63 protein-coding genes, 4 tRNA genes and 1 pseudogene (1 of these 68 only partly in view) are annotated in these 55,043 nt (G+C 57.8%); 5 read left to right on the forward strand and 63 right to left on the reverse strand.

Going from position 1 to position 55,043, the window contains the following annotated elements:
* The first annotated feature begins 123 nt into the window (after positions 1-123).
* Positions 124-1,986: a Fe-S protein assembly chaperone HscA gene (hscA, locus tag B0919_RS15355; RefSeq protein ID WP_078013166.1), complete on the forward strand. Its 1,863-nt coding sequence runs from the start codon at positions 124-126 to the stop codon at positions 1,984-1,986.
* 61 nt (positions 1,987-2,047) lie between these two features.
* Here hscA and B0919_RS15360 read toward each other — a convergent pair whose 3' ends face one another.
* Positions 2,048-2,665 (reverse strand): YdeI/OmpD-associated family protein, encoded by a 618-nt coding sequence (locus tag B0919_RS15360; RefSeq protein ID WP_078013167.1) that lies wholly within the window; start codon positions 2,663-2,665, stop codon positions 2,048-2,050.
* Between the two features lie 65 nt (positions 2,666-2,730).
* On the opposite strand from B0919_RS15360, the gene B0919_RS15365 reads away from it, so the two are divergent.
* On the forward strand, positions 2,731-3,936 hold the full coding sequence (locus B0919_RS15365) for an anhydro-N-acetylmuramic acid kinase (RefSeq protein WP_078013168.1): 1,206 nt from the start codon (positions 2,731-2,733) through the stop codon (positions 3,934-3,936).
* Between the two features lie 5 nt (positions 3,937-3,941).
* On the opposite strand, the gene B0919_RS15370 is transcribed toward B0919_RS15365, so the two are convergent.
* The 55 genes and pseudogenes from B0919_RS15370 to B0919_RS15645 all read right to left on the reverse strand — a co-directional run bounded on the left by B0919_RS15370 (position 3,942) and on the right by B0919_RS15645 (position 47,737).
* The gene (locus B0919_RS15370; RefSeq protein ID WP_078013169.1) at positions 3,942-4,385 is read right to left on the reverse strand and encodes a hypothetical protein; all 444 of its coding nucleotides are present in this window, start codon (positions 4,383-4,385) and stop codon (positions 3,942-3,944) included.
* A gap of 89 nt (positions 4,386-4,474) precedes the next feature.
* Positions 4,475-4,789 (reverse strand): FtsB family cell division protein, encoded by a 315-nt coding sequence (locus tag B0919_RS15375; RefSeq protein WP_078013170.1) that lies wholly within the window; start codon positions 4,787-4,789, stop codon positions 4,475-4,477.
* Between the two features lie 42 nt (positions 4,790-4,831).
* A complete protein-coding gene (locus tag B0919_RS15380) occupies positions 4,832-5,953 on the reverse strand; it encodes a CARDB domain-containing protein (protein ID WP_217701037.1) in 1,122 nt (373 codons plus the stop codon).
* Between the two features lie 118 nt (positions 5,954-6,071).
* Positions 6,072-7,343, reverse strand: a complete 1,272-nt coding sequence (eno, locus tag B0919_RS15385) for a phosphopyruvate hydratase (protein WP_078013172.1) — start codon at positions 7,341-7,343, stop codon at positions 6,072-6,074.
* A 274-nt stretch (positions 7,344-7,617) separates the two neighbouring features.
* Positions 7,618-8,190, reverse strand: coding sequence for a 50S ribosomal protein L17 (gene rplQ, locus B0919_RS15390; protein ID WP_078013173.1), 573 nt, complete (start codon positions 8,188-8,190; stop codon positions 7,618-7,620).
* A 153-nt stretch (positions 8,191-8,343) separates the two neighbouring features.
* On the reverse strand, positions 8,344-9,333 hold the full coding sequence (locus tag B0919_RS15395) for a DNA-directed RNA polymerase subunit alpha (RefSeq protein WP_078013174.1): 990 nt from the start codon (positions 9,331-9,333) through the stop codon (positions 8,344-8,346).
* Between the two features lie 103 nt (positions 9,334-9,436).
* A complete protein-coding gene (gene rpsD, locus B0919_RS15400) occupies positions 9,437-10,042 on the reverse strand; it encodes a 30S ribosomal protein S4 (RefSeq protein WP_078013175.1) in 606 nt (201 codons plus the stop codon).
* A 92-nt stretch (positions 10,043-10,134) separates the two neighbouring features.
* Complete coding sequence (gene rpsK, locus B0919_RS15405) at positions 10,135-10,527, reverse strand: 30S ribosomal protein S11 (RefSeq protein WP_078013176.1); 393 nt, start codon at positions 10,525-10,527, stop codon at positions 10,135-10,137.
* 78 nt (positions 10,528-10,605) lie between these two features.
* Positions 10,606-10,983, reverse strand: a complete 378-nt coding sequence (rpsM, locus tag B0919_RS15410) for a 30S ribosomal protein S13 (RefSeq protein ID WP_059072190.1) — start codon at positions 10,981-10,983, stop codon at positions 10,606-10,608.
* Positions 10,984-11,004: 21 nt separating this feature from the next.
* Positions 11,005-11,121, reverse strand: a complete 117-nt coding sequence (ykgO, locus tag B0919_RS15415; protein WP_034256541.1) for a type B 50S ribosomal protein L36 — start codon at positions 11,119-11,121, stop codon at positions 11,005-11,007.
* Positions 11,122-11,131: 10 nt separating this feature from the next.
* On the reverse strand, positions 11,132-11,350 hold the full coding sequence (infA, locus tag B0919_RS15420) for a translation initiation factor IF-1 (protein ID WP_078013177.1): 219 nt from the start codon (positions 11,348-11,350) through the stop codon (positions 11,132-11,134).
* The gene (map, locus tag B0919_RS15425) at positions 11,328-12,134 is read right to left on the reverse strand and encodes a type I methionyl aminopeptidase (protein ID WP_078013178.1); all 807 of its coding nucleotides are present in this window, start codon (positions 12,132-12,134) and stop codon (positions 11,328-11,330) included. Before map ends, infA begins: the two co-directional genes overlap by 23 nt.
* A 3-nt stretch (positions 12,135-12,137) precedes the next feature.
* Positions 12,138-13,451 (reverse strand): preprotein translocase subunit SecY, encoded by a 1,314-nt coding sequence (secY, locus tag B0919_RS15430; RefSeq protein WP_078013179.1) that lies wholly within the window; start codon positions 13,449-13,451, stop codon positions 12,138-12,140.
* 16 nt (positions 13,452-13,467) lie between these two features.
* Entirely contained in the window at positions 13,468-13,914 is a 447-nt protein-coding gene (gene rplO, locus B0919_RS15435) for a 50S ribosomal protein L15 (RefSeq protein WP_078013180.1), read from the reverse strand.
* A gap of 13 nt (positions 13,915-13,927) precedes the next feature.
* Positions 13,928-14,107, reverse strand: a complete 180-nt coding sequence (gene rpmD / locus B0919_RS15440; protein ID WP_078013181.1) for a 50S ribosomal protein L30 — start codon at positions 14,105-14,107, stop codon at positions 13,928-13,930.
* Between the two features lie 6 nt (positions 14,108-14,113).
* Entirely contained in the window at positions 14,114-14,632 is a 519-nt protein-coding gene (gene rpsE, locus B0919_RS15445) for a 30S ribosomal protein S5 (RefSeq protein ID WP_078013182.1), read from the reverse strand.
* A 3-nt stretch (positions 14,633-14,635) separates the two neighbouring features.
* Positions 14,636-14,983, reverse strand: coding sequence for a 50S ribosomal protein L18 (gene rplR / locus B0919_RS15450; RefSeq protein WP_078013183.1), 348 nt, complete (start codon positions 14,981-14,983; stop codon positions 14,636-14,638).
* Positions 14,984-14,992: 9 nt separating this feature from the next.
* Positions 14,993-15,547: a 50S ribosomal protein L6 gene (gene rplF, locus B0919_RS15455; RefSeq protein ID WP_078013184.1), complete on the reverse strand. Its 555-nt coding sequence runs from the start codon at positions 15,545-15,547 to the stop codon at positions 14,993-14,995.
* Positions 15,548-15,576: 29 nt separating this feature from the next.
* Positions 15,577-15,975 (reverse strand): 30S ribosomal protein S8, encoded by a 399-nt coding sequence (gene rpsH, locus B0919_RS15460; RefSeq protein ID WP_059072181.1) that lies wholly within the window; start codon positions 15,973-15,975, stop codon positions 15,577-15,579.
* A gap of 844 nt (positions 15,976-16,819) precedes the next feature.
* Positions 16,820-17,089, reverse strand: coding sequence for a 30S ribosomal protein S14 (gene rpsN, locus B0919_RS15465; RefSeq protein ID WP_078013185.1), 270 nt, complete (start codon positions 17,087-17,089; stop codon positions 16,820-16,822).
* Positions 17,090-17,091: 2 nt separating this feature from the next.
* Complete coding sequence (gene rplE / locus B0919_RS15470; RefSeq protein WP_078013186.1) at positions 17,092-17,646, reverse strand: 50S ribosomal protein L5; 555 nt, start codon at positions 17,644-17,646, stop codon at positions 17,092-17,094.
* Between the two features lie 32 nt (positions 17,647-17,678).
* A pseudogene (gene rplX, locus B0919_RS15475) lies at positions 17,679-17,927 on the reverse strand (50S ribosomal protein L24); the annotation flags it as partial.
* A 5-nt stretch (positions 17,928-17,932) separates the two neighbouring features.
* Complete coding sequence (rplN, locus tag B0919_RS15480; RefSeq protein ID WP_059072177.1) at positions 17,933-18,301, reverse strand: 50S ribosomal protein L14; 369 nt, start codon at positions 18,299-18,301, stop codon at positions 17,933-17,935.
* A gap of 1 nt (position 18,302) precedes the next feature.
* The gene (rpsQ, locus tag B0919_RS15485; protein WP_078013188.1) at positions 18,303-18,593 is read right to left on the reverse strand and encodes a 30S ribosomal protein S17; all 291 of its coding nucleotides are present in this window, start codon (positions 18,591-18,593) and stop codon (positions 18,303-18,305) included.
* A gap of 13 nt (positions 18,594-18,606) precedes the next feature.
* Positions 18,607-18,807, reverse strand: coding sequence for a 50S ribosomal protein L29 (gene rpmC / locus B0919_RS15490; RefSeq protein WP_078013189.1), 201 nt, complete (start codon positions 18,805-18,807; stop codon positions 18,607-18,609).
* Between the two features lie 5 nt (positions 18,808-18,812).
* The gene (gene rplP, locus B0919_RS15495) at positions 18,813-19,235 is read right to left on the reverse strand and encodes a 50S ribosomal protein L16 (protein WP_078013190.1); all 423 of its coding nucleotides are present in this window, start codon (positions 19,233-19,235) and stop codon (positions 18,813-18,815) included.
* Between the two features lie 36 nt (positions 19,236-19,271).
* The gene (gene rpsC / locus B0919_RS15500; protein WP_078013191.1) at positions 19,272-20,183 is read right to left on the reverse strand and encodes a 30S ribosomal protein S3; all 912 of its coding nucleotides are present in this window, start codon (positions 20,181-20,183) and stop codon (positions 19,272-19,274) included.
* 5 nt (positions 20,184-20,188) lie between these two features.
* A complete protein-coding gene (rplV, locus tag B0919_RS25950) occupies positions 20,189-20,689 on the reverse strand; it encodes a 50S ribosomal protein L22 (protein ID WP_078013192.1) in 501 nt (166 codons plus the stop codon).
* A 3-nt stretch (positions 20,690-20,692) separates the two neighbouring features.
* Positions 20,693-20,971: a 30S ribosomal protein S19 gene (rpsS, locus tag B0919_RS15510; protein ID WP_078013193.1), complete on the reverse strand. Its 279-nt coding sequence runs from the start codon at positions 20,969-20,971 to the stop codon at positions 20,693-20,695.
* Positions 20,971-21,798, reverse strand: coding sequence for a 50S ribosomal protein L2 (gene rplB, locus B0919_RS15515; RefSeq protein ID WP_078013194.1), 828 nt, complete (start codon positions 21,796-21,798; stop codon positions 20,971-20,973). Before rplB ends, rpsS begins: the two co-directional genes overlap by 1 nt.
* Before the next feature lie 51 nt (positions 21,799-21,849).
* A complete protein-coding gene (gene rplW, locus B0919_RS15520) occupies positions 21,850-22,137 on the reverse strand; it encodes a 50S ribosomal protein L23 (protein ID WP_078013195.1) in 288 nt (95 codons plus the stop codon).
* Positions 22,137-22,775 carry a 50S ribosomal protein L4 gene (rplD, locus tag B0919_RS15525; protein ID WP_078013196.1) on the reverse strand — a complete coding sequence of 213 codons (639 nt, stop codon included), beginning with the start codon at positions 22,773-22,775 and terminating at the stop codon, positions 22,137-22,139. Before rplD ends, rplW begins: the two co-directional genes overlap by 1 nt.
* Positions 22,776-22,780: 5 nt before the next feature.
* Positions 22,781-23,401 carry a 50S ribosomal protein L3 gene (gene rplC / locus B0919_RS15530; RefSeq protein WP_078013197.1) on the reverse strand — a complete coding sequence of 207 codons (621 nt, stop codon included), beginning with the start codon at positions 23,399-23,401 and terminating at the stop codon, positions 22,781-22,783.
* 262 nt (positions 23,402-23,663) lie between these two features.
* Positions 23,664-24,968 (reverse strand): O-antigen ligase family protein, encoded by a 1,305-nt coding sequence (locus B0919_RS15535; protein WP_176133069.1) that lies wholly within the window; start codon positions 24,966-24,968, stop codon positions 23,664-23,666.
* A 186-nt stretch (positions 24,969-25,154) separates the two neighbouring features.
* Positions 25,155-25,460, reverse strand: a complete 306-nt coding sequence (gene rpsJ, locus B0919_RS15540; protein ID WP_078013199.1) for a 30S ribosomal protein S10 — start codon at positions 25,458-25,460, stop codon at positions 25,155-25,157.
* A 24-nt stretch (positions 25,461-25,484) separates the two neighbouring features.
* On the reverse strand, positions 25,485-27,620 hold the full coding sequence (gene fusA / locus B0919_RS15545) for an elongation factor G (protein ID WP_078013200.1): 2,136 nt from the start codon (positions 27,618-27,620) through the stop codon (positions 25,485-25,487).
* A gap of 100 nt (positions 27,621-27,720) precedes the next feature.
* Positions 27,721-28,188 carry a 30S ribosomal protein S7 gene (gene rpsG, locus B0919_RS15550; protein WP_078013201.1) on the reverse strand — a complete coding sequence of 156 codons (468 nt, stop codon included), beginning with the start codon at positions 28,186-28,188 and terminating at the stop codon, positions 27,721-27,723.
* A 110-nt stretch (positions 28,189-28,298) separates the two neighbouring features.
* Complete coding sequence (gene rpsL / locus B0919_RS15555; protein ID WP_078013202.1) at positions 28,299-28,727, reverse strand: 30S ribosomal protein S12; 429 nt, start codon at positions 28,725-28,727, stop codon at positions 28,299-28,301.
* 523 nt (positions 28,728-29,250) lie between these two features.
* Positions 29,251-29,544 carry a hypothetical protein gene (locus tag B0919_RS15565; RefSeq protein WP_139362162.1) on the reverse strand — a complete coding sequence of 98 codons (294 nt, stop codon included), beginning with the start codon at positions 29,542-29,544 and terminating at the stop codon, positions 29,251-29,253.
* A gap of 53 nt (positions 29,545-29,597) precedes the next feature.
* Entirely contained in the window at positions 29,598-30,338 is a 741-nt protein-coding gene (locus B0919_RS15570; RefSeq protein WP_078013205.1) for a class I SAM-dependent methyltransferase, read from the reverse strand.
* 69 nt (positions 30,339-30,407) lie between these two features.
* Positions 30,408-30,737, reverse strand: coding sequence for a DUF3467 domain-containing protein (locus B0919_RS15575; RefSeq protein WP_078013206.1), 330 nt, complete (start codon positions 30,735-30,737; stop codon positions 30,408-30,410).
* Between the two features lie 168 nt (positions 30,738-30,905).
* On the reverse strand, positions 30,906-35,252 hold the full coding sequence (rpoC, locus tag B0919_RS15580) for a DNA-directed RNA polymerase subunit beta' (RefSeq protein WP_078013207.1): 4,347 nt from the start codon (positions 35,250-35,252) through the stop codon (positions 30,906-30,908).
* Between the two features lie 379 nt (positions 35,253-35,631).
* Positions 35,632-39,516: a DNA-directed RNA polymerase subunit beta gene (gene rpoB / locus B0919_RS15585; protein ID WP_254846593.1), complete on the reverse strand. Its 3,885-nt coding sequence runs from the start codon at positions 39,514-39,516 to the stop codon at positions 35,632-35,634.
* A 347-nt stretch (positions 39,517-39,863) separates the two neighbouring features.
* Positions 39,864-40,244, reverse strand: coding sequence for a 50S ribosomal protein L7/L12 (rplL, locus tag B0919_RS15590; RefSeq protein WP_078013208.1), 381 nt, complete (start codon positions 40,242-40,244; stop codon positions 39,864-39,866).
* Between the two features lie 60 nt (positions 40,245-40,304).
* Positions 40,305-40,859 (reverse strand): 50S ribosomal protein L10, encoded by a 555-nt coding sequence (gene rplJ / locus B0919_RS15595; RefSeq protein WP_078013209.1) that lies wholly within the window; start codon positions 40,857-40,859, stop codon positions 40,305-40,307.
* Positions 40,860-40,873: 14 nt separating this feature from the next.
* A complete protein-coding gene (gene rplA / locus B0919_RS15600) occupies positions 40,874-41,572 on the reverse strand; it encodes a 50S ribosomal protein L1 (RefSeq protein ID WP_078013210.1) in 699 nt (232 codons plus the stop codon).
* Positions 41,573-41,584: 12 nt separating this feature from the next.
* Positions 41,585-42,028 (reverse strand): 50S ribosomal protein L11, encoded by a 444-nt coding sequence (gene rplK, locus B0919_RS15605; protein ID WP_078013211.1) that lies wholly within the window; start codon positions 42,026-42,028, stop codon positions 41,585-41,587.
* 110 nt (positions 42,029-42,138) lie between these two features.
* Positions 42,139-42,699, reverse strand: a complete 561-nt coding sequence (gene nusG, locus B0919_RS15610) for a transcription termination/antitermination protein NusG (protein ID WP_078013212.1) — start codon at positions 42,697-42,699, stop codon at positions 42,139-42,141.
* 25 nt (positions 42,700-42,724) lie between these two features.
* Positions 42,725-42,919 (reverse strand): preprotein translocase subunit SecE, encoded by a 195-nt coding sequence (gene secE / locus B0919_RS15615; protein WP_078013213.1) that lies wholly within the window; start codon positions 42,917-42,919, stop codon positions 42,725-42,727.
* 70 nt (positions 42,920-42,989) lie between these two features.
* A tRNA-Trp gene (locus B0919_RS15620) sits at positions 42,990-43,060 on the reverse strand.
* A 425-nt stretch (positions 43,061-43,485) separates the two neighbouring features.
* Entirely contained in the window at positions 43,486-44,673 is a 1,188-nt protein-coding gene (gene tuf / locus B0919_RS15625) for an elongation factor Tu (RefSeq protein ID WP_078013214.1), read from the reverse strand.
* Between the two features lie 161 nt (positions 44,674-44,834).
* Positions 44,835-44,909 (reverse strand) — tRNA-Thr (locus tag B0919_RS15630).
* Between the two features lie 39 nt (positions 44,910-44,948).
* Positions 44,949-45,021: transfer RNA gene (locus B0919_RS15635), tRNA-Gly, on the reverse strand.
* A gap of 30 nt (positions 45,022-45,051) precedes the next feature.
* Positions 45,052-45,134 (reverse strand) — tRNA-Tyr (locus B0919_RS15640).
* Between the two features lie 179 nt (positions 45,135-45,313).
* Complete coding sequence (locus B0919_RS15645) at positions 45,314-47,737, reverse strand: M1 family metallopeptidase (protein ID WP_139362163.1); 2,424 nt, start codon at positions 47,735-47,737, stop codon at positions 45,314-45,316.
* 269 nt (positions 47,738-48,006) lie between these two features.
* Between B0919_RS15645 and B0919_RS15650 the strand changes: the two genes are divergently transcribed.
* The 3 genes from B0919_RS15650 to frr all read left to right on the forward strand — a co-directional run bounded on the left by B0919_RS15650 (position 48,007) and on the right by frr (position 50,047).
* A complete protein-coding gene (locus B0919_RS15650; RefSeq protein WP_078013216.1) occupies positions 48,007-48,507 on the forward strand; it encodes a biotin/lipoyl-containing protein in 501 nt (166 codons plus the stop codon).
* 73 nt (positions 48,508-48,580) lie between these two features.
* Complete coding sequence (gene pyrH, locus B0919_RS15655; protein ID WP_078013217.1) at positions 48,581-49,381, forward strand: UMP kinase; 801 nt, start codon at positions 48,581-48,583, stop codon at positions 49,379-49,381.
* A 102-nt stretch (positions 49,382-49,483) separates the two neighbouring features.
* On the forward strand, positions 49,484-50,047 hold the full coding sequence (gene frr, locus B0919_RS15660) for a ribosome recycling factor (protein WP_078013218.1): 564 nt from the start codon (positions 49,484-49,486) through the stop codon (positions 50,045-50,047).
* 81 nt (positions 50,048-50,128) lie between these two features.
* Here the strand turns inward: frr and nadD are convergent, their stop codons facing one another.
* The 7 genes in view from nadD to B0919_RS15695 are tightly spaced (at most 59 nt apart) and all read right to left on the reverse strand, a layout consistent with a single transcriptional unit that may run on beyond the window.
* A complete protein-coding gene (nadD, locus tag B0919_RS15665; RefSeq protein ID WP_078013219.1) occupies positions 50,129-50,710 on the reverse strand; it encodes a nicotinate (nicotinamide) nucleotide adenylyltransferase in 582 nt (193 codons plus the stop codon).
* Positions 50,710-51,294, reverse strand: coding sequence for a guanylate kinase (gene gmk, locus B0919_RS15670; RefSeq protein WP_078013220.1), 585 nt, complete (start codon positions 51,292-51,294; stop codon positions 50,710-50,712). Before gmk ends, nadD begins: the two co-directional genes overlap by 1 nt.
* 9 nt (positions 51,295-51,303) lie before the next feature.
* Positions 51,304-51,594 (reverse strand): hypothetical protein, encoded by a 291-nt coding sequence (locus B0919_RS15675; protein WP_078013221.1) that lies wholly within the window; start codon positions 51,592-51,594, stop codon positions 51,304-51,306.
* Between the two features lie 42 nt (positions 51,595-51,636).
* On the reverse strand, positions 51,637-52,287 hold the full coding sequence (locus B0919_RS15680) for a sigma-70 family RNA polymerase sigma factor (protein ID WP_078013222.1): 651 nt from the start codon (positions 52,285-52,287) through the stop codon (positions 51,637-51,639).
* 59 nt (positions 52,288-52,346) lie between these two features.
* Entirely contained in the window at positions 52,347-53,621 is a 1,275-nt protein-coding gene (locus B0919_RS15685; RefSeq protein WP_139362164.1) for an O-antigen ligase family protein, read from the reverse strand.
* Between the two features lie 30 nt (positions 53,622-53,651).
* Positions 53,652-54,683 carry a glycosyltransferase family 9 protein gene (locus B0919_RS15690; protein WP_078013224.1) on the reverse strand — a complete coding sequence of 344 codons (1,032 nt, stop codon included), beginning with the start codon at positions 54,681-54,683 and terminating at the stop codon, positions 53,652-53,654.
* Positions 54,680-55,043 carry the 3' portion of a glycosyltransferase family 2 protein gene (locus B0919_RS15695; RefSeq protein WP_078013225.1) on the reverse strand. 401 nt of this gene lie beyond the right edge of the window, so 364 of the gene's 765 nt are visible here — the last part of the coding sequence; its start codon lies beyond the right edge, outside the window; its stop codon occupies positions 54,680-54,682. Before B0919_RS15695 ends, B0919_RS15690 begins: the two co-directional genes overlap by 4 nt.

Genomic DNA, 55,043 nt, shown 5'->3' on the forward strand with positions numbered 1-55,043 from the left:
TGCTGTTGTGCTGCGCATACACGGCAAAGATACAGCCGCCGACCGGGCGGCGGTTTCCGTTGTACTTTTGCGCCCCCGGCGCAGCCGTCCGCCACTCGGCGGACGCCGTTCTGAGCATTTAATATGGCCAAAGTTTCGATCAACCTGTCAACCGGCGCCCTCCAGCAGGAGGAAATCATCGTCGGCATCGACCTGGGTACCACCAATAGCCTCGTCGCCTACATCCACCCCGAGTCGCGGCAGCCCATTGCCATCAACGACCAGGGCCGCGGTACCATCGTGCCCTCGGTGGTGTACTTCCCCACCGACGACTCGGCCCCGCTCGTGGGCAACGAGGCCAAGGGCTACCTCGAAACCTCCCCGGAGCGCACCATCTACTCGGTGAAGCGTCTGCTCGGCAAGAGCTACCGCGACCTGGGCACCCACGCCGGCGAGCTGGGCTACAAGGTTATCGACGACGACTCGGAAGGCCTGGTAAAAATTCGGGTAGCCGACCGCTTCTACTCCCCCATCGAGCTGTCGAGCGAAATCCTGAAGGAGCTGCGCGCCCGCGCCGAGCACGCCCTGAAGACGCCCGTCAACAAAGCCGTTATCACCGTGCCGGCTTATTTCAACGACTCGCAGCGCCAGGCTACCCGTGACGCTGGCCGCCTGGCCGGGCTGGAAGTGCTGCGCATCGTCAACGAGCCTACGGCTGCCGCACTTGCCTACGGCATCGGCCTCAATCCTGAGGAAGAGAAGACGGTGGCCGTGTACGACCTCGGTGGCGGCACCTTCGATATCAGCATTCTGAGCCTGCACCAGGGCATTTTTGAAGTGCTGAGCACCAACGGCGACACCTACCTCGGCGGTGACGACTTCGACCGCGTGGTGGTGAACCACTGGGTGCACCGCCACGAGCTGCAACACCTCGTGGCCAACGATGCCCAGCTCAAGCAGCGCCTGCGCCTGCTGGCCGAGCAGGCCAAGCGCCACCTCAGCCAAAACGAGCAGTTCGGCGCGGCCCTCAACGCCGAAACCAACCTGACGCTGACCCGCGCGGAATTCGATGAGCTGATTCGCCCGCTGGTAGCCCGCACCATCGAGAGCTGCCGCCAGGCGCTGGCCGATGCCAAACTCACGGCCGATAAACTCGATGCGGTGCTGCTGGTGGGCGGCTCCACGCGTGTGCCGCTGGTGTATGATTCCGTGTCGGCATTTTTCGGGCAGCCGGCCAACGCCTCGCTCAACCCCGATGAGGTCGTAGCCCTGGGTGCTGCCATTCAGGCCGACATCCTGGCCGGCAACCGCCGCGACATCCTGCTGCTCGATGTGACGCCGCTCACGCTGGGCATCGAAACCATGGGCGGACTGATGGACCCCATTATTCCGCGCAACTCCAAGATTCCGACCAAAGCGGGCCGGCAGTACACCACCTCCGTAGATGGGCAGGTGAACATGAAGATTTCGGTGTTTCAGGGCGAGCGGGATTTGGTGAAGGAAAACCGCAAGCTGGCCGAGTTCGACCTGCGCGGCATTCCGGCCATGCCCGCCGGCCTGCCCAAAATCGACGTCAACTTCATCCTCAACGCCGACGGCATCCTGAAAGTCGAGGCCATTGAGCTGCGCTCTGGCACCCAGCAAAGCGTGGAAATCAAGCCTCAGTACGGCCTCACCGACGACCAGGTGGAGCAGATGCTGATGGACTCGCTCACCCACGCCAAGGACGACGTGGCCGCTCGCATGGTTATCGAAGCCCGCACCGCCGCCGAGCAGATGCTTTACCAGGTGGACCGCTTCGTGCAGAACAACGGCCAGCACCTCACCGAAGAGGAAATCACCCAGACGCGCCAGAAAGCCGAGGTACTGCGCCAGACGCTCGGCTCGGGCGACAAGGACACCATCTACCGCGCCGTCGATGACCTGGAGGAGCTGACGCGCCCCTTCGCCGAGCGCGTGATGCAAATCAGCATCAAGCAGGCCATGTCAGGTAAAAAGATCATCTAGCCGCCCATTTTGGCAACTATGCGCACGGCGCCGCAGCTTCCGGTTGCGGCGCCGTGCTGCTTTACGAGGCCTGTTGGCGTCGGCTGGCTTGCGCCTGCAGTAGCGTTTGGTTGGCCGCGGCCATCTGCACGATATCAGCGACGCGGCGCGCCCGCGTGTCGGGGCGCTTGGCGCTGAGCAGCCACTGCAGCAACATCTTGCGGTTGCTAGTGCTGAAGTCCTCAAAATTGCCGCGGGCGGCTTCATTGGTTGCCAGCGCCTCAACCAGATCAGCGGGCACCTCCAGGTTTTCGGAAGCGTCGATGGCCGTCCAGCTGCCGTTTTGCTTGGCCACCTCGATGGCGTGCAGCCCAGCCGGCTGCATAAGCCCCGCGGCGCTCAGCCTTTCAATATGCTGCTTGTTGATCTTAGACCACACGCTGCGTGGCTTGCGCGGGGTGAATACCTGCTTGTAGCGGTGCTCGTCGATGGTGTTGGCCTTGGAATCAACCCAGCCGAAGCACAGCGCTTCCTGCACGGCCTCGGCCCAACTGATGCTGGGCTGCCCGCTGCTCTTTTTGTGGTACACCAACCACGCGCCCGCGGCTGTGGCGTGGTTTTCTTCCAGCCATTGCCGCCACTGCTGGCGGTCGGCGGCCGTTACGTGGGGCAGGTCAGCGAGGAGGACTTTCGGAGGCATGGCAACGGCATTGACGGATGCTAAATATAAGCCGGGCGGCCGCGGCGGCGCTACCTTAGCCGCTGATGAATGCTCACCTCGCCCACCTCTACCAGCTGGCCCAGCAGCCCAGCCGCCGCATCATCGGCCTGATGTCCGGCACATCCCTCGATGGCCTCGACGTGGCTCTGTGCCACCTCGAAGGCAGCGGGCCGGCCACGCGCCTGACGCTGGAGCAGTTTTGCACCATGCCCTACCCCGACGAGGTGCGCACGCGGGTGCGGCGCGTGTTTGCCCAGGCTGAGGTGTCGCTGGAGGAATTGACCTTGCTCAACGCCTGGTTGGGCACGCTGCACGGCCAGCTGGTGCTCGATTGCCTGCAACAGTGGGGCCTCACGGCAACCGCCGTCGACCTAGTAGCTAGTCACGGCCAAACGGTATACCACGCGCCGCAGCACCAGCACCAGCGCGCCGAATACCCGCTCAACGCCACGCTGCAAATCGGCGACGGGGACCACGTGGCCGTGCGCACCGGCATCGTCACCCTTAGCGACTTTCGCCAGAAGCACGTAGCCGCCGGCGGCGAAGGTGCCCCGCTGGCCGTGTACGGCGACTACCTGCTCTTTTCCGATCCGCAGGAAGACCGGCTGCTGCTCAATCTGGGCGGCATTGCCAACTTCACCTACCTGCCCGCCTCCCTCGATGCCAGCCAGGTTTTCAGCACCGATGTCGGCCCGGGCAACACGCTGCTCGATGCCTTCGTGCGCGAGTACTACCCCGGCCACAGCTACGACCCCGACGGCCGGTTTGCCGCCGCTGGCACGCCCAACCAGCCCCTGCTGGCTGCCCTGCTCGATCATCCTTTCTTCGCGGCTTCGCTACCCAAAACCACCGGCCCCGAGCTTTTCAGCCCCGCCTACGTGCGCGCGGCCCAGCAGCGCAGCGGCACCTTGGCGGCGTCACCGGCCGAGCTGCTGGCCACCCTCACCAAATTAAGTGCCGAAGGTATTGTCCGTGCGGCCCAGCAGGCCTTCGGCCCGACACCAGCGGCCACCGTGTACGCCAGCGGTGGCGGCATGCACAATCCGGTGCTGATGGCCGCTATCCGGCAGCGTCTGCCGGCCTGCCGCTTCAGCACCACGCAAAGCCTTGGTGTGCACCCCGATGCCAAGGAGGCAGTGCTTTTTGCCGTGCTGGCCAACGAAGCCCTGGCCGGTTCGGCCGTGGCCATCGGTGCGGGGCGCCAACGGGTGCCGGCGGTACACCTGGGGAAGATTTCTTTGCCGGCCTAAGCCTTTCAGCGCACTTTACCGGGTACCAGCCGGAACTCCAGCACCTTGGTAGCCGCCGAGTCGCGGAAAGTCACGTCCAGCTGCACCGGCGCGGCCTTGGCCGAATCGCTTTTGAAGGTGAAGGCGTAAAACCAGCGGCTATCCTCGTTTTCGCCTAGGCGCAGGCCCAGCCGGTACAGCTCAATGCCCACACCGGCTTGCTGGCCCTGCTGATAGATCGGCTGCGCGGCCGCCCGAAACTGCCGCGGCGTAGTAACGGTCTGCACTTCGGGCGCCAGCAGCGCGTAGGCTTGCGCGTATCGGCCTTGCAGAATAGCCAGTAAAAAGCTTCGGGCAATAAAGCCCTGTTTGGGCGGCGTAGCCCAGGCAGCGGTGCCCAGCAACCACAGCCCGGCCAGCAGGCCAAGCTTTCTGAAAAACGCCTTGCTCGGCGCAGCGGGAAAATACATGTGCTCGTCTAACGCACATTCCACGCCAGAGTAGCAGTTTGATGCTTGGCGCTTCAGGTTACGCTGCCGGTTTGCCCCGGCCGGCCGCCTTATTCTTCTTCTGCTGGTACCAGCAGAAACACATCCTCACCCGGGCGCTTCATCACGTACTTCTCGCGGGCAAACTTCTCCAGCATCTCGGGGCTGCTCAGCAGCTCCGCCCGGTCCTGTTTCACTTCCTCGATCTTGCCGGTATAGTATTCCTTCTGCTCCTGCAGTTCCCGGTACTTATCGAACATCTCGTACTGCTTCAGCAGGTCGTTGGCGTCGAACAGCAGCATCCATATCAGAAAAGTCAGCCCGGTGAGGAAGTAGAAGCTGCGCAAAAAGCGCGGAACGCGGTTGAACAAGTTGGCGAGCTGCATGGGCAAACGGCTGGTTACTGCAAAGTACGGGCTTTTGCCGCCTTATTGCACCAGCAGCCGCTGCCGCCCTTGTAGCTGGTCGCCGGCAAATACTTCCAGCAGGTATTGTCCGGGCGCCATGCCATCTACATTCAGCTGGCTTGCGCTGCCGACCAGCGGCTGGACTTGCCGCCGCAGCACTTCCTGGCCTAGCGTGTTGCGCAGCACCACCGTCACCGGTTTTGCCTGCAACACCTCTTCCAGTTCTATATGCAGAGGCTGGCCGCCTACCACTGGATTAGGGTAAACCTGTGCCGCAAACGGCTTCTGCGCCCCGCGCGCCGCCGTGACGCCGCCAGTAACGGTAATGGCCAGTGCCCGGCTGTTGTTGTTCTCATTCGACTCAGCAATCCGGTTCAGGTGGTCTGCCACAATCAGGATATAGTACCTGCCGGGCCGCGTGCTGGCCGGCACCGTCAGCACGGGGTTGGAGGTGATAGTGCCGGTGCTGCCCCCTGAGCTATTGCCGGCCAACGCTCCCGTGGCGGAAGTGCCCAGTACCACGTCGCCAGGAGCCAGCACGGTATCCGCCGACAGGTAATAGCCCAGTTCCACGTTGGGGCTACTGCCCACCCCGTAGTTGCTGATGAAGGTAAATGCCCCCAGGCTGCCGCCCGCCGGCAGAGCGTTAAACGAAATGGAGGGCCGCCACAACGCCAGATCCGGCAATTGAGGTGCCCCGCCTACCGCTACGGTGACAGGCGTCGTCAGTACGTTGTTTTGCTCGTTGCTTTCCCGCTCCATATCCAGCGGATCAGCCACAAATACCACGTGGTAATTGCCTGCTCGCGTCGCGGCCGGGATGGTGACGTTGATAGTCAGCGTCGCAGAAGTTGTCGAGCCGAACAAATTGGTCCCTACCGAATTCAGGTACACGTCAGTCCCATCCCAGGTATTGTCCGCCGACAGATAAGCACCGATAAAGGCAAACTGCGCGGCGGTACCCAGTGTGCGAATGGTCGCAGAGAGTTGGTAGTTGGCACCGGCGTACACGGTGCTTGGGCAAGAAATAGGCGTCGTTACTACTAGATCCGGCTGCGCCTGGGTCCGCGCCGATAGTCCCAGCCAGCTGAATAGAAGCAGCAAGAGCACTCGGCTGACTTGTGAAGTAAACAATCTATTCATGCGGTGATGGGTTTTGGAGTAGTAATAGCTTGGTAAAGTTGGGGATAAACCTCTGTAAGCACAACAAAGCCGGCCCATCTTGCGACGAGCCGGCTTTGCCTTGCTAGGTACGCCCAGCTTACATGTTACGGCCGGGGAAGTAAGCCACTTCACCCAGTTCCTCCTCGATGCGGAGCAGCTGGTTGTACTTGGCCATCCGGTCCGAGCGCGACATCGAGCCGGTCTTGATCTGGCCGGTATTCAGGGCCACGGCCAGGTCGGCGATGGTGCTGTCCTCCGTTTCGCCCGAGCGGTGCGACATGATGCTCTTGTACTTGAAGCGGCGGCCCAGGTTCACGGCATCGATAGTTTCCGACAGTGAACCGATCTGGTTCACCTTAATCAGGATGGCGTTGGCCACGCCCTGGTCGATGCCCTGCTGCAGGCGCTTCACGTTGGTCACGAACAGGTCGTCGCCCACCAGCTGCACCTTGTCGCCCACGGCGTCGGTCAGCTGCTTCCAGCCGCTCCAGTCGTCCTCGTCCAGGCCGTCCTCGATGCTGATGATGGGGTACTTGCGGGTCCACTCGGCCCAGTAGTTCGCCATTTCCGAAGAGGTCAGCTTATCGCCGGTGCTCTTCTTGAAGTGGTAGTAACCATCGGAGTAGAACTCCGAAGCGGCAGCATCCAGCGCAATCATCACGTCGTCGCCCGGCTTGTAGCCCGCGGCCTCGATGGCCTGCAGCACTACTTCGATAGCGGCTTCGTTCGATTCAATGTTCGGGGCGAAACCGCCTTCGTCGCCCACGTTCGTGCTAAGGCCCTTCTTCTTCAGCACCGATTTCAGGTGGTGGAAGATTTCTGAGCCCCAGCGCATGGCTTCCGTGAACGACTTAGCGCCCACCGGCATAATCATGAACTCCTGGAAATCAATCGAATTATCGGCGTGCGAGCCGCCGTTCAGGATGTTCATCATCGGCACCGGCAGCGTGTTGGCGCCCACACCGCCCACGTAGCGGTACAGCGGCATCCCGGCTTCCTGCGCGGCGGCGCGAGCGGCGGCCAGCGAAACGCCCAGAATGGCGTTGGCGCCCAGGTTAGCCTTGTTCGGCGTCCCATCCAGCTCCAGCATGATGCGGTCCAACAGAGCCTGCTCAAACACGGAGAAGCCTACCAGTTCCTCGGCAATCTTGCTGTTCACGTTGTCGACGGCCGTCAGCACGCCCTTGCCCATGTACTTGGACTTGTCGTCGTCGCGCAGTTCCACCGCTTCGTGCTTACCAGTCGAAGCGCCTGAGGGCACCGCGGCGCGGCCTACCACGCCGCTGTCGGTGGTCACATCTACTTCCACGGTCGGGTTACCGCGCGAGTCAAAAATTTGCCGGGCGTTGATGGCGGCGATGATGCTCATAATCGGAGAATGAAAAGTGAATCGGGCCTGACCAGCCCATGGGGAATCAGTCAGCAAGGCCCGTCCCACACGGGCCCAACGGCAAAGAAACACAAGTGCCGGGGATTAGCCTACGCAGCATTTCAAATCAACCGTTTGCGTCAGTCCAGAGCGGTGAAAAAACTCTTATGCCGAGCGCAACCGAGGCCTCTCAGACGAAGCGCAAGAGTCACAACAAAAAGGGACGGCCCGTGAGGAGCCGTCCCTTTCAACTCTAAGCGCCGAAGCGCCGCAATTACGAAGCCGATTCCTCGGTGTTCTCCTCGCGGGTTTCGCCTTCCTTCAGCGTGTCGGTAGCCGTGTCAGCCGGAGCCGACGTTTCTACCTGCGTGGTCGAAGCAGCGGGAGCGACCGTGGTAGCAGCACCTTCCTTCTTAGCACCACCACGACGCGAACGGCGGGTCGTAGCCTTGGCTTCGCCAGCCGACTTAGCAGCCAGCAGAGCTTCGTTGTAGTCCACCAGCTCGATTACGCACATATCAGCGTTGTCACCGGCACGGCCGGCGCTCAGCTTGATGATGCGGGTGTAACCGCCCGGACGGCCGGCAATTTTGCCAGCTACTTCGCCGTACAGCTCCTTGATGGCTTCTTTGTTCTGCAGTTCAGCAAATACGATGCGGCGCGAGTGCGTCGTGTCGTCCTTCGAGCGGGTCAGAATCGGCTCTACGTACTTACGCAGTTCCTTCGCCTTAGCCGTCGTCGTCGTGATGCGCTTGTGCAGGATCAGCGAGATGGCCAAGTTCGACAGCATGGCGCTGCGGTGGGCAGTAGTCCGGCCCAGGTGGTTGTCTTTTTTACCGTGACGCATTGGTCAAGAAAAGTTAGTGGTATGCTTGCGGACGACGACCACGGCGGACCGAAGCCTCATTAGAACCGTCGCCCCGTAGGGCACACCGAGAAGTGTGAAAAAGTAAAAAGGATGAATGAGCCGAGGGTGTCAACTCATTCATCCCCAAAGATACTAGTCTTCTTCCAGACGGAACTTAGCCACGTCCATACCGAAGTGCAGGCCCTTCTCTTCGACAAGGTTCTCCAGCTCGGTCAGCGACTTCTTACCGAAGTTGCGGAACTTCATCATGTCGGCCAAGTCCAATTGCACCAGGTCGCCGAGGGTCTTGATATCGGCAGCCTTGAGGCAGTTGTACGCGCGAACCGACAGGTCCATGTCCTGCAGCGGGGTCTTGAGGACCTTGCGCATGTGCAGCGTCTCTTCATCCACGCTGGTCTCCTCTTCGGCCTTGGCCGTTTCGAAGGTCATCGTGTTGTCCGAGAACAACATGAAGTGTTGAATCAGGATGTTGGCAGCGCCTTTCAGCGCGTCCTCGGGGTGAATCGAGCCGTCCGTGTGGATTTCCAGCAACAACCGCTCGTAGTCGGTCTTCTGCTCCACGCGGGTGTTTTCGATGCTGTACTTCACGTTCTTGATGGGCGTGAAGATGGCGTCGATGGCAATCTGACCAAAAACTTGATCAGCCGGCTTGTTTTCCTCGGCGGGTACGTAGCCACGGCCCTTCTGAACCGTAAACTCGAACTCCAGTGAGGTGTTCGTGTCGATGTTGCAAATCACCAGCTCCGGGTTCAGCACCTGGAAGCCGTTGGTGAACTTGTTGATGTCACCAGCGGTGAAGGAATCCTGGCCGCTGATGCGCACCGTGATTTTGTCTTCGATGACATCGTTGATCTTCTTGAACCGAACTTGCTTCAGGTTCAGGATGATTTCCGACATGTCCTCGATAACGCCTTCGATGGTCTGGAACTCGTGCAGCACGTTGCTCGTGCGGACCGAGGTAATTGCGTACCCCTCGAGCGACGACAGCAGGATGCGCCGCAGCGCGTTGCCGATCGTCACGCCGTAACCCTTCTCCAGCGGTTTAAACTCAAACGTTCCGTAGAAGTCGTCGGATTTCTCCATCACGACCTTCTCCGGCATTTGAAAAGCGAGAATTGACATAGATGCGGATGTAAGGGATGTTGAAGGAAGAAGTCAAGCCAATGCAGGAGCCGGCCGCTGCCAATGGGGCTTCCCAGGCAGCGGCCGGCTCTGCAGCTCAGGCTTACTTCGAATACAGTTCGACGATCAGCTGCTCCTCGATTTTCTCGGGGATCTGGTCGCGCTGGGGCGTCGAGATAACCTTACCGGTCAGCTCTTTGGCGTCCCACTCGAGCCAGCCAAACTGACGGGCGTTGCGCACCGACAGGCTGTTCGTGATTACTTCCAGCGACTTCGACTTTTCGCGCACGGCTACGATGGTGCCGGGCTTTACGTGGTACGAGGGGATGTTAACCACCTCGCCGTTCACGGTGATGTGCTGGTGCGACACAAGCTGACGGGCAGCGCGGCGCGTCGGGGCGATGCCCAGACGGTACACCACGTTGTCCAGACGCGTCTCCAGGAAAGCCAGCAGGTTTTCGCCGGTGATACCGGGTACACGAGCGGCTTTGTCGAAGAGGTTAGCGAACTGCTTTTCCAGTACCCCGTAGAGGTACTTTACTTTCTGCTTCTCCATCAGCTGCACGGCGTATTCCGACTGCTTCTTGCGGCGGCCACGGCCGTGCTGGCCCGGAGGATATGCTTTCTTGGTGAGTGCCTTGCTCGGGCCGAAAATGGCTTCCCCGAAGCGACGGGCAATCTTGGTTTTGGGGCCGGTATAACGTGCCATTCTAGAGAGGTGATTTTTCTGGGAAGAAAAGAAAACTGCCTGGCCACCCTAGCTCCCTCACGGGGCGGTAGCGGCCACGCGTCTGCCGTTACTCAGACGCGGCGACGTTTGGGGGGACGGCAGCCGTTGTGCGGCAGCGGAGTCACGTCGCGGATGGTCTGCACCTCAATACCCATGTTCTGGAATGCACGGATAGCCGACTCGCGGCCAGCACCCGGACCTTTCACGAACACTTCGCACTTGCGCATGCCCAGGTCGTAGGCTACTTTGCCGCAGTCTTGGGCAGCGGTTTGGGCGGCGTAGGGCGTGTTCTTCTTCGAACCACGGAAACCCATTTTGCCGGCCGAAGCCCACGAAATCACCTGGCCGTTGTTATTCGTAACCGAGATGATGATGTTGTTAAACGAAGCCTTGATGTGCACCTGACCGGTTGCTTCAACCTGGACGACGCGCTTCTTGGCTTTGTCTTTTCTCTTTTGTGCCATTTGGTTATCGCAAAAAAGGCGAGAGGTGTTGGCGGCAGTTGGAAAGTCATGAAGGCCCGCCGCCGATTCCCGCTATGATTATTTCGTAGCCTTCTTTTTGCCGGCAACGGTTTTCCGTTTGCCTTTGCGGGTACGCGAGTTGTTCTTGGTGCGCTGACCCCGAACCGGCAGCCCTTTGCGGTGACGGAGGCCACGGTAGCAACCGATGTCCATCAAACGCTTGATGTTGAGCTGAACTTCCGAGCGCAGCACACCTTCCGTCTTGTATTCCGAAGCAATGATGCTACGGATTTCACCCGACTCGGCTTCCGTCCACTCGCTAACCTTTTTGTTCAGGTCAACACCTGCTTTCGTGAGGATAGCGGCGGCCGACGAACGACCGATGCCGAAGATGTAGGTGAGGGCGATTTCGCCGCGCTTCTTGTCCGGGATGTCTACCCCTGCAATACGTGCCATGTTCTTCCTATTGCTTGTTGATTAGCCCTGACGCTGCTTGTAGCGGGGGTTCTTCTTGTTGATCACGTAAAGCTTCCCTTTACGGCGGATCACCTTGCAGTCGGCGCTGCGCTTTTTCACCGAGGCTTTGACTTTCATGTCCGGGGGGTTATTTGTAACGGTAAACGATTCGCCCCTTCGACAAATCGTAGGGCGACATTTCGAGCTTCACCTTATCGCCGGGCAGAATCTTGATGTAGTGCATGCGCATCTTTCCGGAGATGTGCGCAATCAGCTGGTGCCCGTTTTCCAGTTCCACTCGGAACATGGCATTAGACAAGGCTTCCAGGATGGTTCCGTCCTGCTCAATCGATGACTGTTTGGCCATAAGGCTGCGAGGTCTGCTGTAACGCTTTTTCTATGTGGGCGAAAGAGGTTAGTATCTCCGCTTTATTCTGACGAACCACTACGGTGTGCTCGAAATGCGCCGAGGGCTGGCGGTCTTTGGTCCGGATGGTCCAGCCGTCCTGTTCCTGCACTACAGCTTTGCCGCCCAGGTTCACCATCGGTTCGATGGCTATAACTAAACCGCTCTGCAGTTTCAGGCCCGAGCCACGCTTGCCGTAGTTTGGCACCTCGGGCTTCTCGTGCAGGCTCTTACCAAGGCCGTGCCCAACAAGTTCCCGAACCACCGAATATCCACGTTTTTCCACGTAGCTCTGGATGGCGTAGCCGACATCACCCATACGGTTGCCAGCGACGGCTTGCTCGATGCCCTCGTACAAGGACTGCTTCGTAGCTTCGAGCAAGGCTAACACTTCCGGTTTCACCTCCCCTACTGGGTAGGTATAGGCGCTGTCACTGTGGTAGCCGTTGAGCTTCACGCCCGCGTCTACCGAAATGATATCGCCGCTTTTCAATACATGGTTACCGGGAAACCCGTGCACTACCACCTCATTGGGCGAAATGCACAGGCTGTATTTGAACCCGTTGTAGCCCTTGAAAGAAGGAACGCCGCCGTGGTCTCGGATGAATTCCTCGGCGCGCTTGTCCAGCTCCGCCGTGGCAATCCCTTCCCGGATCATGCCGGCTACTTCCCCATGGGCACGAGCCAGCACATCAGCACTGGCTCGGATCAATTCGATTTCTTCTTCGCTCTTGTACAGGATCATGGCTTAGGAGGCCAGCGCAATGTTTTGCGTCCGTCCTTTCAGCTTGCCCGTTTTCATCATCCCATCGTAGTGGCGCATGAGCAGATAGCTTTCAATCTGGTTCATGGTATCTAGTACCACACCCACCATAATGATGAGCGATGTGCCACCATAGAAGGCTGAGAACGGACGAGTGACCCCAAATAACAATGCAATGGCCGGAAAGATTGCAATCAGGGCCAAAGCCACTGCTCCAGGCAAGGTAATGTGGGTCAGTACTTGGTCGATGTACTCGGAAGTAGCATCACCAGGCTTAACGCCCGGCACGAAGCCACCGCTGCGTTTCAGGTCATCAGCAATTTGCTTCGGGTTCACACTAATGGCGGTATAGAAGTACGTGAACAGAATGATCAGTACTGCAAACCCCACGTTGTGCTGCCACGAAGTGTAGTCCGAAAACTTTTGCCCGATGTAATTAGCCGTTTCGCTATCCTTCCATGCCGAGGCAGCAATGGCTGGCACGAACATCAGCGATTGGGCAAAAATGATCGGCATTACGCCGGCTGCATTCACCTTTAGTGGGATGAACTGGCGCTGAGCGTTCAGCTGGCTTACGCCGCCCACTTGCTTAGCGTACTGCACCGGAATCTGACGTACTGCCTGCGTGAGGATGATAACGCCCATTACGATGAAGAACAGCACTGCCAATTCGATGAGGAAAATCAACGAACCACGCATGCCTTTCGCCGCAGCCTCTTGAATGATTGCACCGGGGAAGCGGGAAACGATACCGATCATAATGATCATAGAAATACCGTTGCCGATGCCCTTATCGGTAATTTTCTCGCCCAGCCACATGCAAAACAGCGTGCCGGCCGTGAGAATAATCATCGTCGAAACCGTAAAGAATACGCCGGGATTAACTAGCGCATCTTGGTTCAGCGTAGCAATGAAGCCCACCGACTGCGCCATCACGATAGGAATGGTGAGCAGACGGGTGTACTGGTTGATCTTCTTACGCCCCGATTCCCCTTCTTTCTGCAGCTTCTGGAAGTACGGCACTGCGATGGTCAGCAGCTGCAGCACGATGGAAGCCGAGATGTAGGGCATGATGCCCAACGCGAAAATGGAAGCGTGGCTGAACGCGCCGCCAACTAGGGTGTCGAGGATGCCGAAAATCCCGCCCGACTTAGCGTCGAGACGGGACGGATCGACACCCGGCAGCACGACGTAAGAACCCAGCCGGTAAATGGCGATGAAAAAAAGCGTATTGAGAATCCGCGTACGCAGATCCTCAATCGCAAAAATGTTCTTAATCGTCGTGATAAACTTGTTCATCGCCGGCGTGCTTTGACTACAGGGTCACTGCTTTGCCACCAGCCTTCTCAATGGCTTCGATAGCCGATTGCGAGAAAGCGTGGGCGTGTACTTCCACAGCGGCGGTCAGTTCGCCACGGCCGAGAACTTTGATCTTGGCGTTTTTCGACACCAGACCGTGCTGGATGAAGTAGGCTACATCCATCGTACCCGTAGCCGATTTCTCGTTCAGGGCTTGCAGTACGTCCAGGTTAATACCCTTGTACTCCACACGATTGATGTTTTTGAAGCCAAACTTCGGCACGCGGCGCTGCAGGGGCATCTGGCCACCTTCAAAGCCGATTTTCTTGGAGTAACCCGAACGCGACTTCTGGCCTTTGTGGCCGCGCGTCGACGTACCGCCGCGGGTCGAGCCTTCACCACGACCCAGACGCTTGTTGGTGCGTACCGAGCCTTCAGCGGGCTTAAGATTGCTGAGATTCATGATGAGCTGAGGTCTACAGTTCGGTTACTTCTACCAGGTGGCCAACTTTGGCTACCATGCCGGCAATGGCAGGAGTGTTTTCCACTTCCTTCACCGCGCCGATTTTGTTCAGGCCCAGGGCCTGCATCGTGCGCTTCTGACGCTCGGGGCGGTCAATAACGCTACGAACTTGCTTGATTTGGATCCGTGCCATCGTCGCTTAGCCGTTAAATACTTTGGCGAGGGAGATGCCGCGCTGCTGTGCAATCTGCATCGGGTCGCGCATCTTGTTCAGAGCGTCGAAGGTAGCCTTCACCACGTTGTGGGGGTTAGATGAACCTTTCGACTTGGCCAGTACGTCCTTGATGCCGGCGCTTTCGAACACGGCACGCATGGCACCACCAGCAATTACGCCGGTACCAGCAGCAGCCGGCTGCACCAGCACGAAGCCACCCGAGTACTTGCCTTCCATCACGTGGGGAACGGTGTGCTTGTACAGCGGCACCTTCACCAAGTTCTTCTTGGCATCGTCAATGGCTTTGGCAATGGCGTCGGTTACTTCGTTGGCTTTGCCCAGGCCGTAGCCTACGGTGCCAGCGCCGTCACCTACTACTACAATGGCCGAGAAGCTGAAGCGACGACCACCTTTTACCACCTTCGCTACGCGGTTGATGGCAACTACTTTTTCCTTCAGGTCCGACTCCGTGGTCTTCGCCGTGGGTTTATTTTGCTCGCGCATAGCTTAGAAATTCAGGCCGCCTTCGCGGGCACCTTCTGCCAATGATTTAACACGACCGTGGTAGAGGTAGCCCGAACGGTCGAATACTACCGTCGTGATACCAGCGGCCGTCGCACGCGAGGCCAGCTCTTTGCCTACTGCCGAAGCGGTAGCTACCGGCGAGTCGCCAGCCGTTACGTTCTTCGACGAAGCAGCTACCAGCGTGCGGCCGGCGGTGTCGTCGATGATCTGGGCGTAGATGCCCTTGTTGCTGCGGAACACCGACAGGCGGGGGCGCTCAGCGGTACCCGACACTTTCGTGCGGATGTGGCGCTTGATCCGGAGTCTTCTCTCAGTTTTATTAAAAGCCATGATGCTCGGTTATTTCGAGGCAGTCTTACCAGCCTTACGACGAATCTGCTCACCAACGAAGCGCACACCTTTGCCTTTGTAAGGCTCAACCTTGCGCAGCGAACGGATCTTAGCGGCTACCTGGCCGATGAGTTCCTTGTCGATGCTGGTCAGGGTGATGATCGGGTTCTTACCTTTTTCGGTAACGGCCGTAGCGGTTACTTCTTTCGGCAGCGCCAGGAAGATGTTGTGCGAGTAGCCCAGGGCCAGCTCCAGCGTCGAGCCGGTAGCAGTAGCCTTGAAACCTACGCCCACCAGTTCCAGCTGGTGCGTGTAGCCGGTGCTGACGCCGGTTACCATGTTGTTGAGCAGCGAACGGTAGAGGCCGTGCATGGCCTTGTGGCGCTTTTGCTCGGTAGGACGTTCTACGACTACGGTGTTGTCTTCGGAGCGTACCGTGATGTCGCGGTCGACAGCGGTTTTCAGTTCCCCTTTGGGGCCCTTAACCGTGATGGTGTTGTCGTTATCAACCGATACCTGCACGCCCGAGGGCAGGCTGATCGGGAGTTTACCAATGCGGGACATATTGTCGGGAGTTTACTGCTGCGTTGAGCTTAGTACACGTAGCACAGCACCTCGCCGCCTACGTTCTGGGTGCGAGCTTCCTTCTCCGTCATTACCCCTTTCGAGGTCGACAGGATGGCAATGCCCAGACCGCTCAGCACGCGCGGCAGGTTTTCAACGTGGGCGTACGTACGCAGGCCCGGGGTGCTGATCCGCTGCAGCTTCTGGATGGCGGGCTTCTTGGTCACGGGGTGGTACTTCAGCGCGATTTTGATCGTGCCTTGTACTGCCGAGTCATCAAAACGGTAGCTCTGAATGTACCCTTTCTCGTAGAGTACTTTCGTGATTTCCTTTTTGATTTTGTTAGCCGGAATTTCTACTACCCGGTGGTTAGCCTTGATGGCGTTGCGCACCCGGGTCAGGTAGTCGGCAATCGGATCTGTGTTCATTTGGATGATTTGAAGGGCACCCCGTGGTTAAGGGAACCGCAAAGGTAGGAAAATTTCGCAGCCATAGTTTTCCTATGACGGCGAAATCCTCGGTTAAGACTACTTGACATCCACAGCGTTTCCGCCGCAGCCAATGGTTTCTTGTGGCAACCTGCCAAATGGTGTGTGGGGCGTCCCCCACTGCCCTAGAGCATTATGGGGTGCAAAGATACGTAAATGCTTAACACAAAAGCAATAGGCGCTTTTGGTTAATTAGTATACTGTTATGCCAATCCTAAACGTGTAGCATCATCTCTGCTCAGCAGATACAATGGACAAGCTATAAACAGGAAGCTGTAGCGGCTCATGCCAGCCCGGGCACACTCGGTTGATAATTTCAGTGCTATCCAGTGGCCGGTACTTGAACAGGATCCGGGCACCCTTCTTTAGCCCAAAGCTTGTATCGTTAACAGCAGCAATTGCATTACGGCCTACGATACTGTCGCCCTCACGAAAGTTTGCGTATTCGCGATGTTCTACATAGCCGTGTACTGGACGACCAATAGGGTGATTATTGCTGACCTCGATAATAAGCCCGTTTAAGCAAGTCCTTCCTATTACCTTACCTGAAGCCAGTGACGCATCTTGGCTACTAGTAACCGGTCCATTGGTAGAAGAGCAACCATAGCTCATCAGCCCTGTTACCACTAGGCTTAAAGCGAAAGAAGTACGTGACACATCTAGATACATTACTACAGCATTAGGAACGCGATTTGTCAGCAGTCTACAAAAGCAAACCGCTCAGCCAAAACTCCCAAGAGAGTTTCAGCTGAGCAGTTTTGCTTAGCGTTGCTGCGGTAGCGGACTACCAGCTAGCTTTCGTTACGCCGGGAATTTTGCCGGCCGAAGCCATTTCCCGGAACGTTACGCGGCTGATACCAAACTTGCGCATGTAGCCACGCGGACGGCCGGTCAGTTTGCAGCGGTTGTGCAGACGTACGGGCGAAGCGTTGCGGGGCAGCTTGTCCAGACCTTCGAAGTCGCCAGCCTCTTTCAGAGCCTTGCGCTTCTCAGCGTAACGGGCAACCATCGCCACACGCTTCCGCTCTCTTGCTTTGATTGATTCCTTAGCCATGATTAGCTGTTTTTCTTAGCGTTGGCAAACGGCATCCCGAAGGCGCGCAGCAGCTCGTAGCTCTGCTCGTCGTTTTCAGCCGTCGTCACGAAGGTGATATCCATACCGCCAATCTCCTTGATCTTGTCAATGGAGATTTCCGGGAAGATGATTTGCTCCTTGATGCCGAGCGTGTAGTTACCACGGCCGTCGAAGCCCTTGTCGCTGATACCTTTGAAGTCGCGTACGCGGGGCAGCGCGATGGTCAGCAGGCGGTCAAGGAATTCGTACATCTGGGTGCCACGCAGCGTTACGCGGGCGCCAATCGGCATGCCCTCGCGCAGCTTGAAGTTCGAAACCGAACGCTTGGCGATGGTCGGAACAGCTTTCTGACCGGTGATGGTCGTCAGCTCATCCACGCCGTTGTCAACGAGCTTCTTGTCGGCTACGGCCTTACCAATACCGCGGTTGATGCAGATTTTGGTAATGCGCGGCACCTGCATGGTGCTCTTGAACTGGAATTTCTCCTGCAGCTGCTGGCGAATCTCCTTATCGTAAATTTCTTTCAGTCGAGCCATTGTCGGATACTTGGTTAGGCGTTAGCCGTGCTAACAAGTTTGACATTGCTGGCGTGGATCGGTGCCTCGATCTTCGAGATGCCGCCCTGGGGGTTCTTGGCGCTCGGCTTCGAGTGCTTCGTTACCAGGTTCAGGCCTTCGATGATGACGCGCTGGGTCTGGCGGTTCACCGATTTGATGACGCCAGTCTTGCCGCGCTCGTCACCGGCGATTACCTGGACGGTATCACCGGTTTTCACGTGCAGCTTCGCGGGCTTTGCTTCTTTGGTTTTCAGTGCCATTGCGGTTAGAGAACTTCAGGAGCCAGCGAAACGATCTTCATGAACTGCTTCTCGCGCAGTTCGCGGGCCACCGGGCCGAAGATACGCGTGCCGCGAGGCTCGTCGTTGTTGTTGAGCAGCACGGCGGCGTTGTCGTCGAAGCGGATGTACGAACCGTCTTTGCGGCGTACTTCCTTCTTCGTGCGAACTACCACGGCTTTCGAAACGGCACCCTTCTTGGCATTGCCCGAGGGGATGGCCGATTTGATTGCCACGACGATCTTGTCGCCTACCGTAGCGTACTTCTTGCCCGTGCCACCGAGGACGCGGATGCAGAGTACTTCTTTAGCGCCGCTGTTGTCGGCTACCGTCAGACGGGATTCTTGCTGGATCATCTTACTTGGCGCGTTCTACGATTTCTACCAAACGCCACCGCTTGCGCTTGCTCAGCGGGCGGGTTTCCATGATGCGCACCGTGTCGCCTTCGCCACACTCGTTGTTCTCGTCGTGGGCGACGAACTTGGTCGATTTCGACACGAACTTGCCGTAAATCGGGTGCTTCATTTTGCTCTCGACCACTACAGTGATGGTTTTATCCATCTTGCTGCTGGTGACGCGGCCGATACGCTCTTTGCGCAGGTTACGCTCTACCGTAGCGGTGCCCTGCTGTTCTGCGTTGTTTTCCATTACTAGCGGGGGACTACGATTGCTGCTCCTGCTCGCGACGCTTCAGCTCGGTGAGCAGGCGGGCGATGTTGCGGCGGGCGGTTTTGATGCGCACCGGGTTTTCGAGCGGGGAAATAGCGTGAGCGAAACGCAAGGTTTGCGCGCCCGACTGTTCCTTGTTGATTTGCTCTTTCAGATCCTCGATCGAAAGGGCGCGGATTTCAGCGTTTTTCATTTTGCTTATGCCTCAACGAAGTCACGACGAACGACAAACTTGGTGCGGACCGGCAACTTCTGAGCGGCCAAACGCAGCGACTCCTGTGCGAGTTCCAGCGAAACCCCGTCCGATTCGAACAGGATGGTGCCAGGCTTCACGATGGCTACCCAGTACTCGGGCGAGCCTTTGCCCTTACCCATACGTACTTCAGCCGGCTTCTTGGTGATGGGCTTGTCCGGGAAGATGCGGATCCAAACCTGACCTTCACGCTTCATAGCGCGGGTCATGGCGATACGGGCTGCTTCGATTTGACGCGCGGTGATCCAAGCGGCCTCCAGCGACTTAATGCCAAACGAACCGAAGTCCAGCGAGCTGCCACGATAGGCCAGGCCGTTTACGCGGCCCTTCTGCATCTTCCGGTATTTGGTTCTTTTCGGTTGTAACATGATCTAGTTCTCGAAAAAGAATGGAAGGAAGAAGGACTAGCGACGGGGGCCACGGCCTGCGCCGCCGCCTTGACCGCCACGATTACCGCCGCCGCCTTGGCCGCCACGATTACCGCCGCCGCCTTGGCCACCGCCAAAGCCGCCACGGTTGTCACCGCCGCCACGCGGGCCACGGTCGTTGCCACCACGGCCACCACGGTCGCCGCCACGGCCCCCACGGTCACCACGCTCGCCACGCTCACCGCGGGGACCACGGTCGTTGCGGTCGTTGCCACCTTGGCCTTGCTGCTGGCTCAGCAGCTGGTTGGGCGACAGGTCTGGCTTGCCGAATACTTCACCGCGCATGATCCACACCTTAATGCCGATTTTGCCATACACCGTCTGGGCTTCCGAGAGGGCGTAGTCGATATCAGCGCGGAGGGTGTGCAGCGGGGTGCGGCCTTCCTTATATTGTTCCGAACGGGCAATTTCAGCACCGCCGAGGCGGCCGCCGCACTGCACCTTGATGCCTTCAGCGCCCACGCGGAGTGCGCCCTGAATGGCTTGCTTCATCGCGCGGCGGAACGAGATACGAGCCTGCAGCTGCTGAGCAATGCTCTCACCTACCAGCTTGGCGTCGAGTTCCGGACGCTTGATTTCGAAGATGTTGATCTGGACGTCTTTGCTCGTGAGCTTTTTCAGTTCGTCCTTGATCTTATCAACTTCCTGACCACCCTTACCGATAACCACGCCCGGACGAGCGGTGTTGATGGTGATGGTGATGCGCTTGAGGGTACGCTCGATGATGATTTTCGAGATACCACCCTTCGGGATGCGCGCCAGGATGTATTTGCGGATTTTCTCGTCCTCTACCAGCTTGTCGGCGAAGTCTTTGCCGCCGTACCAGTTAGAGTCCCAGCCTTTAACGATACCCAGACGGAGGCCAACCGGATTAACTTTCTGTCCCATGGTGCTTATTCGGTGGCGTCAGCCGCGGTTTGGGTGTCAGCTTTCTTGGTCGAACGACGGGCCGGCTTCTTGGTGGGAGCCTCTTCAGCAGCCGGAGTGGCGGCGGGAGCGGTTTCCAGTTTAGCGGCGGCGTCTTTCAGACCCTGGCGGCTGCCGATGGCTTCCACCTTCGAGTCGATAATAATCGTGACGTGGTTGCTGCGCTTGCGGATGCGGTGACCACGGCCCTGGGGGGCGGGGCGCAGGCGCTTCAGCTGGCGGCCTTCGTCAACGAAGATTTCTTTGATGTACAGGTTGGCGTCTTCGATACGCTCGTCCTCGTTCTTCTGCTGCCAGTTGGCCAGGGCCGACAGGAGCAGTTTCTCGATTTTCTCGGCGCCCGAGTTAGCCTCGAACTTCAACAAGCCCAAGGCACGGGTAACGCTTTTGCCGCGTACTAGGCCGGCCACGAGGCGCATCTTGCGCGGCGAGGTCGGTACGTTACGGAGTTTGGCTACTGCTTCCATGTCTTAGCGCTTGCCTTTATCTTTCTTGGCTACGTGGCCGCGGAAGTTGCGCGTGGGCGCAAATTCCCCAAGCTTGTGACCAACCATGTTTTCGGTCACGTACACCGGGATGAACTTATTGCCGTTGTGCACGGCGAAGGTGTGCCCTACGAAGTCCGGCGAAATCATCGAGCGGCGCGACCAGGTCTTCACCACCGATTTCTTGTTGGACTCCTCCATCACCTGCACCTTCCGCTCCAGGCGGAAGTCGATGTACGGGCCTTTTTTAAGCGAACGTGCCATTACTTCTTGCCTTTACGCGAAACGATGAGTTGCTCAGAGTACTTGTTCTTGTTGCGGGTCTTGTAACCCTTCGCGAGCAGGCCTTTGCGGCTGCGCGGGTGACCACCGCTCGAGCGGCCTTCACCACCACCCATCGGGTGGTCAACGGGGTTCATTGCCACACCACGAACGCGCGGACGGTAGCCCAACCAACGGTGACGACCGGCTTTGCCGAGACGCACGTTCATGTGCTCGCCGTTCGAAACGGTGCCAACCGTAGCCATGCAGGTCACCAGGACCATGCGCATCTCGCCAGAGGGCAGTTTCAGCGTCGCGTATTTTTCTTCGCGGGCCACCAGCTGGGCGTAGGTACCAGCCGAGCGGGCCAGCACTGCGCCGGCACCCGGCATCAGCTCGATGTTGTGAACAATCGTACCGAGCGGCATTTCGCGCAGCGGCAAGGCGTTGCCCAGTTCCGGTGCGGCGCCGGGGCCTGCTACCACGGTAGCGCCTACCTGCAGGCCATTCGGAGCGATGATGTAGGCCTTCTCACCGTCAGCGTAGCTGATCAGGGCGATGCGAGCCGTACGGTTCGGATCGTACTCGATGCTCTTCACGGTAGCCGGCACCGAGTGCTTGCTGCGCTTGAAGTCGATGATACGATACTGTTGCTTGTGACCACCACCGATGTAACGGTTGGTCATTTTCCCGGAATCATTCCGGCCACCGGATTTTTTCTTGGGTGCCAACAGCGACTTCTCCGGCGTCGACGTGGTAATCTCGTCGAAACCCGGGGCGATACGGAAGCGCTGACCCGGTGATGTTGGTCTTAGTTTTTTGAGTGCCATTTTATAGCGAAAATGCTCTAGCGAGGGGCCTCGGTCAGAAATTCAGTCGGCTTAGATGCCGCTGTAGAAGTCGATTACTTCGCCTTCCTTCACGGTTACGATGGCCTTCTTGCTCGAAGCACGACGGCCGGTAACTGCACCGGTCTTGGTGAAGCGCGACTTGAGTTTGCCCTGGCTGCGGATGGTGCTGATGCCCACCACGGTCACACCGTAGAGCTTCTCAATTTCTTTTTTGATTTCAACCTTGTTGGCGGTGCGCTCCACTTCAAAGGCGTACTGGCCTTTCTCGTTCAGCGACGTTGCCTTCTCGGTCACGATGGGCTTCTTGATGATGCTCATTACTCAGCGGCCGTGTAAAGTTGGGTGAGCGTCTCCAGGCCAGCTTCCGACAGCAGCAGCGTGTCGGTGTTCAGCAGGTCGTGGGTGTTCAGAGCCGTGGGGACAGCCACCTTCACCTTTTGGATGTTGCGGGCCGACAGTACCACGTTCTTGTCAACCGAACCGGTTACCAGCAGGGTCTTCTTGCCGGTGTTCAGGTTCAGGCCGCTCAGGATGTTCAGGAAATCCTTCGTCTTGGCAGCTTCCAGGGAGAAGTTCTCTACCAGGGCCAGACGGTTTTCGCGAGCAAGAACCGAGAGGGCCGACAGACGGGCCAGCTGCTTGGTCTTCTTGTTCACTTTGAAGCCGTAGTCACGGGGCTTGGGACCGAATACGCGGCCACCACCGATGAACACCGGCGACTTCATCGAACCAGCGCGGGCACCGCCGGTGCCTTTCTGCTTCTTCAGTTTCTTGGTCGTGCGGGCGATTTCAGCGCGCTCCTTCGACTTGTGCGTGCCTTGGCGCTGGTTGGCCAGGTACAGCTTCACGTCGAGGTACATGGCGTGCTCGTTCGGCTCCAGCCCGAAGATTGCGTCGGACAGCGTCACCTTGCGGCCGGTGTCCTCGCCTTTGATCGTCAATACAGAGAGTTCCATCGCGCCTATTTCTCCAGAATCACGTAACCGTTTTTAGCACCGGGTACCGAGCCGCTCACCAGTATGAGGTTCTGCTCGTTCATCACGCGCAGCACTTTCAGGTTCTGGATCTTCACTCGGTCACCGCCCATGCGGCCAGCCATGCGCATGCCCTTGAACACGCGGGAGGGCCAGGAGCAGGCACCGATCGAGCCGGGGTGACGGCCGCGGTTGTGCTGACCGTGGGTTTGGCCACCTACACCAGCAAAGTTGTGACGCTTTACAACGCCCTGGAAACCTTTGCCTTTAGAGGTACCAACCACGTCTACGAAGTCACCTTCGGCGAAGTAGTCAGCGCTGATTTCAGCACCCAGCGAGTAGGATGCCACGTCGTCGGTGCGGAACTCGACGAGTTTTTTGCGGGGGGTAACTCCCGCCTTAGCGAAGTGGCCAGCCAACGGTTTGTTGGTGTTCTTGGCCTTCTTGTCGCCGTAACCGAGCTGAACGGCCGTGTAGCCGTCAACTTCGAGCGTCTTCACCTGCGTCACTACGCACGGGCCGGCTTGGATGAGCGTGCAGGGCACGTTCCGACCATCGGCGGTGAAGAGGCTTGTCATACCGATTTTTTTACCGATAATGCCAGGCATTCGAATGGGGTTTTAGAAAAGACACAGTGAAAACGCCCGAATGACGTTTTCGGAAAGGGAGTGCAAAGCTAGGGAATTGTTAAGACAAAAGCATAACCCCATCTGAAAATATTTCAGATAATGCGTTATGCCTTGCCGCTATTAGTCAGTCAGTTTGCCTTCCTCGCTAGAGCCATCCACTCCCCCTCTCCTGCCCCCGTACCGAAACTGGTCGGCAATTTGCTAAGTGCGACGGAATCCTATTTAGCTGCTTATTCTATAATTAGGCGGGACGCCATTTCAGTCCCTTGCGCACGACTTGCTCTTTGCGGCAATCGGCGACGCTACTCAATGGTAGCAGCAAGAAAAACAGGGAAAACGTAAGCCCCGTTTGTCCTTCCATCGTCGGCTCGACCATAAAAGACAAGGTCACGATTATGTATTGTGCCACCAGCATAGGAGCATGCCGACGGCGTGCCCACCACAAGGGATAGTAAAACGCTATGATGAAAAGCGCTAACCCTAGTGCGCCGAAGGCTACCAAGTAGAACAGAAACTGGTTGTGAGGTTGAATCTGATGCTCTTCATCAATTTGGGGAAAGAACTCCCGATACCGCGCTGACATTTCATCTCGCAGATCAGCTTTACCTACTCCAAACAGCGGATGATCTTCCCATACGCGGATGGCCGTTTGGTAAGAATACACCCGTCCCACCAGCGAGTAGTTATTAGCCGAATGCGTCTGCTCTACTTTGCTGGCATCTTCCTTTGTATTGTGGTACTTATTATAAAAGGTGGGCAGCGTAAAATAGCTCACCATGGGTAGCAGTACCATCATCAAGGCCACAAAGCCCGCTTTGCGCCAGTCGCGCTTCTTCAATAAGTATCCAATGGCGACGACAGCCAACATGTACAAGGCTACCAAACCACTGCGTACGGCCAGTAAGTGAAGAAAACCAGCCAGGAAGATTGTGGCACCTAAGACGGCAGCTCGGCGCCATCCCCGCAGTGCCCCACGGTTGAGCATTACGGCGCCCACGGCAATGGACAATACTATAAGTAAACTAAACCGGATATGATCCGGTACAGTGGGCATAATCTTGGAGTGGATATACAGTTCATTGATATAATCAGCATTGAATAGATAGTAGATAGTACTGCCGATTGCTGAAAACGTGGTGACAAGTAGCAAAAGCTTATACAAGCGCTTTAAGTCGTCACTTTGTAAAGGCGGCAGTATCCAGAAACACAATGGCAGCAGCAGAAAAGGCAGCTGCAGTATAATGTCGCGCCAGAACTCACTGGTATTGGGCACGCTTGTATTTGCTCCGGCAGCCAAGTGCATCAGAAAGATCAGGGCGAACCCGGCGTATACTGGCCATTTTCGAAACTGCGCTATTTGTCGGAACTGCTTCAGGTATGCTAACGCACACAGCAGTAAGCAGCCCTGTCCAATGCTCGACAGCACCCGGAAAAACGGGAAAGTAAACAACCCGGTAATCACCATGCCGCAGCTAATGGCTGCGGCTGTTTGAATGCGGCCTACTGTTAGCCAGGAAGCAGAACTTGAAGCGGCAGAAATACTCACAGACGTTGAACGCATACCCACAGCTGCACGCTTGGGAGAAACGCAAGATACCTATTTCGTGCCAGCCTTTCCAGCAGCACGATTTCTCCCTTCTTCTACGAAGAGCCAGACTCAACAGTAATGGTTGCAAACAAAAAGCCCCACTGGCCGAGGCCAGCGGGGCTTTTTGCTGCTAAGCGGTTAGGCTCAGACCTTGATTTCTACGTCAACGCCGCTCGGCAGTTCGAGCTTCATCAGGGCGTCTACCGTCTTCGACGAGGTCGAGAAGATATCCACCAAGCGCTTGTAGGTGCAGAGCTGGAATTGCTCACGCGACTTCTTGTTCACGTGGGGCGAACGGAGTACGGTGAACTTTTCTTTTTCCGTCGGCAAAGGAATCGGGCCGCTAACGATGGCACCCGTTGCTTTCACCGCCTTTACGATCTTCTCCGACGACTTGTCGACGAGGTTATGATCGTAAGACTTCAGTTTGATGCGAATTTTCTGGTTCATGAGGTCAGCTTGTGAAAGCAAGAATTATTTACCGCCTTTTACTTTGGCGATGATGCCCTCGGCGAGGTTCTGCGGTACCTGCTCGTAGTGCGAGAAGGTCAGCGAAGCCGAAGCGCGGCCCGACGAGATGGTGCGCAGGTCGGTTACGTAGCCGAACAGTTCCGACAGCGGAACGTCAGCCTTAATAACCTGGGCACCAGCCTTCGTGTCCATGCCTTTCATGATGCCACGACGACGGTTCAGGTCACCCGTTACCGGGCCCGTGTACTCGTCTGGCGACACTACTTCCACGGCCATGATGGGCTCGAGGAGCTTCGGAGCGCAACGCGGGGCAGCTTCCTTGTAGCCGAGGCGAGCAGCCATTTCAAACGACAGGGCGTCCGAGTCCACATCGTGGTACGAACCGTGGTAGATACGCACGCGCATCGAGTCCAGCGGGAAGCCCGCCAGTACGCCGTTCTTCATAGCTTCTTCGAAGCCTTTCTGAACCGGAGCAATGAATTCTTTCGGGATAACGCCGCCGGTGATACCGTTGACGAATTCCAGACCGGGTTTCTCCGGCTCGGTTTCTTTCGGACCGATTTCGAATTCGATGTGAGCGAATTTACCACGACCACCCGTCTGCTTCTTGTAGACTTCGCGGTGCTCGATTTTCTTGGTAATCATTTCCTTGTAGGCTACCTGCGGAGCACCCTGGTTGATTTCAACCTTGAACTCGCGACGCATACGGTCGATGATGATTTCCAAGTGAAGCTCACCCATGCCGCGCAGTACCGTCTGGCCAGTCTCTTGGTCGGTAAATACCGTGAGGGTGGGGTCTTCTTCCACGAGCTTGGCAATGGCCATACCCATCTTGTCGACGTCAGCCTGAGTCTTGGGCTCGATGGCGTAGCCGATTACGGGCTCGGGGAACGACATAGACTCGAGCACGAGACGGTCTTTCTCTTCCGTCAGCGTGTCACCGGTCTTGATGTCTTTGAAACCCACGCCGGCAGCAATGTCACCAGCCTGGATTTTGTCGATGGGGTTCTGCTTGTTGGAGTGCATCTGCATCAGACGCGAGATGCGCTCCTTCTTGCCCGTACGGTTGTTGAACACGTACGAACCAGCGTCGAGCTGACCGCTGTAGCAGCGGAAGAAGCACAGACGGCCCACGAAGGGGTCGGTAGCAATCTTGAACGCCAAGGCGGTGAAGGGCTCCGAGTTGTCCGGGTGACGCTCTACTTCCTCGCCGGTGTCGGGGTTGGTACCGATGATAGCGGGCATGTCGAGCGGCGAGGGCAAGTAGGCCATAACGGCGTCCAGCATAGCCTGTACACCCTTGTTTTTGAAGGCCGAGCCGCACATTACCGGAGAGAACTTCATGTCGATAACCGCTTGGCGGATTACCGTCATCATTTCCTCACGCGTGATGCTGTCCGGATCATCGAAGAACTTCTCCATCAGCGTGTCGTCGTACTCGGCAACGCTTTCCACGAGCTTCTCACGCCACTCGGCTACAGTGTCCACGAGGTCTTCGGGAACCGGTACTTCCTTGTAGGTTTTGCCTTGGGTAGCGTCGTCCCATACGATGGCCTTGCCGGTCAGCAGGTCCACTACGCCTTTGAAGGTGTCTTCAGCACCGATCGGAATCTGCAGGGGCACGGGGTTAGCACCGAGCTTGTCCTTGATTTCCGTTACAGCCTTGAAGAAGTCAGCACCGGCACGGTCCATCTTGTTGACGAAGCAGATGCGCGGCACTTTGTATTTGTCAGCCTGACGCCATACGGTTTCCGACTGCGGCTCTACGCCCGATACGGCGCAGAACAGAGCAACGGCACCGTCGAGCACGCGCAGCGAACGTTCAACTTCAACGGTGAAGTCAACGTGGCCGGGGGTGTCAATCAGGTTGATTTTGTACTGCTTGGTCTCAGGCGTCGATTCGCCCTGCACCGTGGGGTAGTTCCAGAACGTGGTAGTAGCGGCCGAGGTGATGGTGATACCACGCTCCTGCTCCTGCTCCATCCAGTCCATCGTGGCCGCACCTTCGTGCACTTCCCCGATTTTGTGGGTTTTACCCGTGTAGTAAAGAATGCGCTCCGACGTCGTGGTCTTACCGGCGTCGATGTGCGCCATAATCCCAATGTTGCGGAGGTACTTCAGGTTTTCGTTGACGGCCATGTCAGTATGGGGTCTTAGGAACTTGGGGACTCAAGGGATGAGAATTGCTACTCAACAACAATTCTCGCCCGAAAGTCCCCAAGCACCCAAATTCCTATGGTTAGAAGCGGAAGTGCGAGAAGGCCTTGTTGGCTTCGGCCATCCGGTGGGTGTCGTCCTTCTTCTTGACGGCGGCACCTTCACCTTTGGCGGCAGCGATGATTTCGCCAGCCAGCTTGTCTTTCATCGTCTTCTCACTGCGGCGGCGCGAGTACTGAATCAGCCATTTCGAGCCAACGGCGATACGACGGTCGGGGCGAACTTCCGTGGGCACCTGGAAGGTAGCACCACCTACGCGGCGGCTCTTTACTTCCACGGTCGGCATCACGTTATTCAGGGCTTTGCGCCACTGCTCGAGGCCGTTTTCCTTCGTGCGCGATTCTACCTGCTCCAGGGCATCGTAGAAGATGCCGTACGCCAAGCTCTTCTTGCCGTCGTACATCAGGTAGTTAACGAAACGGGTTACCAGCGTCTCGCCGAACTTGGGGTCCGGCAGGAGGATACGCTTCTTCGGTTTTGCTTTTCTCATGGTATATGAGGAGTCGTGGGGACTGGGGTAGTTCGTTGACCTAGCTTCACGCGCCCTGCGACGCATTACTCAGACCCGTGGTCAACGTTCAGGCCCCAACTACCTGATTACTATTTCTTCTTGCCTGCGGGTTTGCCACCTTTGCCAGCTGCTGCAGCCGGTTGACCGGGCTTCGGACGCTTAGCACCGTACTTCGAACGACGCTGCAGACGGCCATTTACGCCGGCGGTGTCCAGGGCGCCACGGATGATGTGGTAACGCACGCCGGGAAGGTCCTTCACGCGGCCGCCGCGGATCAGCACGATGCTGTGCTCCTGCAGGTTGTGGCCTTCGCCCGGGATGTAGGCGTTAACTTCTTTGCCGTTGGTCAAGCGCACGCGAGCTACTTTACGCATGGCCGAGTTCGGCTTCTTGGGCGTGGTGGTGTACACGCGGGTGCACACACCACGGCGCTGCGGGCACGAATCGAGGGCAGGCGACTTGGATTTCGTCGTCAGCTTCTCGCGGCCTTTGCGCACTAATTGGTTGATGGTTGGCATCTATTGAGCGTTTTGTCCGGGAGGGTCTTCTCCCAAAAAATTAGGCTTGCAAAGGTAGAGAGTCTGATTTACAATAGCAAACGAGTATTGTAACTTAACCCGGAAAGGCCCGACGACTCAGTATCAGCGGCTTTGCTCATGGCTAAGTTGAACATCCCTAAGAATCACGAAAGCCCGACCGGAAGCAGACGGGCTTTTTGGTGCTTGCTAAAGAGAAGTGGTAACAGATTCTGCCTCTATTACTCCCGATCTTCTACCGTTATCGGCACATGCTTTAGGCAATATGCCATCAAGCTGTCTAGTATATCATGTGCCCCGCCATTATCACAGAAATAGAACCCATACGGCTCCCGCGAACTACGCGCATCAGGCATTGTGCCTGGGTTAGTAGGCTTACGATACTCGTGGAAGCCCGTGCCATCCAGTCGTGAGAAGTACGCAACCGATTCTAATACCTGTTTGGCCTCTTCGTCGCCAATGGTGCAGATGACCTTGTATTCGTAGCCCATAGTTTGAAAGCAACTTAATCGGCTGCTTGTAGCGTCACCGGGCCCAGGTCGGCGCAGCGGCTGAGGACGTAGCCCAGCACTTCCAGGCTGGTGCGGCTGCGGCTGTAGTCGCAGTAGTAGAGGCCGTACTCGGCGCGCTGCAGCACCGCATCGGGGAGGCTGGCGAGGCTGCCGGAACTGCGGTACTCGTGCAGGCCCAATTCGTCGCAGTGGTCGAAGTTGGGTGCTTTGCCGAGGATGCTATTGATCTGCTCGATGGTCAACGTGCAGATGATGCGGTACTCAAAACCGGTTTCTACCAAACACATTACCCAATTCTGTAATACAGTTTACCAATAACTAGATTCCGTAGCAAAGTTTACTACTTGTTGATTTTGCTGGCTCGCAGGAATATTGGGAAGCAGACTTCACGTTTCTTTTTGCCCCACAGCTCGCACAGTGGTTGTTCAATCTGTTGCAACGGCTCCTCCCCTAGTGCTTGTCGGTAGCGCTGCACGCTGCTCCACGTCTGTAAGTAACGCAGAAACCGTTCGGCGTCCCAGAGTTGCCGCTGCTCGAAGCGGCGGTGCTGCACTTCGGCGAAGGGAAACGGAATGCAGGCAAACTCGTCGTCGATGTGACGGCGGTTCTCGTCCCAGTAAGGTCCGACGATATCCGTGTAAAAGTGACGGATCAACGGATCAATCTGCTCATTGACTTTGACCAGCCCATAGCCCCACTCGGCAAGGGTAGCATTGGGCTTGGCCACGCGCGTTGCTTCTCGATGAAAAGCGTCGGCATTAAACCAGTGCAGGGCCTGCGCTACCGTAATCAGGTCGAAAGTATTATCAGCAAATGGCGTCTGCTCCGCACCACTAATGGTGTAGCGGATATTTAGCTGCGGCACGGCCTGTTCGAGCTGCTTCCGGCTGATGTCGGTGGCTTCTATATGGCCAAAGTGCGGCGCCAGATCAGCCGCAACTTGGCCATTGCCGGTGCCACAGTCCCAGGCTGCTTCGCGGCCAGGCGTGATGGACAGCAGGTAATCGTACAGAGCCGGCGGGTAAGTAATGCGGAACTGCGCGTACTGCGCGGCGTGGTCGGAGAAACGGTCGAGAGCCATTGGCTGAAAATAGCAAGAGCCGCGGACAGCGCCGCAGCTCCTGGAGTTGCTGATCGAAAATGGAGCCGCTTATGCCTCTCCCATCGTCCCACTGAAATTCATCGGGAAGCTGGCCATATCCGTCTGGACTTTCACCGGGCCGAAGCTCCGCTCGTAGCGGTCCAGGTTGTCCTGCAGCGCCGACAGCAGCCGCTTGGCATGCTCTGGCGTAATGACGACGCGGGCTTTCACTTTAGCCTTGGGCAAACCGGGCATCAGGCGAATGAAGTCGATGACGAATTCGCTGCTGGAATGCGCAATCATCGCCAGGTTGGCGTATTCGCCCTCGGCAATTTCCTCCGACAGCTCGATGTTGATTTGTTGCTCTTCGGGTGCGGGAGTGGGTGGTTGTTGGGCCATGCTGTAGCGCGAAGTTGTACTCCGCGTGTCGTTGAAAAGAATCGTAGAAACGGCGCGGACGAAACGCGAAGTACAACTTCGCGCTACAACGCGCACTCCTAAAAGTAGGCAGAAAAAGAAAAGCCCGCCGGAATTGCTTCCGACGGGCTTCCCTATTCCATCAACCGATTACTCGGCCGATACTTCGCGCTTGCTGCGGCTGGCGCGGGCGGGGCGCGTTTCCGTGGCGGCCGGAGCGGCGGGTGCCGGTTCCGGATCCTCCGTTGAGCCGACCTGAATGCGCGTGTACTCGCGCAGACCGGTACCGGCCGGAATGAGGTGACCCACGATAACGTTTTCCTTCAGACCGAGCAGTTCGTCGGCTTTGCCACGGATGGCAGCCTCCGACAGCACCTTCGTCGTCTCCTGGAACGAAGCAGCCGAGATAAACGACTGCGTGCCCAGCGAGGCCTGCGTGATGCCCTGCAGCGTCGGACGGGACACGGCCGGGGAGGCGTCGCGCACTTCCACCAGCTTCAGGTCGCGGCGGCGCAGCGAGGAATTCTCGTCGCGCAGCTTGCGGGCCGTCACGATCTGACCGCGCTTGAGCACCGTCGAGTCGCCTTCGTCCGTCACCACCTTCATGTCGATGATGGAGTCGTTCTCTTCCATGAACGTCACCTTATCGACCGACTGGTGCTCCAGGAACGAGGTGTCGCCCGGATCCATGATAATCACCTTCTGCATCATCTGGCGGACGACCACCTCGATGTGCTTGTCGTTGATTTTCACACCCTGCAAGCGGTACACTTCCTGAATCTCGTTCACGAGGTACTCCTGCACGGCACCGGGGCCCTGAATGTTCAGGATGTCGGTCGGCGTGATGGCACCATCCGACAGCGGCGCACCGGCGCGGATGAAGTCGTTGTCCTGCACCAGAATGTGCTTGGACAGCGGCACCATGTACTTCTTCTTCACGCCGTCTTTCGACTCGACGAAGATTTCACGGTTACCACGCTTCACGGTGCCGTAGGTTACCACGCCGTCGATTTCCGATACCACCGCCGGGTTCGACGGGTTACGGGCTTCGAACAGTTCGGTAACGCGGGGCAGACCACCGGTGATGTCGCGGGTTTTGCCCACGGCACGCGGAATCTTGGCCAGGATGTGACCAGCCTTGATCTTCTCACCATTCTCCACGTTGATGTGCGAGCCTACGGGGATGTTGTAAGCCTTCTGGCTTTCGTCGCCACCCGAGCGGCCGGCTTTCACCACGATGGCCGGAGCCAGGGTCTTGTCCTTGGATTCGATAACCACCTTCTCGCGGTAGCCGGTCTGTTCGTCCGACTCCTCGCGGTAAGTGACACCCTCCTTGATACCCTCGTACACGATGGTACCGTCGAATTCGGCCAGAATAACGGCGTTGTAGGGGTCCCAGTTGTTGAGCTCCTGGCCCTTCTCGACCTCCTGACCTTCTTCCACGAGCAGGAACGAGCCGTACGGTACGTGGTTCGAGATGTACACCTTGCCGGTGCCCTTCTCCACGATACGTACTTCGCCCGAGCGGCCCATGACCACTTTCACCGGTTCGCCTTCCGCATTCACCGAATCCACAGTGCGCACATCTTCAAACTCGATGACGCCGGCAAACTTGGCGCGGATGCTAGCTTCTACGGCGATGTTCGAGGCCGTACCACCCACGTGGAAGGTACGCAGCGTGAGCTGGGTGCCCGGTTCGCCGATGGACTGCGCAGCAATAACGCCGACAGCTTCGCCTTTCTGCACCATGCGGCCCGACGAGAGGTTACGACCATAGCACTTGCCGCAGATACCGCGCTTCGATTCGCAGGTCAGTACCGAGCGGATTTCCACCGATTCGATGCTGGTGTTATCGATGCGACGCGTGATTTCCTCGGTGATTTCCTCACCGGCGGGCAGGATAACCTCGTCCGTCAGCGGGTCCACGATGTCGTGCACGGCTACGCGGCCCAGGATACGCTCGGCCAGCGGCTCCACGATGTCCTCGTTGTCCTTCAGGGCGAAGGTCTCGATGCCACGCAGGGTACCGCAGTCCACGTCGTTCACGATAACGTCCTGCGACACGTCCACCAGACGGCGGGTCAGGTAGCCGGCGTCAGCCGTCTTCAGAGCGGTGTCGGCCAGACCCTTACGGGCACCGTGGGTCGAAATGAAGTACTCGATAACGTCCAGGCCTTCTTTGAAGTTGGACAGAATCGGGTTTTCGATAATCTCGCCGACCGAACCCTGCAGCGACTTCTGCGGCTTGGCCATCAGACCACGCATACCGCCGAGCTGACGAATCTGCTCGCGCGAACCACGGGCGCCGGAGTGCATCATCATGTAGATGGAGTTGAAGCCTTGCTTCTCCTTCTCCAAGCGGGACATGAGGGTTTCCGTAATCTGGTTGTTGATGCGCGTCCAGATGTCGATAACCTGGTTGTAACGCTCGTTGTCGGTAATCAGACCCATTTGGTAGTTCTGGGTTACCGCCTTCACGTCGTTTTGCGCCTGAAGAATCAGCTCATCCTTCTCTTTCGGGATGTTGATGTCGCCCAGACCCATCGACAGACCACCTTTGTAAGCCGACTGGAAGCCCAGCGTCTTGATGTCGTCGAGGAACTGCGCCGTGCGGGCCATGCCCGTACGCTTGAACACCAGCGAAATGATCTGCTGCAGCTTCTTCTTGGTCAGCAGCTCGTCCACGAAGCCGACTTCTTCCGGCACGTGCAGGTTGAAGAGCACGCGGCCAGCCACGGTCTCAATCACCTTCGTTACCAGGTTGTCTTCCTCGTCGCGGACTTTAGTGCGCACCTTGATGTAGGCGTGCTTCGAGAGCTGACCTTCGTTGATGGCAATAACAACCTCCTCGGCGGAATAGAACGAACGGCCTTCGCCTTGCACTACTTCCTCTTCGGTGGTGCGCTTGCCCTTGGTCACGTAGTACAGACCCAGAACCATGTCCTGCGACGGTACCGCAATCGGAGCGCCGTTGGCCGGGTTCAGGATGTTGTGCGAGGCCAGCATGAGCATCGAGGCTTCCAGTACGGCGGCCGGTCCGAGCGGCACGTGCACAGCCATCTGGTCACCGTCAAAGTCAGCGTTGAAGGCCGTACACACCAGTGGGTGCAGCTGGATGGCTTTGCCCTCGATCAGGCGCGGCTGGAAAGCCTGGATACCCAGACGGTGCAGCGTAGGAGCACGGTTCAGGAGCACCGGGTGGCCTTTCAGCACGTTCTCCAGGATGTCCCATACCACGGCGTCCTTGCGGTCCACGATTTTCTTGGCCGACTTCACCGTCTTCACGATGCCGCGCTCGATGAGCTTGCGGATGATGAACGGCTTGAACAGCTCGGCCGCCATGTTCTTGGGCAGACCGCACTCGTGCAGCTTCAGTTCAGGACCTACCACGATAACCGAACGGCCCGAGTAGTCGACGCGCTTACCGAGCAGGTTCTGACGGAAGCGGCCCTGCTTGCCTTTCAGCATATCGGACAGCGACTTCAGGGCGCGGTTGCCTTCGGCGCGCACGGCATTCACCTTGCGCGAGTTGTCGAACAGGGAGTCGACGGCTTCCTGCAGCATGCGTTTCTCGTTGCGCAGAATCACCTCGGGGGCCTTGATTTCGATCAGGCGCTTGAGGCGGTTGTTGCGGATGATAACGCGACGGTACAGGTCGTTCAAGTCGGAGGTAGCGAAACGGCCACCGTCCAGGGGCACGAGGGGGCGCAGTTCCGGCGGAATCACCGGCACCATGCGAATCACCATCCACTCGGGGCGGTTCTCGATGCGGCCGTTGGCTTCGCGGAAGGCTTCCACCACGCGCAGACGCTTCAACGCCTCAGCCTTACGCTGCTGCGAAGTTTCGTGGGCAGCGGAGTCACGCAGGGAGTAGCTCAGCTCGTCCAGGTTCAGGCGCTCGAGCAGCATGTACAACGCTTCGGCGCCCATCTTGGCGATGAACTTCTGCGGGTCCTCGTTGGGCAGCATCTGGTTCTCGCGGGGGAGCTTGTCGATGATGTCCAGGTATTCGTCTTCCGTCAGGAAGTCGAGTTGCTGTACGCCGTCCGTTTCCAGCAAGCCCGGCTGCACTACCACGTAACGCTCGTAGTAGATGATCTGGTCGAGCTTCTTGGTGGGCAGGCCCAACAGGTAACCAATTTTGTTGGGCAGCGACTTGAAGTACCAGATGTGCGCAACGGGTACCACCAGTTCGATGTGGCCCATCCGCTCGCGGCGCACCTTCTTCTCGGTCACTTCCACGCCGCAACGGTCGCAGATGATGCCCTTGTAGCGAATGCGCTTGTATTTGCCGCAGTGGCACTCCCAGTCTTTTACCGGTCCGAAGATCCGCTCGCAGAACAAGCCGCCCATTTCGGGCTTGTACGTGCGGTAGTTGATCGTCTCGGGCTTCACCACTTCCCCGTTCGAGCGCTCCAGAATGGCTTCCGGAGAGGCGAGCGAGATGGTGACTTTCGAGAAGTCTTGAACCAGCTTTTTCGTTTTTGCAAACGCCATGTTGCTTGGGTTTAAGCTTTAGCTTGTTGCTATTTCACCGTTCGGTTTCTTCGGGCAGTGCCCAAACACTCAGAACAGCTCGACTCCGGAAAAAGTGCTCTGCAGGTCGGATAGGTACGCCGCGCAGTAGATTTTTCGGGTCTGGGCGAAGCCTCGTCGGCTCCAATCGACCAGCTTGTTGATGACTTCTGGGCCTTGTGGTGTTGTCCTGACCATATCTCGGAACAACGGCCGAAAAGCATGTCGCAAAGCCGCTCGTACTATCGTTCTATTCTGCTTCACTCCTCCTCTACTCGCTGACGAGTCAGCCTAGGGCAGGATGCTCAAAATGGTTGCCGGCACCGAGGCACCGACAACCATTCTGTTAGCCGCTTTTAAACTAGTCCAGCGTGATTTCCAGGGCCAGACCACGCAGCTCGTGAATGAGTACGTTGAACGACTCCGGGATATTCGGCTTGGGCAGCACGTCGCCCTTCACGATGGCTTCGTAGGCTTTGGCCCGGCCAATCACGTCGTCAGACTTCACCGTCAGGATTTCCTGCAGGATGTTCGACGCGCCGAAGGCCTCCAGCGCCCACACTTCCATCTCGCCGAAACGCTGACCACCGAACTGCGCCTTACCACCCAGCGGCTGCTGCGTGATGAGCGAGTACGGCCCGATCGAACGGGCGTGCATCTTGTCGTCGACAAGGTGTCCCAGCTTCAGCATGTAAATCACACCTACCGTCACGGGTTGGTCGAAACGGTCACCCGTCAGACCATCGTGCAGGTACGCGCGGCCCCAATCCGGCAAGCCGGCTTCGGTCAGCTCCTTGGCCACCTCTTCTTCGGTACCACCGTCGAAGATGGGGGTCGAGTACTTGCGGCCCAGCTTGAGGCCGGCCCAGCCCAGTACCGTTTCGTAGATCTGACCGATGTTCATGCGGCTCGGTACCCCCAGCGGGTTGAGCACGATGTCCATCGGGGTGCCGTCGGGCAGGAAGGGCATGTCCTCATCGCGCACGATGCGGGCTACCACACCCTTGTTACCGTGACGACCGGCCATCTTGTCACCCACCTTCAGCTTTCGCTTCTTGGCGATGTACACTTTAGCCAGCTGCACGATACCGGCGGGCAGTTCGTCGCCTACCTCCAGGGTAAACCGGTCGCGCTTGAAGCGGGCCGTTACGATGTTGCGACGCTTGGTGTAGTTCTTCACCAGTTCCGCCACCATCGAGTTGGTCTTCTCGTCGGCAGTCCAGTTTTCCAGGATGAGGTCCTTGAACAGGTTCACCTCTTCCGGCACGGCGTAGTTGCTCTCGTCCTTGTAGGGGTTCTTCTCGGGGAAGAGGGCATCGGTGATGTTCTTCTTGCCGAATTTGGCCCCTTTGGTCAGCAGCTCGTCGCCAAACTTGTGCTTGATGCCCTGCGAGGTCTTACCCTCCAGCAGCTGCACCAGCTTGTCGACCATTACTGCCTTCACGCCCCGCAGCTCGGCGGCGTACTTGTCCTTGAGCTCTTCTACTTCGCGCTTGGATTTGGCGCGCAGGTTCTTGTCCTTCTTCGGGCGCGAGAACAGCTTGGTCTCGATAACCACGCCGTTCAGGGAGGGCGGCGCCTTGAGGGAGGCATCCTTCACGTCGCCGGCCTTGTCGCCGAAGATGGCGCGCAGCAGCTTCTCTTCCGGGGTCGGGTCCGTCTCGCCCTTCGGCGTGATTTTACCGATCAGAATGTCGCCTTCGCGCACTTCCGCACCGATGCGGATGATGCCGTTTTCGTCGAGGTTGCGGACGGCTTCTTCGCTCACGTTCGGAATTTCCGAGGTCAGCTCTTCTTCGCCGCGCTTGGTCTCGCGTACTTCCAGCTCAAACTCTTCGATGTGAATCGAGGTGAAGATGTCGTCGCGGACTACCTTCTCCGAAATGACGATGGCGTCCTCGAAGTTGTAACCCTGCCACGGCATGAACGCCACCTGCATGTTGCGGCCCAGGGCCAGCTCACCAGCTTCGGTAGCGTAGCCTTCGCATAGCGGCTGGCCTTTCACTACCCGCTCGCCCTTCTTCACGATGGGCGTCAGGTTCAAGCAGGTGTCCTGGTTGGTGCGGCGGAACTTGATCAGCTCGTAGGTCACACGCTCAGCGTCGAAGCTCACGAGGATGTCTTCGGCGGTGAGGTCGTAACGAACGATGATCTTGTTGGCGTCCACGTAGTCAATGACACCGTCGCCTTCGGCTACCACCAGGGCGCGCGAGTCGATGGCCACGCGGCCTTCGAGGCCGGTGCCCACGATGGGCGCCTGGGGCTTCAACAGCGGCACCGCCTGGCGCTGCATGTTCGAGCCCATCAGCGCACGGTTGGCGTCGTCGTGCTCCAGGAACGGAATCATCGAAGCAGCCACCGACACAATCTGGTTCGGGGCTACGTCCATGTAGGTGTACTCGGTCGGACCAACCACCGGGAAGTCACCTTCGAAACGACCCTTCACGAGTTCGTTGATGAAGTTACCGGAGTCATCGATGCGGGCGTTGGCCTGCGCGATGTGGTGGGTGTCTTCCTCCTCGGCCGTCAGGTACTTCACGGTGTGCGTTACGTCCACCTTGCCGTTTTCCACGGTGCGGTAGGGCGTCTCAATGAAGCCCATCGAGTTGACGCGGGCGTGCACGCACAGCGACGAAATCAGACCGATGTTCGGGCCTTCCGGCGTCTCGATGGTGCAGAGGCGGCCGTAGTGCGTGTAGTGTACGTCACGTACTTCGAAACCAGCCCGCTCGCGCGACAGACCGCCCGGCCCCAGTGCCGATACGCGACGCTTGTGCGTCACCTCGGCCAGCGGGTTGGTCTGGTCCATGAACTGCGACAACTGGTTGGTGCCGAAGAACGAGTTGATTACCGACGACAGCGTACGGGCGTTGATCAGGTCAACGGGCTTGAAGTCCTCGTTGTCGCGCACGTTCATGCGCTCCTTGATCGTGCGGGCCATACGGGCCAGGCCGACGCCGAACTGGGCGTACAGCTGTTCGCCCACGGTGCGCACGCGACGGTTCGACAAGTGGTCGATGTCGTCGACGATGGCCTTCGAGTTGATCAGGCCGATCAGGTACTTCACGATGAGCACGATGTCCTCGTTCGTGAGTACGCGGGCGTCCCAACCCGTGTCGATGCCCAGCTTCTTGTTGATGCGGTAGCGGCCTACGTCCCCGAGGTCGTAACGCTTATCCGAGAAGAACAGCTTCTGGATGATGTCACGGGCGGTTTCTTCGTCCGGCGCTTCCGTGTTACGGAGCTGGCGGTAAATCTGCTCTACAGCTTCCTTCTCCGAGTTGGAGTTGTCCTTCTGGAGGGTGTTGTAGATGATTGCGAAATCGGCGATGTTGACGTTTTCGCGGTGCAGGATGATGGACTTCACGCCCGAATCCACGATGGTGTCGATGTCCTCGTCCTCAACGGTCGAGTCACGCTCCAGCAGCACCTCGTTGCGGTCAATCGAAACTACCTCACCGGTGTCCTCGTCCACGAAGTCTTCCGTCCAGGTGCGCAGCACGCGGGCGGCCAGCTTGCGGCCAACTACCTTCTTGAGGGTTTTCTTGTCGGCTTTCACCTCTTCCGACAGCCCGAACAGGTCCAGGATGTCTTTGTCGGTGCCGTAGCCGATGGCGCGAAGCAGCGTCGTGACCGGGAATTTCTTCTTCCGGTCGATGTACGCGTACATCACGTTGTTCACGTCCGTGGCAAATTCAATCCACGAGCCTTTGAACGGAATGATACGGGCCGAATACAGCTTCGTGCCGTTGGTGTGCTTGCTCTGGGCAAAGAACACGCCGGGCGAACGGTGCAGCTGCGATACGATAACGCGCTCGGCACCGTTGATTACGAAGGAACCCTTCTCCGTCATGTACGGGATGTTCCCCAGGAACACCTCTTGCTCGATGGTTTCGAAGTCCTCGTTGTCCTCGTCGTTGCAGAGCAGGCGCAGCTTGGCTTTCAGCGGAACCGAGTACGTCAGGCCGCGGTCGATGCACTCGTCCACGGAGTACTTCGGCGGATCAACGTGGTAGTCGATAAACTCCAGGACGAAATTCTCACGCGAGTCGGAGATGGGGAAGTTCTCGGCAAACACCTTGAACAGGCCCTCATTCGAACGGTTTTCGGCCGCCGTCTCCAACTGGAAGAAGTCCCGGAACGACTGCAGCTGCACGTCCAGGAAGTCCGGGTACTCGATTACCTTCTTAATCTTGGCGAAATTGATCCGCTCCAGGGCCGTAGCCTTTGCTTTGGGTGTAGCCAATGTGTTAAGAATTAAAATGACACTGGGAGGATGGAATCTTCAAACCATGCCAGTAGCGCGAGCCAACCACTCACGCATCGAAGAACAACCCCAGGGGTAACAAAAACGTTCTTCAAGTGCATTAAGCCGTGGTAAGTTCGCGCTACTGTTTTGCCGCAAAAACGCTCCCAGAGCGTTAGAACAGCTTTTAGCAAAGTTTGCAGGCTACAAACAGGAAAAGACCTGACTTAGTTGCCAGGTCTAATCCATGCTTTGTCGGACTGGAAAAACAGGTGCGGCAAATGAATTAAACCGTAATCTGTTTCGAGTTGGTCAGTCCGGTTAAAGCAGGTGAGGGAGAGAAGTAATTACTTAACCTCTACTTCAGCACCAGCTTCTTCCAGCTGCTTACGCAGGCCTTCAGCCTCGTCCTTAGCAACACCTTCTTTCAGGGGCTTCGGAGCGCCGTCAACCAGTTCTTTGGCTTCCTTCAGGCCCAGGCCGGTCAGGTCTTTCACCAGCTTCACTACAGCCAGTTTCTGAGCGCCAGCCGACTTCAGGATTACGTCGAACGAAGTCTTCTCTTCGGGAGCCTCAGCAGCAGCGCCAGCGCCACCACCAGCCATCATTACCGGAGCAGCAGCTGCCGGCTCGATGCCGTACTCGTCCTTCAGAATCGTGGCCAGTTCGTTAACTTCTTTAACGGTCAGGCTAACAAGCTGCTCTGCAAATGCTTTCAGATCTGCCATTTTGCAAAAAATTTGGGGTGTTGTTGAAAACGATGAATTGAGAGAGAAAGAGAGCAGCGGTTAGCCTGCGGCCTCTTCTTTTTCCGAAAGGGTTTTGAGGATGCCGGCCAGCTTGTTGCCACCGCTCGACAGAGCGCTGATAACATTTTTGGCTGGCGACTGGAGCAGACCGATGATGTCACCGATGAGTTCCTGCTTGCCTTTGATAGTGCTGAGCGTGTCAAGTTGGTCGGTACCAACGTACACGTCGCTGTCCAGGTAAGCACCTTTAAACACGGGCTTGGGCTCAACGCCGCGGCCGTAGTTCTGCGACTTGTAGAAGTCTTTCAGCAGCTTAGCCGGAGCCGAACCAGACTCCTGCGAGAACAGGATGCCCGACTGGCCTTTCAGAGCTGCGTCCATTGCCGAGGTATCACCCGACAAACGGTCCAGCGCCTTACGGATCAGCGTGTTTTTGTAGACCTTGTACTCCATGCCCCGGTTGTAGCAGAGGCGACGGAATTCGTTGATCTTAGCCACGGTCATGCCCGAAGCATCCGTGAGGTAGAAGAAGCTGTATTCGCCGAATTTGCCGGCCAGCTCATCTACGAGGGCGTATTTTTCTTCCTTCGTCATGATCAGGCGTGTAATTACTTGGCGGAATTCACAGCGGTGTCAACCGGTACGCCGGGGCTCATCGTACTCGAGAGCGTGATGCTCTTGATGTACGTACCCTTAGCCGACGAAGGCTTCAGACGCTGCAGGGTCTGGATCAGTTCCAGTGCGTTTTCAGCGAGTTTGTCCTCGGTGAAAGACACTTTACCAACCGAGGTGTGAATAATGCCGGTTTTGTCAACTTTGAAGTCGATTTTGCCAGCCTTCACTTCCTGCACAGCCTTGGCCACGTCCGTGGTTACGGTGCCCGACTTGGGGTTCGGCATCAGGCCACGGGGACCCAGTACGCGGCCCAGACGGCCTACCTTAGCCATTACGGCCGGCATGGTGATGATAACGTCCACATCGGTCCAACCCTTCTCGATTTTCGAGATGTAGTCGTCCAGACCTACGAAGTCAGCACCAGCAGCGGTAGCTTCGGCTTCTTTGTCCGGGGTTACCAGAGCCAGCACACGAACGGTTTTACCCGTGCCGTGGGGCAGCGTGGCCACGCCGCGAACCATCTGGTCAGCTTTGCGCGGGTCAACACCTAGGCGTACGTCGATGTCTACCGAAGCGTCAAACTTGGTGAAGGTGATTTCCTTTACCACTTTGGCGGCGTCCTGCAGCGTGCGTACTTCCGTCAGATCGAATTTGGCAAGGGCTTCCTTGCGCTTTTTGCTCACTTTTGCCATGGTCTTAGCCGATTACTTGGTGAGGGGGCTTTCGCCCGTAATGGTGAGGCCCATGCTGCGAGCGGTGCCAGCAACGAGTTTCATGGCCGACTCGATCTTGAAGGCGTTCAAGTCGGGCATCTTCGTTTCGGCAATTTGGCGGACTTGGTCCCAGGTCACCGAGCCAACCTTGTTACGGTTCGGCTCTTTCGACCCGCTCTGAATCTTCGCTGCTTCCATGAGCAGGATCGGCGCAGGCGGCGTCTTAATGACAAAGTCAAACGACTTGTCAGTGTACATGGTGATGAGAACAGGTAACACTTGGCCGGCTTTATCCTGGGTGCGAGCATTGAACTGCTTGCAGAACTCCATGATGTTTAAGCCTTTCGAACCAAGCGCAGGTCCAATCGGCGGGGCAGGGTTTGCCGCGCCTCCCTTTACCTGAAGCTTCAGGTAACCTCTGATTTCCTTGGCCATTTGGTTGATTACTTCGGCTGTGGGTGGCTCCCACCGCCGTTGTGAAAAATGCTCCTATGGAAGCGGCTACCAGTCCGGAGCGGACGACCAGTAGCCCAACTGTAACAGTTCTAGACTTCTTTTTCGACCTGCGTGTAGCTCAGCTCCATCGGAGTGCTGCGGCCGAAAATCTTCACGATTACATTCAGCTTCTTGCGCTCCTCGAATACCTCCGATACGGTACCCGACATGCCCGCAAAGCCGCCGTCGATAATCTTCACCAGCTCGCCGGCTACGAAAGGCACTTCCAGCGCCGCCGGCTGTTCTTCCGTTTCATCCACGATACCGAGGATGCGGTTCACTTCGCTCATGCGCAACGGAATGGGCTTGGCGTTGGCCGTCTTGCCCTCTTTGTCGCTGAGGAAGCCCAGCACGCCCGGCGTGGTGGTAATGATATGGTCTACCTCCCCGTGCGTCAGATCCGCGTGGATGAGGATATAGCCAGGGAAGAAGCTACGCTCGCGCACCCGCTTCTTGCCATTACGCATCTCGTACACCTTCTCAGCCGGAATTAGCACCTGCGGCACTAGCTCATCGAGCCCATGGCGGTGAATTTCCGTTTCGAGGTATTGCTTGGCTTTCTTTTCCTGGCCGCTTACCGAGCGCACCACGTACCACTTCAGTTCTCCCATTTTCCTAGCTGGTTAGTGGTAAAGCTTAGCGGAACGAGTTGTAAAACGCCTTCAGCAGCGACTCAAAGGTCACATCCATCAGGCCCACCACGATGGCAAACACCAGCGAACCTACGAGCACCAGACCGGCGCTCTTCTGCAATTCCTCGAACGAGGACCACGTCACTTTGTAACGCATCTCTTCGACGGTATCGCGGAAGTATTTCGACAGCTTATCCATGATTGAAGGACCGGTTGGCGGTAAGGCAAAAGCGGCCGCTTCAGCAGCGGCCGTCTTTAGGTTTAATCTGCACGGGCGGAGAGATTCGAACTCCCATCAAAGGTTTTGGAGACCTCTATTCTACCCTTGAACTACGCCCGTGTAAGTTCCTAATGAGGCAGGGATGCTTCAATTCGGAGTGCAAATGTACCGAAGGTTACGGATAAAACAAATTTGCCCACAAAAATTTCGTGTGCGGATTCTGTTGATGCACCGATAATTACAGCCGGTTCGCAATGCATAAAACTACTTGGATGCCACTTTTTACTGCTATTTGATAGCTATCAGGCCTCGTGTAGCAACTTACTAGCTATGCATTCGGCTGTTGATTGTACTGAATAGGCTCCAACGCCGAAGGTTATTGATTCGCGTAGCACCGCGCTCTAACGCCTTTCTACCAGCGACAGAAGAAGTACTCGAAAACTCGGTTTACCTCATTACACCAGGCTCAGAAACTATCAAAAACACGACGGCCTCTACTGGTTTCCCAGCAGAGGCCGTGTGCCTAATAAGACCTGAGGTCGTAATTAGTCGAGGATTTCGGTTACCTGACCGGCACCTACCGTGCGGCCACCTTCGCGGATAGCGAAGCGCAAGCCTTTCTCCATGGCCACAGCGTTGATCAGCTCAACGGAGATGGTCACGTTGTCACCCGGCATTACCATTTCTACGCCTTCAGCCAGCGAGATGATACCGGTTACGTCGGTGGTGCGGAAGTAGAACTGCGGACGGTAGTTGTTGAAGAACGGCGTGTGACGGCCACCTTCTTCCTTCGACAGAACGTAAACTTCAGCCTTGAACTTTTTGTGGGGGGTTACCGAGCCGGGCTTGCAGATAACCATGCCGCGACGGATGGCTTCTTTTTCAATACCACGGAGCAGCAGACCTACGTTGTCACCAGCTTCGCCACGGTCGAGGATCTTGCGGAACATCTCAACCCCCGTTACGGTCGACTTGAGGTTTTCAGCACCCATACCGAGGATTTCAACCGGCTCACCCGAGTTGATTACACCGCGCTCGATACGACCGGTAGCTACGGTGCCACGGCCAGTAATCGAGAACACGTCTTCTACCGGCATCAGGAAAGGCTGGTCCGTCAGACGGGGAGGAATCGGAATGAAGGAGTCAACAGCGTCCATCAGGGCCTCGATGGTGCCCACCCACTTGGCATCGCCGTTCAGACCGCCGAGGGCTGAACCTTGGATAACCGGGATGTTGTCACCGTCGAAGTCGTAGAACGACAGCAGCTCACGGATTTCCATCTCAACGAGTTCGAGCAACTCGGGGTCGTCTACCATGTCCACTTTGTTCATGAACACAACCAGCTGCGGTACACCTACTTGGCGAGCCAGCAGGATGTGCTCACGGGTCTGGGGCATCGGGCCGTCGGTAGCAGCTACTACGAGGATAGCGCCATCCATCTGAGCAGCACCGGTTACCATGTTCTTCACGTAGTCAGCGTGACCCGGGCAGTCAACGTGAGCGTAGTGACGGTTGGCGGTGGAGTACTCTACGTGAGCGGTGTTGATGGTGATACCGCGCTCTTTTTCCTCCGGAGCGTTGTCGATCGAGGAGAAATCACGCTTAGCGGCCAGACCTTTGTTAGCCAGCACCGTGGTGATAGCAGCGGTCAGAGTCGTTTTGCCGTGGTCCACGTGACCGATCGTGCCGATGTTTACGTGCGGCTTGGACCGGTCAAAAGTTTCTTTAGCCATTGTAAAGAGATTGGGAAGAAATTTTTGAGGGAAAAGAGGGTGCTTTCGCGCTGCTTGTATACTGCAAGAAAGCGATACGCAGACTTCTCCCTAGGAAAAAACTGCACGTCGCTTGTTGCAGGCCAGACGGCGGCAGGCGCGCTGCCCCGTTAGGTTCACTCTGGAGCCGTTGCGGGGATTTGAACCCCGGACCTCTTCCTTACCAAGGAAGTGCTCTACCCCTGAGCTACAACGGCTGGTATCTTACCTTAATCAGACTCGGTCAGCGGAAAAAGAGCGGGAGACGAGGTTCGAACCCGCGACCTGCAGCTTGGAAGGCTGCCGCTCTACCAACTGAGCTACTCCCGCGTGATGAGCTGATAGCAAGAAAAAATGAAGTGGGGGGAGAAGGATTCGAACCTTCGAAGTCGTAAGACAACGGATTTACAGTCCGTCCCATTTGGCCGCTCTGGAATCCCCCCTTGTCAGGTACTCCGGCCGGATGCCGAAGTGCTTTTTGTTTCAATTCAGAACTTGCTGCTGTGAGTAGGTCGCTGAATTGGATTGCAAAATTAGGGGCTTTCTGATGCAAGTCAAGCACCCGCGCAAAAACCTGAACTATTTTTTTTCGTCGTTTTTCGAAGAAAAGGCTTAAACCACGCTATTGCAGCAGGTTATAGATACCAATAAGCCGCTCATCTTTTTCCTTACTACGGATATCAGCCAAGGTCATTTTGAGCGTCGGCATGTTTTCGGACAGGGTCCGGAGTCCGTGGTAGGCTCCAAGCCGCACCTCATAGTTGGGGTTGGTGCGGGCCATTTGCTCCATTTTCTTCAGCGCTTTGTCGCGCTCTACTGCCGGAATGCGCAGCATGTAGGTACCAAAATCCTGTAGTAGTTGGTACAAGGTGGCCGCATCGGCGTCGTCGAGCTGAGCCAGGTACCACTGATACTGATCGATGTTACCGTTCAGCGTAAAGTAGGTCGACAGCGCGCTGACGATGGAGGGGTTCTTCTCGTTGCGCAAGGCCTCAATCCGGGGCTGCGCGGCGGCAGTAGGCGACTTGGTAAGCGCCGTGATGGCAGCGCCCATCACCAGATAAGAGCTGTCAGCCAACGCTTGGGTGTATACTTTGCCGTAATCCTCGTTTTGGAAGGCCGACAGCGTACTAATGGCGGCGGCTCGAACTCGGCTGCTCTTATCGGTGGAGGCAACGCGCTCCAGGTCTTTGCGCACTGCCCCGCCTTCCGGTCCTCGATAGCGGCGCAGGGCCTCCGCGGCAGTCATACGCACTCCCCAGAAGGAATCGTTCAGGGCATTGCGCATCACACTGCTGACGTTCAAGTCGGCCACTTTAGGTTTCAGCTCTGTAATGGCCTGCACTTTCGAAAGGTAGTTGCGGGCATGGTAGAACTGGTAGACAAGCTCATCCTGACTTTTTTCTTCCGTCAGCTCAGCCAGCAGCGTTTTGTCTGAATCAAACTGCACCAGCGCCGGCTTCTGATTAGCAGGCAGCTGGAAAGTCTGGCTAGCCTTCGTGATGACAATGCGGTGGTCAGTGGGCTTGTCGTTGACCCAGGTGGTAACCGTAACGGGTAGGCGGAAGACCGGCTGGTAGAGCGTATCCTGCTTCTGCACTACGCGCAGCGTTACCTTGCCATCGGCATACGAATGGGCCACGGCAACTTCCGGGTGGCCGCGCTGCAAGAACCACTGGTCAAAAAACCACATCAGGTCTTCGCCGGTGACTTCCTCGAACGCCACGCGCAACTCGGCTATTTCGACGGCGGAGAATTTGTGCTGCGTCAGGTAGCGGTTGAGCGCCGTAAAGAAGGCGTCGTCGCCGACGTAGCTGCGGAGCATGTGGAGCACTTGCCCGCCCTTCTGGTAGGAATGGCGGTCGAACATGTCTTCCTTGTCGGCGTAGCGGTAACGGATGAGCGGTTCGCGCTTGCCCTGAGCTTCCTCAAAATACAGCGCGGCCTGCTTGTAGCTCCATAGGTCGGCAGCATCGCGGCCGTACTTGAACTCGTTCCAGAGGTATTCGCCGTAATTGGCAAAAGCCTCGTTCAGCGGCAAATTCGACCATGATTCAGACGTAACGTAGTCGCCAAACCACTGGTGGATAAGTTCGTGGGCAATGACGTCGTCGCTGTTGCCGTCGATGAGCTGACGTCGGTTCTTCAGCACCAGTTCCGTACCGTGAACGGTGGCCGAAGTATTTTCCATGGCGCCCGATATATAGTCACGGACGATGACCTGGCTGTATTTCTCCCACGGATACTCCACGCCGAGCTTCTTGGAAAAGAAGTCCAGCATCTGGGGCGTCTGGCCGAATAGCGGCTTGGCATCGGCGGCGTTTTGGGGCTCCACGTAGTAATCTACGGCCTTCCCGTGCCACGTATCGTTGACAATGGCGTAATCGCCGACGGCCATCATGCTCAGATACGGCGCGTGGGGCAGGCTCTGCTTCCACGTATCGGTGCGCGTGCCGTCGCTGTTCTTCTTCGAGGAAATGAGCAGGCCGTTGGAGAGCGTTTTGTACTGCTGCTCCACAGTCATGCTGATTTCCTGCGTCATGCGCTGGTTGGGCCGGTCGATGGTGGGATACCAGCACGAGCTACCCTCTGTTTCGCCCTGGGTCCAGATCTGCTTGGGTTTGTTCTTATCGGTACCCAACGGGTTGATGAAGTACAGGCCCTTGGAGGCTCGGATAGCAGTGCTGCCGCCGGCGGGCAGTTCATTGGGCTTGGCGACGTACTGAATGCGTACCTGATATGGCTCGGTACGGGCGTACGTCCGGTCGAGCGTGATAGACAGGCGGCGCTTGTCGTACTGGTAGTTCAGCGTCTTCTCCTTGCCCCCGCTCACCAGCTTCACACTCTTGACATCGAAACCCTTGGCGTCGAGCACCAGCTGCGTCTGCGGGTAAAAGTGCGGCCGCACCGTGACGGTAGCGGTGCCTAGCAGCCACTGCTTGGCCCAATCGAAGCGCACGTCGAGCTTGGTATCGAGCACGTCGTGCAACAGGGTAGCCGCGGGCTGCACCGGATTGACCGGGGGCAACCAGTTCGGCACAACCATAATGGATTGTGTAGCTGGCTTGGGGCTATTGGCAGATTCGGCGGGAGCGGCTTTGTGGGGGGGGCTCTTCTTCGTCGTCCCCGACTTGGAAGGCTGACCCAGCAAGGTGAATGGCAATGCAATAGCCAGCGCAAACGCCCCGAGTGCCGGATATTTCATGGGGTGCTAATTGGGGTAATCTGGGGGTTCAAGTTCCGAAATAATTTCAGAATACGCCTATCTTTAAGCCCTTTTCCGCCGCATTCTCCTCTCTCCTTACCCCCACCCGCATGCTACAGGTCAGCGCTGGCCCCGAACACTCATGGAGTGTTGACATCACCGCCCACGGTATTACAGTTGATGATCAACCGTTCGATTGGGACTTGGTAGACCTCGGGGATGGCCGTTACCACGTGCTCTGGCAGGGCCGCTCCTACCCGGCGGAAATCTTGGAAGTAGATGCAGCAGCCAAGTCCGTGCGCTTGAAACTGGCCGGGCAGCGCTTCGAATTGCAAGCCAAGGACCGGTTCGATTTGCTGCTCGATAAGTTGGGCATGAGCCAGGCGGCCAGCAATAAGATCAACGAGGTGAAAGCCCCCATGCCGGGCCTGATTGTTGACATCCGCGTGCAGCCAGGCCAAGCCGTGCAGAAGGGCGACCCGCTGCTGGTGCTGGAAGCCATGAAAATGGAGAACATCCTTAAGTCGCCCGGCGACGGGGTTGTCAGCACCATCAAAGTCGGGTTGCGCGACAACGTCACCAAAGGACAGGTATTGGTGCAGTTTGCCTAAGCCTGCAGGCGCCCCAACACCCACGCTACCCTGTGCGTAGCTACTCAAACGTCATCAACCTAACTCAAGACCGTTGAAATACAACCGAATTCTGCTAAAGCTGAGCGGCGAGGCCTTGATGGGCAAGCAGCAGTACGGCATCGATGCCGACCGTCTGATGCAGTACGCCCAAGAAGTGCGCGCCGTAGCGGAGCTGGGCGTGCAAGTCGCCGTGGTGATTGGTGGCGGCAACATCTTCCGCGGCGTGCAGGCCGAAGCCTTTGGGCTCGACCGCGTGCAGGGCGACTACATGGGCATGCTGGCCACCGTCATCAACTCAATGGCCCTGCAGAGCGCCCTGGAAAAGCTCGGCACTCCTACCCGCTTGCTGTCGGGCCTGACCATTCAGCGCGTGTGCGAACCGTATATCCGCCGCCGGGCCATGCGTCACCTGGAAAAAGGTCGGGTCGTCATCTTCGGCGCCGGCATCGGCTCGCCGTACTTCACCACCGATTCGGCGGCCTCGCTGCGCGCCATTGAGGTGGAAGCCGCCGTGGTGCTGAAGGGCACGCGCGTGGACGGTATCTACACGGCCGACCCGGAGAAAGACCCGTCGGCAACGCGCTTCCCGCAGATTACCTTCGACGAGGTGATGGAGAAAAACCTCAACGTGATGGACATGACAGCCTTCACGCTGTGCAAGGAGAACAACCTGCCCATCATCGTGTTCGATATGAACAAGAAGGATAACCTGCTGAAGCTGGTCAACGGCGAGCAGATCGGCACGCTGGTAACGATGACCGGCGACGCCGAGCACGACGTTGCAGCCAAACCCGGTACGCTGCTTCCTGAGCAGAAGCGTGCTTCCACGGCTTCGGCCGAACAACAAGCGTAACTTTTATGTCAAATGGCTGAACGGCTGAATGGCTAGTCGTTCTGACGGCAGAACAACCAACCATTTACCCCTTAAACCATTTAACCATTCATTTTTTAACACATGGACGAAGAAATCCAGCTGTACCTGAGTGACGCCGAGGAATCGATGGCGAAGGCCTTGCAGCACACCAACACGGAACTGAGCCGTATCCGGGCGGGCAAAGCCACGCCGGCCATGCTTGATTCGCTGCGCGTCGATTACTACGGCACGCCTACGCCGGTAGGGCAGGTGGCCAACGTTTCGGCTCCGGACGCCCGCTCGCTGGTTATCCGCCCCTGGGAGAAAAACATGCTGGGCGAAATCTCCAAGGCCATCAAGAACAGCGACCTGGGCCTGAACCCGGTGATGGACGCTGATTCGGTGCGCCTGAACCTGCCTCCGATGACCGAGGAACGCCGCCGCGACCTGGTAAAGCAAGTGAAAAACGAAGCCGAAAGCGGCAAAGTCCGCATCCGCGGTATTCGCAAGGACGTGAACGAGTCGCTGCGCAAGCTCCAGAAAGAAGGTGCTGCGGAAGACGCTGTCAAGGACGCCGAAGCCAAGGTGCAGAAGTACACCGACAGCTACATCGTTAAGATTGACGACGCGATGAGCAAGAAGGAAGCCGAGATTATGACCATCTAAGCCTCCGGCTTAAGCTCAAAACGCACAACGCCCCGGCTGATTCGTCAGCCGGGGCGTTGTGCGTTTGTGTGGTTGTTATGACTACTGCCAATAGCCCTGCGCAATGATTTCGCGCTCCACGGCTTCCGGCACGAGGTAACGAATGGACTGACCAGCCCGCATACTTTTACGAATAAACGTGGCCGAAATATCCAGCAATGGTGCTTCTACTACCCGCACACCAGCCGGCAGCGGCTCCGGCAACGCGTAACCCGGGCGGGGGTACACGTACACCTCGAACTCCGCCATCAACCGTTCGGCGGCTTTCCAGCGGGGCAGGCCTGGCAGATTATCACCACCCATGAGCAACACAAACTTGACGCCGGGATACTGGCGGCGCAGCTCGTCGAGCGTATCGATGGTATAACTGGGCTTGGGCAGGCAGAACTCTACATCGAGGACACGCAGGTGCTCATTGCCGGCAATGGCCAACTGTACCAGTTGCAGGCGTGCCTGCTCGGGCAGCAGCTCCTCCCCTACCTTGAACGGACTCTGCGGCGACACCACGAGCCAGACGGCATTCAGGTCGGTACGCGTAGCCAAATGGTTGGCTAAGATCAGGTGCCCGACGTGGATGGGGTTGAACGAACCGAACAGCAGGCCCACGCGCCGCGGGCTGCTCATCAAACAATGGCCGGCTCGGCCATGATGAAGTTGCGAACCAGCTTTTCGGCCTGGGCCGTGGCCTCGTCCAAGTCGTCGTTGATAATGACGGCGTCAAACCGATCCTCGAAAGTTAGCTCGAAGTTGGCTTTGTAAAGCCGGGCCGAGATGCTCGAAGCCGAGTCGGTGGCGCGGGACTTGAGGCGCTGCTCAAGTACTTCCAGGGACGGCGGCTTCACGAAAATGCACAGCGCCCGCTCCTTGTAGAAATCCTTGATGCTGAGGCCGCCTTTGACGTCGATATCGAGGATGGCGTGCTTGCCACCTTCCCAGATGCGCTCAATCTCGGATTTCAGGGTACCGTAGTAAGAGCCTTCGTAGACTTCCTCCCACTCCACGAACTCGTCGTGGCGGATTTTTTCCTGAAACTCCTGAACGGTAATGAAATAGTAGTCCTTGCCGTTCTGCTCGGCCCGCCCGCGTCGGTCGCGCGTGCAGGCCGAGATAGAAAAGCTCAGCTCTGGGATTCGCTCCATGAGCCGATGGACAATGGTGGTTTTGCCGGCGCCCGATGGTGCCGAAAAGGCAATGATTTTCCCCTGCATGGGGCAAAATTAGACCTTTTCGGACTGCACGCGCGCCATAATGTTGGCGGAGAGGCTAGCAGGTACGCCTTTGCGCCCTACATACTGGTTGAGGAAGTCGACGAAAACGCGCTGCTTATCAATGCTATCGAAGCACGGGGAGCAGTCCTCAGCATGGTTAACGAAGTATTCTTCGTCCTCAAGCGTAGGGTCCTGGCCCACGATGAGTTGGTCTAGAATGGTGTTCACACGCTCACAGTCGGCGCCGGCGGCAGTGTTGGCGGCCGCGCCTTGTTGGTTGGGTGTAGACTTCGAAGCCATAGCTTGGGGGGTAAGTCGGTGGAGGAGAGTGGTTAAATGTACTTAGTCTTCATCTTCGTCGTACGCTGGGTCAACATCGCCTTCCTCAGAATCGTTGCCGTAACCCATCTTTTTTGCGTAGCGCTCCAATTTATCCTTCAAAAAATTACGTGCGCGGTGCAGACGGGAGCGGACGGTACCGATGGGAATATCGAGCACCTTGGCCATTTCCTCGTAGGTAAACCCTTCCAGGTCGCAGAGGATAATGACGGTGCGGAAGTCGACGGGCAGCGAGTTCAGCGCGCTGGCTACTTCGTCGCCGATCAGGTCGCGGGTGGCCTGCTGGCGCAGATCGGGCGAGCTGGCGCCCGTGTCGGCGTCGGCGTCTACCTCCTCAGTGTTGTAGTAGCCCTCGATTTCGCTGTAGTCGACCTTGGCGGGCTGCTTGCTTTTCTTCCGAAAATCGTTGATGAACGAATTTTTCAGGATGCGAAACAGCCAGGCTTTGGCGTTGGTTCCGGGCTCGAAGTACTCGAAGAAGCGGTAGGCCTTCAGATATGTCTCCTGGACGAGGTCATTGGCATCGTCTTCATCAAGGGTCAGGCGGAAGGCAAAGTTGTACAGCGAATCCAGCACGGGCAGCAGCTCGGCCTGGAATCGGCGGTCTTTTTCCTCCTTGCTCAGTTTCGGAACCCGTTCGGGATTGTCGCTCATATGCGGGGTGGTTCGGGCAGGTGAGTATTGCCTCGGCTAAATGTAACGAAAGGAAGGGCTCAACGGGTTACATCGTTGGGGTGCAGCCGGCGCTCAGCGGCCACTACCAGGAAGCCATAGAGGAAAACAAATAAGTTGAATCCTATCTGCATCTCGAGCAACGAATCCGCCAGGGTTGCCGCGCCGAAAATGAACAGGAGCTGTCTGACGTACGGATTGCGCCGCAGGCCGGGTTGCACCAAGGGCGTAATGAGCACCCACAGCCAGATGAGCAGGCCCACAATGCCCGCGCCTACGAGGTAGTGAACGTACTGGTTGTGAACCATGACGCGGTTCTGCTGCTCCAGGCCGTAGGTCTGCCAGGAAAATTGTTCGTCCATGGCCAGCCGCACATCGGCCGGAGCCACGCCCAGCCACGGATGCTGGTTGATAAGCACTTTAGCGTTTTGCAGCGCCGCCAGCCGGCGGGCCAGCGAAAACTGATTGATGTCGTGGCTGTAGTAGAACTGCTGCACATCGTACACCGTGGTAGCCACCCGGGCCTGCACAGTAGGCAGGCTATAATAAGCGCCGACCATTAGCAGGACAGCTAAAGCGGTCAGGCCCAACGCCAGCCGTGGCCGGTGAAAGAGCAGGACGAGCAGTGAAGCTGCCAGCGTGAGGTAGAAAGCCAGCAGACCGGTGCGGTAGGCCAGCACGTGCAAGCTAAGAACAGCCACGGCGGCGGCCACCCACAGCAACCAGCGGCTTGCGCGGCTTATATCCTCCTCTTGGCTGAGCTGAACGGCAAAAAAAGCCGCCATGGTCAGCATAATCCCGAAGTGGATGTGGAAAATGCCCGTGACCGAGGGCACGTTCTGCCCGATGCGAATCAACTCCTGGGCGGCGGCGGGGTCGAGCAGGTAACGCGCCATGGTAGCTAAGCCCGCAGCAGCCACCCCACCTATAAAGCCAGCCCCGACCCACAGGCGCTGCCGGCGCGTGAGCGGCACGGCCAGCGAAAACGCCAGGGGCACGCCAATAAGCGGTAACTGCCGATACACTTCGTGGCGCCAGGTGGCCCAGTCTTCGGTGTACCACCACGTCAGGGGTATGAGCAGGTAGAGCAACGCCGCGCGACGCACAGAGCCGCTGCGCAGCCAGCCGGGCATGGCGGCGCGCAACGCCGGATTAAGCAGCCCGGCAACTACTGCGGCTACCGGCGCCAAGGCTACTAGGGCCCGGGCGGTAAGCAACAGGCCCAGCACACCGGCTACGCAGGCCAGCAGCAGCAAATACTGTGACCACCGGCCCGATTGATACCACTCTGTAAAAAAGCCGAAACGCGAATTCACCGGAAAAACGAAAGCAACGTGCGGCTAAAGCTACGACGAGGGCAGCGGCTGCCAAGCATCGATGCGGGCCAGCGCTTCGGCAGCGGAAATGGCTTTGATGCAGGTGCAGGCCTCAGGAGCCTGTCGGCACTGCTGGCAATCGGGTTTGTTGAACACCAAGTACTCGGCGTGCGGCCCCAATGGCGCCCAACGGCCGGGGTGAATGGGTTTCATGGGCGGAAATAGCCCCAGCGCGTAGCGGCCCAGGGCAGCCGCCAGGTGCAGCGGACCAGTACCAGAGGCCACGAGCCCGTCGGCGGCGGCAATGAAGGCCAGAAACTGCGGTAAGCTCAACTGGCTGGTGAGGTCCGTGAGGATAGCGGCGTGCTCCTGGAGCCACTCGCGCATCGTGTCGCCCTCGGCCTGGGTACCGCTGACAAAGACGCGGTGGCCGCGCTGGTGCAGTTGCCGGGCCAGCTGCCCGAAATGCTCCAAGCCCCACTCGCGGCCGTGGCCCCGGGAACGGGGGTGCAGAATGATGTTGAGCTGCTGCGGCCGCTGGCGCGTTAGCAGCGCCGTGTGGGCCGGCGCCAGCGGCTCGGGCGCGACCAGACGACCCGGCGGAATCAATTCCTCCAGCGGCGGCACGGTGGTCAGGCCCAGAGGCCGTAGCAGGGCCATGTTCAGCTGCGCTTCGTGCAATGGGGAGTTCTTGCGACTGAGCGCCACCAGTTGGTTGCAGCTCAGCCAGTGAAACCAGCGGTTACGCGTGCCGATACGTACCGGGATGCCAGCCTCACGGCACAGCTGAGCGATGCGCCGGTTGGGAAACACGTGCACTACGGCATCGGCTTGCACGGCTCGCACGGTTAGAACCTGCTCCGGGGCCGGCAGCTGCAGCAGCTCATCGGCGCTGATAAAATCATCAATGGCGGGGCAGGCGGCGGCTACGGCGCGGGTATAGTTGCGGCCGAGCAATATCACTCGGCAGCCGGGGTACTGCTGCTTCAGCCAGCCACAGACGGGCAACGTCAGCACCAGGTCGCCGATGGCGTCGGTGCGGCTAACGAGAAAGGTCTTCATGCGGCCGCTTGGTTAAGCACGCGCAGCTTGGCGTATTTGAGAAACACGCCCCAGGCCGACAACGCGGCAATGCAGAGGCCTGCGAAGCCATCGAGCACGCCGCCGCGCAGCAGGTACAGGTGCCAGAACTTCCACACCGGCTTTAGCGTGAGCTGCACCCAGCCAGCGCGCTTGCCGCGGGCAGCCAGCTCCTCGGCCCCAATGCTCGTGAATTTGTTTAGCTGCTGCACGTGGCTTTCGATAGTGGGGTACGAGTAGTGCAGCAGGTCTGCGCGCAGATGGCCCACGGTTTGGTCCGGCTGCACATCGTAGCGCTCGTGCAGCAGCTGCCCCTGCCAAGCCCCAAGGTGCCGGTCGTAG

This window comes from Hymenobacter sp. CRA2, from assembly GCF_002007105.1.
In the GTDB taxonomy this organism is placed as follows: domain Bacteria; phylum Bacteroidota; class Bacteroidia; order Cytophagales; family Hymenobacteraceae; genus Solirubrum.

Coding starts and splice junctions, on each gene's coding strand:
- hscA (WP_078013166.1), top strand. CDS start 124: ATGGCCAAAGTTTCGATCAACCTGTCAACCGGCGCCCTCCAGCAGGAG.
- B0919_RS15360 (WP_078013167.1), bottom strand. CDS start 2,665: ATGCCTCCGAAAGTCCTCCTCGCTGACCTGCCCCACGTAACGGCCGCC.
- B0919_RS15365 (WP_078013168.1), top strand. CDS start 2,731: ATGAATGCTCACCTCGCCCACCTCTACCAGCTGGCCCAGCAGCCCAGC.
- B0919_RS15370 (WP_078013169.1), bottom strand. CDS start 4,385: ATGTATTTTCCCGCTGCGCCGAGCAAGGCGTTTTTCAGAAAGCTTGGC.
- B0919_RS15375 (WP_078013170.1), bottom strand. CDS start 4,789: ATGCAGCTCGCCAACTTGTTCAACCGCGTTCCGCGCTTTTTGCGCAGC.
- B0919_RS15380 (WP_217701037.1), bottom strand. CDS start 5,953: ATGAATAGATTGTTTACTTCACAAGTCAGCCGAGTGCTCTTGCTGCTT.
- eno (WP_078013172.1), bottom strand. CDS start 7,343: ATGAGCATCATCGCCGCCATCAACGCCCGGCAAATTTTTGACTCGCGC.
- rplQ (WP_078013173.1), bottom strand. CDS start 8,190: ATGCGTCACGGTAAAAAAGACAACCACCTGGGCCGGACTACTGCCCAC.
- B0919_RS15395 (WP_078013174.1), bottom strand. CDS start 9,333: ATGTCAATTCTCGCTTTTCAAATGCCGGAGAAGGTCGTGATGGAGAAA.
- rpsD (WP_078013175.1), bottom strand. CDS start 10,042: ATGGCACGTTATACCGGCCCCAAAACCAAGATTGCCCGTCGCTTCGGG.
- rpsK (WP_078013176.1), bottom strand. CDS start 10,527: ATGGCACAAAAGAGAAAAGACAAAGCCAAGAAGCGCGTCGTCCAGGTT.
- rpsM (WP_059072190.1), bottom strand. CDS start 10,983: ATGGCACGTATTGCAGGGGTAGACATCCCGGACAAGAAGCGCGGCGAA.
- ykgO (WP_034256541.1), bottom strand. CDS start 11,121: ATGAAAGTCAAAGCCTCGGTGAAAAAGCGCAGCGCCGACTGCAAGGTG.
- infA (WP_078013177.1), bottom strand. CDS start 11,350: ATGGCCAAACAGTCATCGATTGAGCAGGACGGAACCATCCTGGAAGCC.
- map (WP_078013178.1), bottom strand. CDS start 12,134: ATGATCCTGTACAAGAGCGAAGAAGAAATCGAATTGATCCGAGCCAGT.
- secY (WP_078013179.1), bottom strand. CDS start 13,451: ATGAACAAGTTTATCACGACGATTAAGAACATTTTTGCGATTGAGGAT.
- rplO (WP_078013180.1), bottom strand. CDS start 13,914: ATGAATCTCAGCAATCTTAAGCCCGCTGAAGGCTCGGTACGCACCAAC.
- rpmD (WP_078013181.1), bottom strand. CDS start 14,107: ATGGCACGGATCCAAATCAAGCAAGTTCGTAGCGTTATTGACCGCCCC.
- rpsE (WP_078013182.1), bottom strand. CDS start 14,632: ATGCGCGAGCAAAATAAACCCACGGCGAAGACCACGGAGTCGGACCTG.
- rplR (WP_078013183.1), bottom strand. CDS start 14,983: ATGGCTTTTAATAAAACTGAGAGAAGACTCCGGATCAAGCGCCACATC.
- rplF (WP_078013184.1), bottom strand. CDS start 15,547: ATGTCCCGCATTGGTAAACTCCCGATCAGCCTGCCCTCGGGCGTGCAG.
- rpsH (WP_059072181.1), bottom strand. CDS start 15,975: ATGAACACAGATCCGATTGCCGACTACCTGACCCGGGTGCGCAACGCC.
- rpsN (WP_078013185.1), bottom strand. CDS start 17,089: ATGGCTAAGGAATCAATCAAAGCAAGAGAGCGGAAGCGTGTGGCGATG.
- rplE (WP_078013186.1), bottom strand. CDS start 17,646: ATGGCTCGACTGAAAGAAATTTACGATAAGGAGATTCGCCAGCAGCTG.
- rplN (WP_059072177.1), bottom strand. CDS start 18,301: ATGATCCAGCAAGAATCCCGTCTGACGGTAGCCGACAACAGCGGCGCT.
- rpsQ (WP_078013188.1), bottom strand. CDS start 18,593: ATGGAAAACAACGCAGAACAGCAGGGCACCGCTACGGTAGAGCGTAAC.
- rpmC (WP_078013189.1), bottom strand. CDS start 18,807: ATGAAAAACGCTGAAATCCGCGCCCTTTCGATCGAGGATCTGAAAGAG.
- rplP (WP_078013190.1), bottom strand. CDS start 19,235: ATGTTACAACCGAAAAGAACCAAATACCGGAAGATGCAGAAGGGCCGC.
- rpsC (WP_078013191.1), bottom strand. CDS start 20,183: ATGGGACAGAAAGTTAATCCGGTTGGCCTCCGTCTGGGTATCGTTAAA.
- rplV (WP_078013192.1), bottom strand. CDS start 20,689: ATGGAAGCAGTAGCCAAACTCCGTAACGTACCGACCTCGCCGCGCAAG.
- rpsS (WP_078013193.1), bottom strand. CDS start 20,971: ATGGCACGTTCGCTTAAAAAAGGCCCGTACATCGACTTCCGCCTGGAG.
- rplB (WP_078013194.1), bottom strand. CDS start 21,798: ATGGCACTCAAAAAACTAAGACCAACATCACCGGGTCAGCGCTTCCGT.
- rplW (WP_078013195.1), bottom strand. CDS start 22,137: ATGAGCATCATCAAGAAGCCCATCGTGACCGAGAAGGCAACGTCGCTG.
- rplD (WP_078013196.1), bottom strand. CDS start 22,775: ATGGAACTCTCTGTATTGACGATCAAAGGCGAGGACACCGGCCGCAAG.
- rplC (WP_078013197.1), bottom strand. CDS start 23,401: ATGCCTGGCATTATCGGTAAAAAAATCGGTATGACAAGCCTCTTCACC.
- rpsJ (WP_078013199.1), bottom strand. CDS start 25,460: ATGAACCAGAAAATTCGCATCAAACTGAAGTCTTACGATCATAACCTC.
- fusA (WP_078013200.1), bottom strand. CDS start 27,620: ATGGCCGTCAACGAAAACCTGAAGTACCTCCGCAACATTGGGATTATG.
- rpsG (WP_078013201.1), bottom strand. CDS start 28,188: ATGAGAAAAGCAAAACCGAAGAAGCGTATCCTCCTGCCGGACCCCAAG.
- rpsL (WP_078013202.1), bottom strand. CDS start 28,727: ATGCCAACCATCAACCAATTAGTGCGCAAAGGCCGCGAGAAGCTGACG.
- B0919_RS15565 (WP_139362162.1), bottom strand. CDS start 29,544: ATGTGTTTGGTAGAAACCGGTTTTGAGTACCGCATCATCTGCACGTTG.
- B0919_RS15570 (WP_078013205.1), bottom strand. CDS start 30,338: ATGGCTCTCGACCGTTTCTCCGACCACGCCGCGCAGTACGCGCAGTTC.
- B0919_RS15575 (WP_078013206.1), bottom strand. CDS start 30,737: ATGGCCCAACAACCACCCACTCCCGCACCCGAAGAGCAACAAATCAAC.
- rpoC (WP_078013207.1), bottom strand. CDS start 35,252: ATGGCGTTTGCAAAAACGAAAAAGCTGGTTCAAGACTTCTCGAAAGTC.
- rplL (WP_078013208.1), bottom strand. CDS start 40,244: ATGGCAGATCTGAAAGCATTTGCAGAGCAGCTTGTTAGCCTGACCGTT.
- rplJ (WP_078013209.1), bottom strand. CDS start 40,859: ATGACGAAGGAAGAAAAATACGCCCTCGTAGATGAGCTGGCCGGCAAA.
- rplA (WP_078013210.1), bottom strand. CDS start 41,572: ATGGCAAAAGTGAGCAAAAAGCGCAAGGAAGCCCTTGCCAAATTCGAT.
- rplK (WP_078013211.1), bottom strand. CDS start 42,028: ATGGCCAAGGAAATCAGAGGTTACCTGAAGCTTCAGGTAAAGGGAGGC.
- nusG (WP_078013212.1), bottom strand. CDS start 42,699: ATGGGAGAACTGAAGTGGTACGTGGTGCGCTCGGTAAGCGGCCAGGAA.
- secE (WP_078013213.1), bottom strand. CDS start 42,919: ATGGATAAGCTGTCGAAATACTTCCGCGATACCGTCGAAGAGATGCGT.
- tuf (WP_078013214.1), bottom strand. CDS start 44,673: ATGGCTAAAGAAACTTTTGACCGGTCCAAGCCGCACGTAAACATCGGC.
- B0919_RS15645 (WP_139362163.1), bottom strand. CDS start 47,737: ATGGTTGTGCCGAACTGGTTGCCCCCGGTCAATCCGGTGCAGCCCGCG.
- B0919_RS15650 (WP_078013216.1), top strand. CDS start 48,007: ATGCTACAGGTCAGCGCTGGCCCCGAACACTCATGGAGTGTTGACATC.
- frr (WP_078013218.1), top strand. CDS start 49,484: ATGGACGAAGAAATCCAGCTGTACCTGAGTGACGCCGAGGAATCGATG.
- nadD (WP_078013219.1), bottom strand. CDS start 50,710: ATGAGCAGCCCGCGGCGCGTGGGCCTGCTGTTCGGTTCGTTCAACCCC.
- gmk (WP_078013220.1), bottom strand. CDS start 51,294: ATGCAGGGGAAAATCATTGCCTTTTCGGCACCATCGGGCGCCGGCAAA.
- B0919_RS15675 (WP_078013221.1), bottom strand. CDS start 51,594: ATGGCTTCGAAGTCTACACCCAACCAACAAGGCGCGGCCGCCAACACT.
- B0919_RS15680 (WP_078013222.1), bottom strand. CDS start 52,287: ATGAGCGACAATCCCGAACGGGTTCCGAAACTGAGCAAGGAGGAAAAA.
- B0919_RS15690 (WP_078013224.1), bottom strand. CDS start 54,683: ATGAAGACCTTTCTCGTTAGCCGCACCGACGCCATCGGCGACCTGGTG.